The sequence below is a fragment of the Mesorhizobium sp. B2-8-9 genome, assembly GCF_006439475.1.
GTDB lineage: Bacteria > Pseudomonadota > Alphaproteobacteria > Rhizobiales > Rhizobiaceae > Mesorhizobium.
On sequence record NZ_VFTQ01000037.1, the window covers coordinates 1 to 48,895 of the forward strand.

Below are 48,895 nucleotides of genomic sequence, written 5' to 3' on the forward strand. Positions count from 1 at the left end.
CCGTCGATCGGGGGAGAGGTGGCTCGGCGAAGCCGAGACGGAGTGGGGGTCGACCAGCGCTACATAAGACAATGCATTCGCCAAGCTGCCATGCACGCTATCGCCAAAGGCCAGCCGCTTGGAAATGTGTGCATGCCGTAGCCCGCTTTACGGGGAGAAGGTGCCCGAAGGGCGGGGCGGCACCGACGTCTGAAGCTGCTCAGAGCCCCAGTTGCGCCCGCAGCTCTTCGGCGCTGTTGATGATGATCGCGCCGGCCGGGCCTTCCATCGGCGCCTCCGGCCAGAAGATCGTCTTCATGCCCGCAGCCAGTCCGGCCATGGCGCCTGTCAGGCTGTCGTCGACGGCAAAAGCATCCGCCGGATCGACGCCGGCGAGATAGGCGGCGCGCAGGAATGGTTCGGGAAGCGGCTTGCCGTCAATCACGTCGTTGCGGCTGACCGTCATCATCCCCGGATAGGTGAGGCCGACGGCGCGCAGATTGGCGTCGACGATCAGCCGGTCGGAGTTGGACACCACCGCCTGCTCGACGCCGAGCCCGCGCAATTCGTTGAACACCTCGATCGCGCCGGGGCGTGGCTTCAGCGTTTCGGCCAGCGGCAAATAGTGGTCGTATTTGCGCACGATCCAATCGTCGAAGGGCAGTGCGAGGCCGAACTCGTCGCGCAGCATTTCGTAGACCGGCCATGCCGCGATGCCCAGCACGCGCTGATGCAGGTCGGGCGGCGGGGCGATGCCGACGCTGCGCAGCGCCGCCACAAGTGCCGCCTCGTGCAGCGGCTCGCTGTCGACCAGCGTCCCGTCCATATCCCAGAAAACGGCTTTCGGCGTCATGTGCGGCTCCCTTCGCCGATCCCCTTAATCGGTTTCCCGGTGGAGATAAACCGTCCCGCCGGCAAATGGTTGGGCAAGCAGCGGATTGATCCTTCGGGATCAGGAAAGCTTCCAAGCAATTGCTCTTTCGATAGACAATTGCGCGTCGGCGCAATCGCTGTAAGCTATGGCGCCCGTTTCAGCATTCTGCGGGCTGGGAGGCAGGACGTGAATTCGCGACAGGAAATCGGCAGCACAAGGTTGGACGACGCCGCGCGCGCCGGCTGGCTTTATTATGTTGCCGGCAACACGCAGGACCAGATCGCCGCCAAGCTAGGCATCTCCAGGCAGACGGCGCAGCGGCTGGTATCGCTCGCCATGTCGGAGGGCCTGATCAAGGTGCGGGTCGATCATCCGATCGCTAACTGCCTGGACCTCGCCGCGCGGCTTAAGTCGCGCTTCGCGCTCGACCTTGTCGAAGTGGTGCCGAGCGACCCGACGTCGAGATCGACGACGATCGGCATCGCCGAGGCGGCCGCGGCCGAGATCGAACGCCGGCTGCGCTCCGAGGCTCCCATCGTCATGGCGATCGGCACCGGGCGCACGCTGAAGGCGGCGATCGAGCAACTGCCGCCGATGGACTGCCCGCAGCACAAAGTCGTGTCCTTGACCGGCAACATCTCGCCCGATGGCTCGGCCGCCTTCTACAACGTCATCTTCACCATGGCCGACCGCGTCAAGGCGCGGTCATTCCCGATGCCGCTGCCGGTCATTGCGTCCTCGCCGGAAGAGCGCGAGATGCTGCTCAACCAGCCGATGATCCAGCCTACATTGGCGCTGGCGGCCGAGGCCGATGTCACCTTCGTCGGCATCGGCGATCTCGGGCCTAAGGCCCCGCTCTACGAGGACGGCTTCATTTCCGAAAACGAGTTGAAGGCGCTGCAGAAGGCAGGCGGCATCGCCGAGATCGTCGGCTGGGTGTACGACCGCGAAGGCCGCATGATCGAAGGCATCACCAACGATCGCGTGTCTTCCGCCGCGCTGCCGTCGCGGGAAAGGTCGCTGGTCATCGCTCTGGCCATGGGCGAACGCAAGCTGGCGGGCATCCTGGCCGCCGTCAACCGCCGGCTGGTCAACGGCCTCATCACCGACGAACGCACGGCCGAAGCACTGCTTGCCGGCTAATTGCCCATAAAAAGTGCCGGCTATTGCGAGCGGCCGCGCGGATCGTTGCCGTCGAGAAAACCCATGTCGCGCTGCAGATGCTCGGAAAATTCCCGGACATCGAGATAACCGCGCCTGCGGCCCGAAAACCTTGCAAATTCCCGCAGGAGCGTGAAAAACCAGCCTTGTGCTGGGGTGGAAACGAGCTTTTCCTGAACCGTGACCATGATCGTCAGCCTTCGCAATGCTTGAACTGGATTGATCGTCGACCCCAAATATCGGTCTGGCCGGTTCGTGCTTCCAATCAAACCTCGATCATGACCCATAAGGAGGCCTTATGCCCGATCTCAGCTCTCCGCAGCTTGCGCCCCTGCCGCCGCTGCAGGCGATCCGGGTGTTCGAGGCGGTGGCCAGGCACCTGTCCTTCACCAAGGCCGCGCAGGAGCTGGGCATGACCCAGGCGGCTGCGAGCTACCAGATCAAGCTGCTCGAGGAGCGCATCGGCGCGCCGCTGTTCCTGCGCCGTCCACGACAGATCGAGTTGACCGAGCCCGGCCAGCGCCTGGCGCCCGCCGTCAGCGAAGCCTTCGCTATCCTGGGTCAGGCCTATGCCGCGGCGCGCGGTGGCGCCGACGCCCTGCTCTGCATCACCACCGTGCTGACCTTTGCCTCGAATTGGCTGGCGCAGCATCTGGGCGCGTTCCAGCTCGCGCATCCGGCACTTGCCGTGCGGCTCGACACGTCGAGCCGCCTGACCGATTTCGCGCGCGAGGATGTCGATCTCGCCATTCGCTCCGGCGCCGGCAAATGGCCGGGCCTGGAGGCGCATAAGCTGCTCGACGCCGATTTCACGCCGATGCTGAGCCCGAAGCTCGCGGCGAGCATCGGCGGCGTCAGGGAGCCGGCGGACCTGTTGCGCCTGCCGATCCTCGACCCCGGCGACATCTGGTGGACGCAATGGTTCGAGGCCGCCGGCGTGACTGGGCATGATCTCGCCAAACGGCCGGGCTCCAGCATGGGCGCGCAGGCCTATGAAGCGAACGCGGCCATGGCCGGCCATGGCGTTGCGATCCTGACCAGGGCCCTGTTCAAGAACGAGATCGCCGACGGTCGGCTGATCCAGCCCTTCGACCTCGTCGGCGACGACGGCCATGCCTATTGGCTGGTCTATCCGACGGCGCGCCGCAACGTGCCGAAGATCCGCGCCTTCCGCGACTGGCTCCTGGCCGAGATCGCCTGCCCGTAAGCCAATCGCCCTCACCGTCCTCCTCCCTAGGATACCGGCGCGTCGCCCGACCGGGTCGCGCGGCATCATTTCTGCTGCGCTGCAGCACAGATTCAGGGTTGACATAATTCACGCTAAGTGAGTAATTGCTCAGAACCAAGGCAAATGCTCATCTTGGTTTATGGGAGGAATTTGATGAAACTTCGCACGCTCACCCTGGGCCTGTTGTCGGCCAGCGCCCTCGCTTTCGCCGCGCATGCCGAATCCATCACCATCGCCACCGTCAACAATGGCGACATGGTCCGCATGCAGAAGCTGACGGACGACTTCACCAAGGCCAACCCCGACATCCAGCTCAACTGGGTGACGCTTGAAGAGAACGTGCTGCGCGAGCGCGTCACGACCGATATCGCCACCAAGGGCGGCCAGTACGACGTCATGACCATCGGCACCTACGAGGTTCCGATCTGGGCAAAGCAGAGCTGGCTCCTGCCGCTCGACAAGCTCGGCGACGACTATGACGTCAAGGACATCATCCCGGCCATCGCCGGCGGCCTTTCGGTCGACGGCAAGCTCTATGCCGCGCCCTTCTACGGCGAGAGCTCCTTCGTCATGTACCGCAAGGACCTGATGGAGAAGGCTGGCTTGAAGATGCCCGACGCGCCGACCTGGGACTTCATCAAGCAGGCCGCCGACAAGATGACCGACCGCGCCAATGGCGTGAATGGCGTGTGCCTGCGCGGCAAGGCCGGCTGGGGCGAGAACATGGCCTTCCTCACCGCCATGTCGAATTCCTTCGGCGCCCGCTGGTTCGACGAGAACTGGAAGCCGCAATTCGATCAGCCCGAATGGAAGAACACGCTGCAGTTCTATGTCGACCTGATGAAAGCCGACGGTCCGGAAGGCGCTTCGTCCAACGGCTTCAACGAGAACCTGGCCCTCTTCCAGCAGGGCAAGTGCGGCATGTGGATCGACGCCACGGTCGCGGCGTCCTTCGTCTCAGATCCGAAGGCCTCGAAGGTCGCGGACAAGGTCGGCTATGCGCTGGCGCCCGACAACGGCCTCGGCAAGCGCGGCAACTGGCTGTGGGCATGGTCGCTCGCCATCCCCGCCGGCACCCAGAAGGCCGACGCCGCCGAGAAATTCGTTTCATGGGCGACCTCGAAGCACTATCTCGAGCTCGTCGCCTCGAAGGAGGGCTGGGCCAACGTTCCTCCTGGAACGCGCTCCTCGCTCTACGCCAATCCGGAGTACCAGAAGGCGGCGCCCTTCGCGAAGATGACGTTGGACTCCATCAATGCCGCCGACCCGACGCATCCGACCGTCAAGCCGGTGCCTTATGTCGGCGTGCAGTTCGTCGCCATCCCTGAATTCCAGGGCCTCGGCACCACCGTCGGCCAGCTCTTCTCGGCAGCCCTTGCCGGCCAGTCGAGCGTCGACGACGCGCTGAAGCAGGCTCAGGACGCCGCCACCGCGGCGATGACGGAAGGCGGCTACATCAAGTAAGGCTCCTCCCGGTGCCGAACGCCGGTAGCGCATCATGACCGGCAAGGGGCCGCCCGAAACCCAGTTCGGGCGGCCACCCTTCAAAATCGGGAAAATTCTGGCACGACTCTGAAAATCCGGCTGACCTTGGGAGGGTGACCGTCATGGCTACTCAGCAAACCCGTTCGCTTGCCCGTTTCATGATGGCGCCATCGGTGATCCTGCTGTTCGTCTGGATGATCGTGCCGCTGCTGTTCACGCTGTGGTTCTCGTTCCAGCAATACAATCCGCTGAACCCGATCCGTAACGGCTTTGTCGGCTTCTCGAACTACGCGCTGTTCTATTCCAACCCGGCCTTCCTCTCCTCGATCCTCAACACGCTCATCATCGTTGTCAGCGTGCTGGTCATCACCGTGGTCGGGGGCATCCTTTTGGCGTTGTTGCTCGACCAGCCGATCTGGGGCCAGGGCATCGTGCGCATCCTGGTCATCTCGCCGTTCTTCGTCATGCCGCCGGTCGCGGCGCTGGTCTGGAAGAACATGATCATGCATCCGCAATATGGCGTCTTTGCCGATATAGCGCGCTTTTTCGGCGCCGAGCCGATCGACTGGTTCGGCCAGCATCCGCTGACCGCTATCATCCTCATCGTCGCCTGGCAGTGGCTGCCCTTTGCCACGCTGATCCTGCTGACTTCGCTGCAATCGCTCGACGGCGAGCAGAAGGAAGCGGCCGAGATGGACGGCGCCGGCTTTATTAGCCGGTTCATCTATCTGACGCTGCCGCATATGTCGCGCGCCATCACCGTCGTCATCCTGATCCAGACGATCTTCCTGCTGTCGGTCTATGCCGAGATCCTGGTCACCACCAATGGCGGCCCGGGCTATGCCTCCACCAACCTGCCCTTCCTCGTCTACCAGAAGGCGCTCCTGGAGTTCAAAATCGGTCAGGCGTCCGCTGGCGGCGTGATCGCCGTCATTCTAGCCAACATCGTTGCCTTCTTCGCCATGCGCGCCGTCGGCAAGAACCTGGACAAGTAGGGGGAGACGATGCCGCTTGCGCTGAACCACCCCCACTCCGTCCCGCTGCGCGGGACACCTCTCCCCCTGCCCGGGGGAGAGGAAACGCCTGCATCGAAGCCGCGCCCTTCCTCTACCCCGTCGATCGGGGGAGAGGTGGTTTGCGCAGCAAACCGGAGTGGGGGTCGACCCTGCTGCCAACATCGCCGATACGGGAGGACCTGACATGGCACGCGCAGTCACCACCCAGCACAAGACCATCGCCACGGCCGCGGCCTGGATCGTCGCCCTGCTGATCTTCTTTCCGATCCTTTACACGATCATCACCTCGTTCAAGTCCGAGCAGGAGGCGATCCAGGGCTTTGCACTGATCCCGTCCGGCACCATGGAGAGCTATGCCGAGGTGCAGGCGCAGAGCGGCTATTTCAAGTTCTTCCTGAACTCGGTGATCCTGTCGGTCGGCTCGACGCTGCTTGCGATCCTGATTGCGGTTCCGGCAGCCTGGTCGATGGCGTTCTCTCCGACCAAGCGCACCAAGGACATCCTGATGTGGATGCTGTCCACCAAGATGATGCCGGCCGTCGCGGTGCTGTTCCCGATCTACCTGATCTTCCGCGACACCGGCCTGCTCGACAGCCGCATCGGCCTAACCGTCATGCTGATGCTGATCAACCTGCCGATCGTGGTCTGGATGCTCTACACCTATTTCCGCGAAATCCCGGGCGAGATCCTGGAAGCGGCGCGGATGGACGGCGCCTCGCTGTGGAACGAGATCATCTATGTGCTGACGCCGATGGCGGTTCCCGGCATCGCCTCGACCATGCTCTTGAACATCATCCTGGCCTGGAACGAGGCGTTCTGGACCATCCGGCTCACCACCACCAATGCCGCGCCGCTGACGGCCTTCATCAGCTCCTTCTCCAGTCCGCAAGGCCTGTTCTGGGCAAAGCTGTCGGCGGCCTCGACGCTGGCGATCGCGCCGATCCTGATCATGGGCTGGTTCAGCCAGAAGCAGCTGGTGCGCGGCCTCACCTTTGGCGCCGTGAAGTAGCAACGCCCAAGCGGCGGACGACGAAGACCATCCCCGGGAGGAAACCATGGGAAACATCGCGCTCAAGAACGTCTCCAAGTCCTTCGGGTCGACGACGATCATTCCGAACATCGACCTCAACATCGAGGACGGCGAGTTCGTGGTGTTCGTCGGCCCCTCGGGTTGCGGCAAGTCCACGCTGCTTAGGCTGATCGCCGGGCTCGAGGACACCAGCGGCGGCGCCATCAGCATCGATGGACGCGATGTAACCCGCGAGGCGCCGGCCAAGCGCAAGCTTGCCATGGTGTTCCAGTCCTACGCGCTCTATCCGCATATGACGGTCGCCAAGAACATCGCCTTTCCGCTGAAGATGGCCGGCGAGGACCAGGCGACCATCGACAAGAAGGTGAAGGACGCCGCGCGCATCTTGAACCTCACCAACTATCTCGAGCGCCGCCCAGGCCAGCTGTCCGGCGGCCAGCGCCAGCGCGTCGCCATCGGCCGCGCCATCGTGCGCCAGCCTTCGGCGTTCCTATTCGACGAGCCGCTGTCCAACCTCGACGCCGCGCTTCGCGGCACCATGCGGCTTGAGATCAGCGAGCTGCATCATCAGTTGAAGACGACGATGATCTACGTCACCCACGACCAGGTCGAAGCCATGACCATGGCCGACAAGATCGTCGTGCTCAATGCCGGCAACATCGAGCAGGTCGGCTCGCCGATGGAGCTCTACAAGACGCCGAAGAACCTTTTCGTCGCCGGCTTCATCGGCTCGCCCAAGATGAACATGATCGAAGGCGCGCCGGCGCAGAAATACGGCGCCAAGACCATCGGCATCCGGCCCGAGCATCTCAACATCTCGACCTCGGCGGGCGACTGGAAGGCGACAGTGGGCGTTGCCGAGCACCTCGGCTCCGACACTTTCCTGCACGTCCAAGCGGACGGCATCGGCACCATCAATGTCCGCGCCGACGGCGAGGTCGCGGTCAAGCATGGCGATACCGTCTATCTGACACCCGACAAGGCCAAGCTCCACCGCTTCGGCGCCGACGGCAGGGCGCTGGTGCAGTGAGGTTGAAAGGCAAATCGGCGCTGATCACCGGATCGGCGCGCGGCATCGGCAGGGCCTTCGCCGAAGCCTATGCGCGCGAAGGCGCGACAGTCGCAATTGCCGATATCGACATTGAAGCGGCGGAAGCGACGGCGAAAGCGATCGGTTCTGCCGCCTACGCGATCAGGCTCGACGTCACCGATCAGGCTTCGATCGAGGCGGCGGTGAAGGCGGTCGAAGTGAACGCCGGCGGCCTCGACGTGCTGATCAATAACGCGGCGATCTTCGACCTCGCGCCGATCGTCGAGATAACGAGGGCGAGCTACGAAAAACTGTTCGCGGTCAATGTCGCCGGCACGCTGTTCATGCTGCAGGCGGCTGCCCGTTCGATGATCGCGCGTGGCAAAGGCGGCAGGATCATCAACATGGCGAGCCAGGCCGGTCGCCGCGGCGAGCCGCTGGTCGCGGTCTACTGCGCCACCAAGGCCGCCGTCATCTCGCTCACCCAATCGGCCGGGCTCGACCTGATCAAGCATCGCATCAACGTCAACGGCATCGCGCCGGGTGTCGTCGACAGCGACATGTGGGATCAGGTCGATGCGCTCTTCGCAAAATATGAGAACCGGCCCAAGGGCGAGAAGAAGCGGCTGGTCGGCGAAGGCGTGCCTTACGGTCGCATGGGCAAGCCGGAAGATCTCGCCGGCATGGCTGTGTTCCTCGCCAGTGACGAGGCCGAATACATCGTCGCCCAGACCTACAATGTCGACGGCGGCCAATGGATGAGTTGAGGGGGAGGCGCTTCTCTTCGTTCCTCCGGAGAAGACGCCATGGGGCAGGTGAGGGGCAGCATACTGGAATACCGGGTGTTGCCCCTCATCCTCGCCATCCGAAGGAGGCGGAACAGTCGGGCTGCAGATCGGCCAAAGGGTAAATGAGATGACCGTAAGACTCTCTTCCTCCAACCTCGCCATGCTGCCGGCAAAGGTCGCCGGCCCGAAATATGACCGCTCCACCCTGAAGGCGGGCATCGTCCATTTCGGCGTCGGCAACTTCCATCGCTCGCATCAGGCGGTCTATCTCGACAACCTGTTCGGCACCGGCGAGGGCCATGACTGGGCGCTGGTCGGCGCCGGCGTGTTCGAAGGTGAGAAGATCGGTCGCGCCAAGCTGCAGGAACAGGACTGGCTGACCACCGTCGTCGAGCAGGATCAGGGTCATATGAGCGCCCGCGTCACCGGCGCCATGATCGATTTCCTGATGCCCGGCGACGCGGCTGCGATCATCGAGCGGCTTGCCGATCCGGCGATCAAGATCGTGTCGCTGACCATCACCGAGGGCGGCTATTTCATCGACCCGGCCTCCGGCAAATTCAACCCGGCCCATCCCGATATTGTCGCCGACGCACAGCCGGGCGCTGTGCCGAAGACCGTCTTCGGCATCATCCTTGCCGGGCTGTTGCGCCGGCGGGCCGACGGCATCGTGCCGTTCACCGTCATGTCCTGCGACAACATCCCCCATAACGGCCACGTCACCTCCGACGGCGTCATCGGCCTTGCGCGGTTGATCGACGAGGACCTCGCTAAATGGGTGGAGGACAAGGTCGCCTTTCCGAACGGCATGGTCGATCGCATCACCCCGGCCACCACCGACCGCGAGCGCAAGATCCTCGCCGACGATTTCGGGCTGGAGGACAACTGGCCGGTGTTCTGCGAGCCGTTCAAGCAATGGGTGCTGGAGGACCATTTCACCGCCGGCCGCCCGGCGTTGGAAAAGGTCGGCGTGCAATTCGTCAAGGATGTCTCGCCTTACGAGCTGATGAAGATACGCATCCTTAATGGCGGCCACGCCACCATCGCTTACCCGGCCGGGCTGATGGACATCCATTTCGTGCATGAAGCCATGCAGGAGCCGCTGGTGCGCGCCTTCCTGTCGAAGCTCGAGCATGACGAGATCATCCCGACCGTGCCGCCGGTGCCGGATACGAATCTGGAGGACTACTATCAGCTCATCGAGCGCCGCTTCTCCAATCCCAAGATCGGCGACACGATCCGCCGGCTTTGCCTCGACGGCTCCAACCGCCAGCCGAAATTCATCATCCCGACGATCGCCGACCGGCTGAAGGCGGGCGAGGGCGTCGCCGGCCTGGCACTGGAATCGGCGCTGTGGTGCCGCTACTGCTTCGGAACCACCGACAGCGGCGCCGTCATCGAGCCGAACGACCCGAGCTGGGACCGCATGCAGGCGACCGCGAAGGCGGCCAAGGACGATCCGCAGGCCTGGCTGGCGATGGAGGACATCTATGGCGATGTCGGCCGTTCGTCCGTCTTCGCCGAGGCCTTCGCCCGCGCCTTGAAGGTTCTGTGGGCGCACGGCGCGCGCGAAACCCTGACGCGTTACCTCGCCGGCAAGCTCTGAAAGCGCCGGACGCGGCAGCCATGACGCCGGAACTGGTCATCTTCGACTGTGACGGCGTGCTGGTCGACAGCGAGGCGCTTTCGGTCTCGGCGCTGCTCGGCATGATCGAGCTGGCCGGCGGCACGGTGAGCGAGGACGCCGCCTACGAGCATTTCCTGGGCAAGAGCATGAACAGCGTGCGCGAGATCCTCGGCCGCGATTTCGGGCTCGAGATCAGCGATCGGCATCTGACCGCCATGCGCGTCGACCTGATGCGCAAATTCCGCGAGGAATTGAAACCGATCCCCGGCGTCAAGGAACTGCTGCCGAAGCTCGGCCGGCCCTTCTGTGTCGCCTCGTCCGGCACGCTGGAACGCATCCGCTATGCGCTCGACGTCACCGGCCTGCTTCCGCTGCTGGAGCCGCATCTGTTCAGCGCCACCATGGTCGAACGCGGCAAGCCGGCGCCCGATCTCTTTCTCCACGCCGCCGCCGGCATGCGGGCGCACCCGCGCGAGTGCCTGGTGATCGAGGACAGCCCGGCCGGCGTTGCCGCCGCCCGCGCGGCGGGTATGCGCGTCTTTGCCTTCACCGGCGGCTCGCATGCTTCCAATCCCGCCCTGAAGGCGCGGCTTGCGTCGACGGAACCGGACTTTATATTCGCTGACATGCTGCAATTGCCCGATTTGATTGCAGGCCTGGGAGCGAGAGAAAAAGCATCTTGATCAAGAGTTTCGTTTGCGCGGTCGATGTCGGCACCGGGAGCGCCCGCGCGGGCATTCTCGACGTGCGCGGCAACCTGCTCGGCCGCGCCGATCATCCGATCGCCATGCATCAGCCCAGGCCCGATCATGCCGAGCACGATTCGGAAGATATCTGGTCGGCGGTGTGCAAATCCGTGCGGTCCGCGCTCCAAAAATCCGGCGTCGCCGCCGGCGATATTGCCGGCATCTCTTTCGACGCGACCTGCTCGCTGGTCGCGCGCGACAGGCAGGGCGGCCAGCTCAGCGTCTCGGTCACGGGCGAGAAGCGCTGGGACACGATGGTCTGGCTCGATCACCGCGCCATCGCCGAGGCCGATGAATGCACCGCAAGCAGTCACGCCGTGCTCGATTATATCGGCGGTGTGATGTCGCCGGAGATGGAAACGCCGAAGCTGATGTGGCTGAAGCGTCATCTGCCGAGCACATGGAATGTAGCCGGCTATCTATTCGATCTCGCGGATTTCCTGACCTGGAAGGCATCGGGCTCGCTCGCCCGCTCGCAATGCACGCTGACGGCGAAATGGACCTATCTCGCGCATGAGGACAAAAGCTGGCGGCGTGATTTCTTCGATCTCGTCGGGCTCGGCGACCTGTTCGAGCACGGCAATCTGCCGGAAAAGGCAAGCCCGGTCGGCGCCGATATCGGTCCGCTGACGGCGAATGCCGCCGCCGAGCTCGGCCTCACCGAAAAATGCCGGGTGGGCGCCGGCGTCATCGATGCCTATGCCGGCGCGCTCGGCGTTTTGGGCGGTTTTGCCGGCGACGAGAGGAACATCAGCCGGCATTTGGCGCTGATTGCCGGTACATCGTCCTGCGTCATGGCGATGTCGCAAGACCCGCAGCCCTTTGCTGGCGTCTGGGGCCCTTATTACGGCGCGGCATTGCCGACGCTGTGGCTGTCGGAAGGCGGCCAGTCGGCCACCGGCGCGCTGCTCGACCACATCATCCGCTGGCATGGCGCCGGCGGCGAGCCGGACGCGGCCATGCATATGAAGATCGCCAGGCGCGTCGCCGAGCTGCGCGCCGAGGATGGCGAGGCGCTGGCGGCAAGGCTGCATGTGCTGCCGGATTTCCACGGCAACCGCTCGCCGCTCGCCGACCCGCACGCGGTCGGCGTCATCAGCGGCCTGACGCTCGATTCCTCCTTCGACAGCCTATGCAAGCTCTACTGGCGCACCGCCGTCGCCATCGCGCTCGGCGTGCGCCATGTGCTGGAAGCGCTGAACGAGAACGGCTATCTGATCGACACGCTGCATGTCACCGGCGGCCACACCAAGAACCCGCTTTTGATGGAGCTCTACGCCGACGCCACCGGCTGCACGGTGGTCGAGCCGCTGGCCGACGAGGCGGTGCTGCTCGGCACCGGCATGGTGGCGGCGACCGCCGCCGGGATCTACCCTGACCTCAACGCGGCCTGTGTCGCCATGCAGCAGGGCGGCAGGACGCGAGCGCCCAACAAGGAAGCCGGCGCCCGCTTCGATCGCGACTACCGCATCTTCCTCGAAATGCACCGCCAGCGGGAGGCGCTCGACGCGATCGGATAGCTTCCATCCACGCAATTCCGGTTACGCCATGCACACATCTTCTGTGACTGGCGTGACGGATCAGGCCGAGGCTTGATTGCCGCGTGGTTCCCCCAATCCGTCGCTGCTTCGCAGCGCCACCTTTCCCCCTCCGGAGGGAAAGGAAGGGAGCCTTGCTGGACGACAGTTGATGGCTAAAAAGCTTGGCGCCTTTCCTCTACCCCGTCGAACGGGGGAGAGGTGGCTCGGCGAAGCCGAGACGGAGTGGGGGTCGACCAGCGCTACATTAGCCAATGCATGCGCCAAGCTCCAATGCACGCTATCGCCATAGACCAGCCACTTGGAAATGTGTGCATCCCCCAGGCAATTCCGGGCGGAATTGCTCTACTGCTTGCGCAGCGACTTGCCGGTCTCCGCGTCGAACAGGTGGATGCTCTCTTCCTCGAACGTGTAGCGCACGGGCGCGCGTAACTCCGGGCATTCGCGGGCCGGCACCAGCGCGCTGATCTCCTTGCCGCCGGAGCCGAAGGTTACCAGCGCGTCGTTGCCGTGGAACTCGATGAGATCGGCGGTGCCTTGCAGGACGTTGCTTGCACCCACGCCGGCCAGCGTCAGGTCGGGCGGCCGGATCCCGAGCACCACGCGATCGCCGTGCTGCAGGTGGAAACTCTGGCCACCGAGCGACAGCACCGTCCCCGCACCGGTCAGCGTCCAGCCATCCTTGCCCTTGCCGACCGTCACGTCGATGAAATTCATGTTCGGCGTGCCGATGAAGCCGGCCACGAACAGATTGCCCGGGCGGCGATAGATTTCGGCCGGCGAGCCGATCTGCTCGATCACGCCATCCTTCAACAACACGATGCGGTCGGCCAGCGTCATCGCCTCGAGCTGGTCATGCGTGACATAGACGGTGGTGGTCTTCAGCGATTGGTGCAGCCTGGCGATCTCGACGCGCATATGATTGCGCAGCTTGGCATCGAGGTTGGAGAGCGGCTCGTCGAACAGGAACACTTTCGGCGTCTTGATCATGGCGCGCGCGATCGCCACACGCTGCTGCTGGCCGCCGGAAAGCTCGGTGGGCTTGCGGCCGAGATAGGGCTCCAGCCCGAGCGTCTTCGAGACCGCCTCGACCCGCTTCCTGATCTCGTTCGCCGGCACCTTCTGCCGCTTCAATCCGAAGGCGATGTTGTCGAAGATCGTCATGTGCGGATAGAGCGCATAATTCTGGAACACCATGGCGATGCCGCGATCGCCGGGCTCGAGATCGTTCACTACCTTGCCGCCGATCGACACCTCGCCGCCGCTGATATTCTCCAACCCGGCCAGCATCCTGAGAAGCGTGGACTTGCCGCAGCCGGACGGCCCCAGGAACACGACGAATTCATGTTCCTCGATCGCGAGGTTGAGGTCGCGGATGACGGTCGTGGCGCCATAGGCCTTGTCGACATGGGAGCAAACGATCGCGGACATCTTTATCCCTTCTCCCCGGTCAGCAGGATCTGCAGCTTGACGTCCTGCGGCCTGCCTTGCGCCGCGCGCTCGAACGCCTTGATGCTCTCGGAGAAATCATAGGTGCCGGTGATCAGCGGCTTGAGGTCGACCTTGCCTGAGGCGATGAGCTGCAGGGCGCGATCGAAGATGTTGGCGTAGCGGAACACGGTCTCGATGCGCACTTCCTTGGAAATCGCCGCCGGCACGTTGAGCTCGACCGTCTCCACCGGAAGCCCGACCAGCACCACCGCGCCGCCCGGCCGCACCACGTCGAACAGGTTGGCGAAGGCCTTCGGGCTGCCGCTCGCCTCGAACACGATGTCGGCGCCCCAATTGTCGGTCGCCGCCGCGACGGCGTCGACCAGCGATTGCTTGCCGATATCGACCGGCACGATGCCTGGATACTGGGCAGCGATCTCCAGCTTCGGCGCGGAAAAGTCCGAGATCAGGACTTTGGAGCAGCCGCCCGCCAGCGCGGCGAGCGCGATCATGATGCCGATCGGGCCGCAGCCGACGACGACGGCGGCATCGCCGGGCACGATGCGAGCGCGCGCCGCCGCCTGCATGCCGATGGCGAAGGGCTCGACCATCGCGCCCTCGGCGAAGGAGACATTGTCCGGCAGCTTGTAGGTGAAGCCCGCCGGATGAACCGCGTAGGGCGCGAGCACCCCATGCACCGGCGGCGTTGCCCAGAAGCGAACGTCCGGATCGACATTGTAGATGCCGAGCTTCGTTGCGCGCGACGCAAGGTTCGGCACGCCGGGTTCCATGCAGACGCGGTCGCCGACCTTGAGATTCGTGACATTGGCGCCGACCTCGACGATGGTTCCCGAAGCCTCATGGCCGAGCACCATGGGCTCGCGAACTATGTAGCTGCCGATGGCGCCGTGCGTGTAGTAATGCACGTCGCTGCCGCAGACCCCGACCGTGTGGATGGCGATCCTGACGTCGTCCGGTCCGACGTCTTGCGGCAGCGCGATCTCGCGCAGCGACAGTTCGCCTTTTTTCTCAAGCACCAGTGCCCGCATCGGGTATCCTCGCATCAACTTTTCTTTTGCCGGAAAACGGAATTCAGGAAGCCGCTCAGGACGCCGAGGAACAAAAGCGGCGGCAGCGACAGAAGCACGACCGAGGCGTTGAGGATTCCCCAGGGCACGTTCATGCCTTGCTGGGAGAGCTCGGAAGCCACGATCGGCAGCGTCTTGGCGTTGGAGCTCGACAGCATCAGCGCGATCAGGAACTCGTTCCAGGCCAGCACGAAGCTGAAGGCGATGGCGCCGATCAGCGAGCGCGCCGCGACGGGAAGCGCGATCCGCCAGAAGACGGCATAAGCGCCGTAACCGTCGACGAAGGCCGCCTCCTCGATCTCCTTCGGCACGCCCTGGAAGGCCGGGATAGCCAGCCACATGATCACCGAGATGGTCAGCAGCGAATAGGTGACGATCAGCGCCGGCAAAGTGTCGTAGAGGCCAACCTGCAGCCAGATCACCATCAGCGGGATCGCCACCGCCACCGGGGGCAGGAAACGCAGCGACAGGACGAAGAACTGGATGTCGCCGGCGAAGCGGTTGGGATAGCGCGCCACCGCGTAGGCCGCCGGCAGCCCGAGCACGACGCCGATCAGCACCGCCGAACCGCAGGCAACGACCGAGTTGTAGAGCCCGGTCAGCACGCTGTCGCGGCCGAGGATGTAGCCGATGTTGGCCAGCGTCGGCGTGAAGATCACCTTCGGCACCCGCGTGATGATGTCGACATTGTTCTTCAGCGCGTTGAGCGCCGTCCACAGAAGCGGGAACACGGCCAGGAACCCGGCCAGCGCCAGGATGGCCTTGGCGATCAGGCGGCCCGGGCTTATCGGATATGGCTTCATGCCTGCACCCGCTTCCACAGCATGGTGAAGGTGATGACCGTCGCGATCATCATCAGCACCGCCATGGCCGAAGCGTAGGAGACCTTGCCGGACTCGATGAAGCCTTGCGAGAAGGCGTACATGTCGAGCGTCTCGGTCGCGACGCCTGGCCCGCCGCGCGTCATCACATAAATCAGGTCGAAGGAGCGCAGCGACTCGATCATCTTGACGAACATCAGGCTGATCAGCGGCGCCTTCAGCATCGGCAAAGTCACATAGGCATGGATCTGCCAGCGCTTGGCGTGGTCGAGCCTAGCCGCCTCGATCGGCTGCGGCGGCAGTGTTTCGAGCAGCTTCAGCACGATGACAGCGAAGAACAGCCCCCATTGCCAGACATCGACCGAAGCGACGGCGAAGAGCGCGATGCCCGGCTTGGACAGCGGATCGAAGATCAGCCCGCCGGTGATCAGCCGGTAGGGATAAGTGGCGATGCCGTAGAGCGGATGATAGGCGAACTTCCAGACGAAGGCCGCAGAGACACGCGGCAAAAGCACCGGGATGATGAACAAGAGACAGTAGAAATTGCGCAGGCGTGGGCCGGCGACCTCGAACATCAAGACGCCCAGCCCGATCGCCACCACCATCGTCGCTACCACGGTGACGATTTCCCATTTCACCGAAACCCAGACGGCGTTGAGGAAGCGGCGGTCGAGGAAGAGATCGGCGAAGTTCGAGAACCACACCCAGGAGTAACCGGTCGTGCTCAACTCGCGGTTCTGCAAGGCGATCACGATGGCGTAGAGCGTCGGCACCATCGACAGCACCAGGAGGATGGCGAGGGTAGGAACCAGAAATGTGACCGGCAGGGAAGATCGTCGGCGCATTGCCTATCCTTGGATATTTACTGCTGTCTGGTGAAGGTCCCGCGGCGCGCAGGTTCCGGCATTCGGACGAATGCCGGTGACCGCGCGCCGCGGGCGGGAGGATTACTTCTTCTTCACCAGCTCGTTGGCATAGGCCTCGAGCTCGTTGAGGCCGCCCTTGATGTCGGTGCGAGTGCCGGTGACCAGCTCTTCCAGGATGATGCCCCAGCGGTCGCCGAGATCCGGCCAACGCGGATCTTGCCAGAAGTTCACCGCCGTCACCTTGCCGGTGTCGGCCAGCGCCTTGCCGAGGTCGGCGCCGTAGATGTCGGCGAATTCCTTGCTGGAGAGCACGCTGGTGCGGTTCAATTCGCCGAACTGATGCGCGTCGAGCCGGCGCTTCTCGTTCTCCTTCGACGTCGCCCAGGCGATGAACAGGCCGGCGCACTTCTTCGCGGCGTCGTCCGCATTGGCCTTGGTGCCGATGGCAAGCCCATGGCCGTAGCCCCCGCCCGGCAGCGGCGAAGGCGGCGGCAGGAAGCCGACCTTGCCGACCACCTGCGAGGTCTTCGGGTCCACCGCCATGCCCGACAGCGGCGTCGATTCGACGAGGATGGCGACTTGGCCGGAGAGGAAGGCGCCGGTCGATTCGTCCCAGCTGCCGGTCTGCGTGCCGGGGGCCGAGTCCTTGAACAGCTTCAAATAAGCCTCAGTCGCCTTCACGGCGGCGTCCGAATTGAAAGCCGGCTTGTCGCCGTCGAACCACTTGCCGCCATAAGCCTTGAAGAAAGGCATCCAGCGCCAGACATTGGCGCCCGAGCCGCGTGCGCCGCGCAGCGCGATGCCGTACATGCCCTTGTCGGCATTGGTCAGCTTCGGCACGTCGGCGATCAGCTCGTCCAGCGTCTTCGGCGGCTGGATGCCGGCGGCCTCCAGCACGTCCTTGCGATAGACCATCAGGTCGCCGCCGCCGGTCAGCGGCGCGAACCAGACCTTGCCGTCATAAGTAGCGACCTTCTGGCGGCCCGGATCGAAATCGGCGAAATCGTATTCAGCCGGATAATAATCGGTCAGCGGCGCGATCCAGCCCGAGGAAGCGAACAGCGCGACATTGGCCTCGTCGACATAATAGACATTGTAATTGCCGACGGTGGAGGCGTCGGCGCGCGACTTGGCGCGGCGGTCGTTCTCGTTGAGATAGTCGATCTGGAACGAGGCGCCGGACAACTTCTTGAACTCGTCCTTGGAGTCCTCCAGAAGCGTCAGCCCGTCGCGCGGCTGCGCCAGCACCTTGACCGGCGCCGAGCAGACCGGCGCTTGCGCCAGTGCTGCGGTTGAAACGGAAGCGGTAAGCACGAAAGCTGCACCGAGGCTGGCAGCGAGCCGGGTTGATTTCATTGATGTTTCTCCTCCAGGAACAAGCAAGTCCGCGGGCTAAGCGACCCTCACCGTCGCCCGCATGACTGCGACCCGCCGCCAAAATGAGGAGTTGGAAGGGGCGAGACTAGAAGCCTCGTTGCAGCAGACCTGTACTTTTATGCATTGTGCGGCGCAAAAAATGGCACTGGCAGAGTCTGCTCGTCACACGAGTATCAGTACGATTAGAGCAATTCCAGGAAAAGTGTGCAGCGGTTTTCCGTCCGGAATTGCGATGAAACAAAAAGCTAGGTGGCGAAATCAGGCCCGCAGCGTCAGCCGCTGCCGCGACAGCTTGCGGTAGGATGACGGCGTCATCTTGTGCTTGCGCAGGAAGGCGCGGTTGAAGTTCGAGATGTTCATATAGCCGACCTGGAAGCAGATGTCGGTGATCGGGATCTCGGTGTCGGCGAGCAGCTTGCAGGCCTGCCAGAGCCTGAGCTTGGCGACGTGGTCGCTGAACGAGTTGCCGGTGTTCTTCTGGAAGAAGCGCGAGAAAGTGCTTTCGCTCATCCCGGCCAACGCCGCCACCTCCGGCAGCTTCAGATCCTCGGCAAAGTGCTGGAACAGATAGGTCAGCGAGCGCTGGATAATATCCAGCGATTCCGCGTCGAGAAGCGGAGAAAAATCCGGCGACGACAGAAGCTCGTATTCCTGGGTGGTGGCCAGAAGGTCCAGCAGTTCGAGGAACATGCGGAACCTCGCCAGCCCATGCACCTCGCCCATTCGTTCCATCAGCTCGGCGCCGTCGAGCGCCGTCTGGCCATGGAAGACCATGCCGCGCAGCGAGCGTTCCAGGAACGGCTCCAGCTCGCGCAGCTCCGGCAGCAGCCCCGAGGAGCCGCGCAGCCGTTCGGGATCGAATTGCAGCACGATATCGCGGCCTTCGATAAGCTCGCCGGGTTGCACTGCCGTCACCCAGTCATGCGGCAGCCCGCCGCCGACGATGGTCAGATAGCCCGGCCCGAACTCGCCGATATGGTCGCCGACCAGCACGACGCCGGACGATTTCCGCAAGAGATGGATTTCGTATTCGGGATGGAAATTCCAGACATTGCGCTCCCACGGATAATCGTCCAGCCGCCACAGGAAGCTCTCGCTGGCCTCCGTCACGATGTGCTCGAAGGCGGGCGCCGTGCGCGGGATCGCGGCTGTGTTCTTTCTGCGCCTGAACGGCATTCGTTCCTCCCGGCAAGGCGCGCCGGCTTAATATGCCAGGGCATCCGTAGCAGCCCCCGGCCGGCAAATGAAAGAGGCGTCGCGGAATCCCGGCTCCGCCTGGATCAATCGCTAGCCGGGGCTCGTCCCTTGCCAACATGTCGCATTTCGTTCACAAGGCGACGCAAATGGCGCCATTTTGCGCCATTGTTGTGCGGCTTCCGGCCCTTTGGCCGACGCGCCGTGTTCTGAAAGAGCGGAACAATGTCTGCGATCGAAGCCGGCGCTCGCGCGCCGGAAAACCTTTGGCGTCAGGAAATCAGGGCAATGATCGCGCTCGCCTGGCCGATGGTGCTGACCAATCTCGGCCAGACCGCCATGACCGCGACCGACGTCATGATGATGGGCCGCCTCGGGCCCGACACGCTCGCCGCCGGCGCGCTCGGCTCCAACCTGTATTTCATGCCGCTGATCTTCGGCCTCGGCCTGATGCTGGCGACCTCGCCGATGATGGCGACCGAGCTCGGCCGTCGCCGCCATTCGGTGCGCGACCTGCGCCGCACCGTGCGCCAAGGCCTGTGGCTGGCGATCCTCATCTCGATCCCGATCTGGATTTTTCTCTGGCATGGCGAAGCGGTGCTTTTGACCATGGGCCAGAAGCCGGAGCTCGCGCATGAGGCCGGCATCTATCTGCATTGGCTGCAATGGGCGGTGCTGCCCTTTCATCTCGGCCCTGGAGCGCCCGGGCTGGGCGCTGATCATCGTTTTCGTCGCGGTCGCCTGCAACGCCTTCTTCAACTGGGTGTTCATGTTCGGCAATCTCGGCGTCAGGTCGATGGGCATCGCCGGCTCGGGCCTCGCCACGACTTTGTCCAGCACCCTGATGTTCGTCGGCCTCGCCGCCGTGGTGATCAAGGAGAAAAAGTTTCGCCGTTACCGTCTGTTCGGCCGCTTCTGGCGCGCCGACTGGCCGCGCTTCCGCGGCCTGTTGAGGCTCGGCCTGCCGATCGCCGGCATCCTCGCCTTCGAGGTGACGATCTTCAACGCAGCGGCCCTGCTGATGGGCCTGATCGACGCGGATTCGCTGGCCGCCCACGCCATCGCCATCCAGATCGCCTCGATCTCCTTCATGGTGCCGCTCGGCCTCAACCAGGCCGTCACGGTACGGGTCGGCCTGGCGCATGGCGCCGGCAACCCTGAAGGCGTTTCGCGCGCCGGCTGGACGGCCTTCGTCATCGGCGTCTCGTTCATGGCGCTGATGGGGCTGGTGATGATCCTGTGGCCGCATGCGCTGATCAGCGCCTTCATCGATCTCACCGATCCGGCCAATGCAAGGGTGATCACGCTTGCCGTCTCGTTCCTGGTGTTTGCAGCGCTTTTCCAGATTTTCGACGGCGCCCAGGCGGTGGCCGCCGGCATGCTGCGCGGCTTGCACGACACCAAGGTGCCGATGATCTACGCAGCGATCGGCTATTGGGGCGTCGGCCTGCCGCTCGGCGTGCTGCTCGCCTTCCATTTCGGCCTGAACGGCGTCGGCATCTGGATCGGCCTGGCCTCGGGACTGGCCGTGGTGGCGGCGCTGCTCCTGGCACGCTGGCTCCGGCGCGACCGCATCGCGCCGCAGCTCGCCTTCGGGCATTGATCGACAAAGGCTGCGGTCCGGTCGGCGGCCTTTTGGCGGCTCAGCGCGCCCCTGCACGCTGCTCCAGCCGCCGTGCATATTGCGTCAGCGGGAAGCACATGACGAAGAAGATCAGCGCAACCAGCCCGTAGACTTTGAACGGCTCGAAGGTCGCGTTGTTGATCGCGTTGGAGGTCCTGACCAGTTCCTCGAAGCCGATGATCGAGGTCAGCGCCGTCGATTTGATGAGCTGCACCAGGAAGCCGACGGTCGGCGCGCGGGTGATGGCGAAGGCCTGCGGCAGGATGATCAGCCTGAGCTCCTGCAGATAATGCAGCCCGAGGCTGGCGCCGGCGTCCCACTGGCCGCGCGGCAGCGCGTCGACGCCGCTGCGCCAGATCTCGGCCAGATAGGCGCTGGCAAAAAAAGTGAGCCCGAGCGCCGCTGCCGTCCACGGTTCGATACGCAACCCCAGCATCGGCAGCCCGAAGAACATCAAAAAGAGCTGCATCAAGAGCGGCGTGCCCTGGAACAGTGCGATATAACCGGAGGCGATCCGCTTCACCCAGTTGTTCTTGGCGATGCGGAAGAACAGCACCACCAGCCCGACCAGCGCGCCGCCGACGAAGGCGGCGAGCGACAACAGCACCGTCCAGCGCGCGGCGAGCAGCAGGTTGCGAACGATGTCCCAGAAGGTGAATTCGATCATGACACGCCCGCCCCCAGAACACGGCGGCCGCCGCCGACCAGCAGCCGGCGCAGCCCCATGGACAGGCCGAGATACACCATCGTCACCACGAAATAGGTCTCGAAGGCGCGAAAAGTGCGCGCCTGCAGCATGTCGGCCTCGTAGGTCAATTCGCGCACCGCGATCTGCGACACCACGGCCGATTCCAGCATCATGATGACGATCTGGCTGGTCAGCGCCGGATAGATCACTTTCAGCGCCTGCGGCAGCACGATCTTGACGAACACCTGGCGGGGCCTGAGGCCGAGCGCCAGCGCGGCTTCACTCTGGCCGCGCGGCACGGCGTCGAGCCCGGCGCCGACGATCTCGATCGTATAGGCTGCCATGTTGAGCGTCATCGCCAACATCGCGGCAAGGATCGGATCGAGCCTGATCCCGAGCGTGGGCAGCCCGAAGAAGATGAAGAACAGCTGCACCAGGAATGGCGTGTTGCGCATCACCTCGACATAAATGCCGATCGCCAGCTGAAGCGGCTTGGGGCCGTTTCTCTTGCCGGCCGCGCCGAGGATGCTGAGGAACGTGCCCGCCAGCGTGGTGACGGCGATCAGAAGGAGCGTCGTCGCCGCGCCGCGCGTGATCGCGCCCACGGCGCCCGCAAGCCAGCCGAAGTCCAGGCTGTAGCCCATGGCGATTGACCTTGTTGGAACAGGCGGAGCGGCCCAGCGCTTGTCATGGCTGGGCCGCTCTCGAGATCAATCCTTCAGGTTGTCCGGATTAAGCGGGGTCTTCAGCCAGGCCTTCGAGCTCTCGTCAAGCTTGCCGTCGGCCAGCATCTTGGCGACGGCGTCGTTCACCGCCTTCTTCAGCCGGTCTTCATTCTTGTTGAGGCCGATATGCGAGGGCGAGGTGAGCAGCTGGAATTTCTGCTCCGGCTTCAGCGCATCCTGCTTGGCCAGCACCTGGGCGCCGACATCGTTGCCGACCACCATCAGCTGCGTCTGGCCGGAGATGAAGGCCTGGATGACGGAATTGTAGTTGTCGAAGCGGCGGATGTCGGCCGAAGCCGGTGCTGCCTGGGTCAGCGAGGTATCCTCAAGCGTGCCGCGATTGACGGCGACCGACTTGTCGGCGAGGTCTTCCTTGCCTTTGACGGCAAGCTCGGCCGGGCCGATGACGGCGATGTAGTAAGGCGCGTAGGCGGCGGCGAAATCGATCACCTGCTCGCGCTCCTTGGAGTAGCCGACGCTCATCAATATATCGACGCGCTTGTCGGTGAGATAAGGGATGCGGTTCTGGCCGGTTACGCTGACCAGGTTGAGCTTCACCTTGAGTGAATCGGCGATCGCCTGTGCGACGTCGATGTCGTAGCCCTTGATGCTCATGTCGGCGCTGGCCGAGGAGAAGGGCGGGAAGTCCGAGAAAATGCCGACATTGATGGCGCCGGCCTTGGTGATGTCGTCGACGGCGTCGGCTTTCGCCTGCGTGGCGAGGCCGGCGGCGCTGAGTATCATCGCCGCTGTGATTACGGATTTGAGTGCGTTGCGAAGTAACATTGTTATTCCCCTGCTGGAAGCTTGTTGTTGAAACCGGCCGCCGGCTCCAGCGCGGCGGTCGTGTTGGGAGAGCAATTCCGGAAGACGCGGTTTAGGCTTGGCGCCTTGGCCATAGCGTCCGTCTGGAATTGCGCGAGGCATCAGCCCTTCTTGATCGCTGGGCTGAACACCATCAGGCTCAGAATCTCGAACAGGACCTGCGCGCCCACATGGGCGGTGTTGGTGGTCGCGTCATATTGCGGCGCCACCTCGACCACGTCGCCGCCGACGATGTTGAGGCCCTTCAGCCCGCGCAGCAATTCGAGCACCTCGCGCGTCGTCAGCCCGCCGACTTCCGGCGTGCCGGTGCCGGGCGCGAAGGCCGGATCGATGCTGTCGACATCGAAGGAGATGTAGGTCGGGCCGTCGCCGACGATCTTGCGCGCCTTTTCGATGATGGCCGGGATGCCGAGGCCGGTCACCTCCTCGGCATGCACGACGGTCATGCCGGACTCGTAGGTGAATTCCCACAGATATTCGGCCGAGCCGCGGATGCCGATCTGGATCGTGCGCGATGGATCGAGCACGCCGTCCAGCACCGCGTTGCGGAACGGACCGCCATGGTGGAACTTGGTCATGTCGAACAGCCCGCTGGTATCGCAATGGGCGTCGATATGGATCATGCCGACCGGGGTCTTCTTGCCGACCGCCTTCAGGATCGGATGGCTGATCGAATGATCGCCGCCGACGGAGAGCGGCAGCACGCCGGCGTCGACGATCTGATTGGTCCGCTTTTCAATGTCCTCGTGGCTGATCTCCAGCCGGTAGCGGCTGCGGAACGGCGTGTCGCCGATATCGGCGACGCGCAGCTCATGCGTCGGCGCGCATTCCAGCACATGATTATAGGGGCCGATGCGCTCGATGGCGCGCAACGCGCGCGGCCCGAAGCGCGAGCCGGGACGGTTGGTGACGCCGAGATCCATCGGCACGCCGATCATCGCCACCTGCAGGTCGCCAAAATCCGGATTGTCGGCCGCGATCTCGCGGTAGGGCGCGGCGAGGAAGGTCGGGATGCCGGAATAGGGGGCGAGGCGTGTGCCCGACTTGTTGAAGATCTTGTCGGCGACCTTGCGGAATTTCGGGTCGAACATCTCGCCGCCATGGCTCTCGCCATATTTGCGGCGCAACGTTTCGAGCTTGCCGCGATCGTAACCCATATCCCGTCCTCCTCTTGCCTGCCTGCAGCGCTGCCCGCATGGACGATTTGCCAAGCCAGCCTGTTGTCCGGCTGGATCGCTGTCCGCCGCTGCGTTGCGGATTCCACGTCTCTTGAAGCTGTTCCGGGCAAAAGTGTCGGGCAGCCGCTTTGAAAAATCAATTGATATTGTTAGGGTCTTGGCTGTGAGAAAATCTCACAAAGGAGGAGCCCCTCATGGCCAAGCGCCTGCCGCCGCTGAACCCTCTGCGCGCCTTCGAGGCCACGGCGCGGCACGCCTCGCTGACCAAGGCGGCGGGTGAGCTCAATGTCACGCACGGCGCCGTTAGCCACCAGATCAAGGCACTCGAGCAGTCGCTGGGCGTAAAGCTCTTCGAGCGCAGCGGGCAGCGCGTGAAGCTGACGCCGCATGGCGCGGAGTTCCTGCCGGCGGTCTCGGCGGCCTTCGAGGGCATCGCCGCCGCCACCCAGCGCATGACGCGACCGGCAAGCGCCGGCGCGCTGTCGGTCTCCTGCGTGCCGGCGCTGCTCTTGCTCTGGATGACACCGCGGCTCGGCTCCTTCACGGCGCAATATCCGGACATCCAGCTGACGCTGATCCCGTCCAACGATCCCAAAGACATCCGCGCCGCGGACATCGACGTCTGCGTGCACTATGGCGACGGCAGCTGGAGCGACTGCTGGATACGCAAGTGGTCCGGCCTGGAGCTGTTTCCGGTTGTCAGTCCGACGCTGATCAACAACCGCCCGATCCGCAGCGTCCGCGACCTCGCCGACCACGTCTTCCTGCATGGCGACGATGGCCGTGAATGGCACACCTGGCTGGCCGCCGCCGACGCGCTCGATCTCGAACGCGGCCGCCGCCACCGTCTCGGCGATGCCCGCATGGCGACGGAGGCCGCCGTGCACGGCCATGGCGTGGCGCTCGGCGATTCTGTCACCGCGCGCGCCTTGCTCGCCAGGGGCATGCTCGTGGCGCCCTTCAGTTTGTCGGTTCCGGCGGTCGACGATTTCTACGTCGTCTGCCGCAACGAGATGCGCTCGGCGCCGATCGTCCAGCTCTTCATCGACTGGCTGTTCGCCGAGAAGGAGCAGGACGAGGCCCGCGCCGATGCGCCGGTCGCCGGCCGCGTGCCGAGCCGCAGAAAACGCCCCGCCCTCAAGGTCATAGGCGCCAGGACCGCATCCTGACGGCTGGACTTGCAAAGCTGCTTTTTGTCGGGCCAGCTTGCAAAGCAGCAAGCGCGTTCGAAAATACGGTGCTAAGAGGCAGTTGCTAAAGCAATTCCGCGCAACGGGGTTCCGTCCGGAATTGATCGAACAAGGATTTGAAGCGTGGCGCCCGCGTTCCCGTGCGTTGTGCTTTATGGGTGAGCGAGCATGGCAAAGACCGATATAGCGCGGCGCGTCTACAACCACACCTGGAAGCTCGACCCGATCGTCCGCAGCCTGCTGGACACCGACTTCTATAAGCTTCTGATGCTGCAGATGATCTGGGGCATGTATCCCAAGGTCGATGCCACCTTCACGCTGATCAACCGCACCACCTCGGTGCGGCTGGCCGATGAGATCGATGAGGGCGAGTTGCGCGAACAGCTCGACCACGCCCGCACCTTGCGCTTCTCGAAGAAGGAAATGATCTGGCTGGGCGGCAACACCTTTTACGGCCGCAAGCAGATCTTCGAGCCGGAATTCCTCGCCTGGCTCGAGGATTTCCGCCTGCCCGAATACGAGCTTTCCAGGCGCGACGGCCAGTTCGAGCTCTCTTTCGCCGGGCCCTGGATGTACACGACGCTTTGGGAAATCCCGGCACTTGCGATCATTAACGAGCTGCGCTCGCGCGCCGCGATGCGCTCCTTCGGCCCGTTCGCGCTCGACGTGCTCTACGCCCGCGCCAAGGCCAAGATGTGGGCCAAGACCGAGCGGCTCAAGGCGCTGCCCGGCATCCGTATTTCCGACTTCGGCACAAGACGCCGCCATTCCTTCCTGTGGCAGCGCTGGTGCGTCGAGGCGCTGAAGGAAGGCATCGGCGATGCCTTCACCGGCACCTCCAACGTGCTTCTGGCCATGGATAACGACCTCGAGGCTTTGGGCACCAATGCGCATGAATTGCCTATGGTCTTCGCGGCGCTTGCCAGTTCCGAGGACGAGCTGAGGCAGTCACCCTACAAGGTGCTGCAGGACTGGCAGCGCTACTATGGCGGCAATCTGCTGATCGTGCTCCCCGACACTTTCGGCACCGCCGCGTTCCTGCGCGATGCGCCGGACTGGATCGCCGACTGGACCGGCTTCCGGCCGGACAGCGCGCCGCCGATCGAAGGCGGCGAGAAGGTCCTCTCCTGGTGGCGTGAGAAAGGCAGGGATCCCAAGCAGAAGCTGCTCATCTTCTCCGACGGCCTGGAAGTCGAGACCATCGAGGAGACTTACAAGCATTTCCGCGGCAAGGTGCGCATGTCCTTCGGCTGGGGCACCAACCTCACCAATGATTTCGAGGGTTGCGCGCCGACCGAAACCAAGAGCCTCGACGCCATCTCGCTCGTCTGCAAGGTCAGTGAGGCCAATGGCCGGCCGGCGGTGAAGCTGTCGGACAACCCCGCCAAGGCGACGGGGGATGAGAAGGAGATCAAGCGGTATCTGAGGATATTTGGCGAGAAGGGCCGGGTGGAGCAGCTGGTGAAGGTGTAGAGGAGTAAGGTCCGGACGAATGGAATTCCCGGATAAGCCGAGTTCCTTCGCGCCCCCCTCTGTCCTGCCGGACATCTCCCCCTCTAGTGGGGAGATTACGCTGTCATCTCCGCTTTCGCCAATCTCCGACGTTGCAGGAGGAGAGCTGGCGCCGAAACTGCTAATCTCCCCCCAAGAGGGGGAGATGCCCGGCAGGGCAGAGGGGGGCGCCGTAGAGCGCCAACCTTGGAGGTTGGCCTTTCTCGCAACTGCCTTGGCAGCCGCTCTCCCCACCCCCGTTTTCGCCCATGCCTCCGACCGCGGCCACGTCCTGCTCCTCCCGACCGGTTACTACATCGCCGGCGGCGCGCTGGCGGTGGCCGTCAGCTTCCTCGTCCTGGCCCTGCTGCCGGCCGCTGCCCTCGACAATTTCTGGCGTCGGCGCCTGCCCTTGTTCACCTTCGGCGACACCCCCCGCATTGTCGTCAGCCTGATTTCCTTTGCCGGCTTTGCGCTTCTCGTCGCTGCCGGTCTCTCCGGCAGTCGCGACCCGCTTTCCAACCCTCTCCCACTCGTGATTTGGACGCTGCTCTGGGCCGGCTTCACCCTGCTGCAGGGCGTCTTCGGCGACCTGTGGTCGTGGCTTAACCCGTGGTATGGGCCATGGCGCGTCTTAAGTCGGCTTGTCGGCAGCCGACGGGCCGAAGCCCCGCCGTCGCGCCTGATCAACTGGCTCGGCTACTGGCCGGCCTTCGCGCTGTTCTTCGCCTTCGCCTGGTTCGAGCTGATCGATCCGGCGCCCGACGATCCGGCCCGCCTGGCTTTTGCCGCCGGCACCTATTGGCTGGCGAGCTTCGTCGCGATGCTCCTCTTCGGCTACGACGCTTGGAGCCGGCGCGGCGAATTCCTCACGGTCTTCTTCGCCATGGTGGCCCGCTTCGCGCCTGTCGAGCGCCTCAATGGTCGGCTCTCGCTCTGCTGGCCCGGTGCGAAGCTGCTTGCCGGCGACCCGCTGCCGCTGAGCGGCACGGCTTTCCTCCTGCTGGCGCTTTCTTCGGTGTCCTTCGACGGCCTGTCGAAGACCTTCTTCTGGCTCAGCCTGTTCGGCGTCAACCCGCTGGAATATCCCGGCCGCACCGCGCTGGTCGGCATCGGCAGCTTCGGCCTCGTGCTGACCCTTGTCCTGCTCGCGGCGGTGTTCGCTTTGGCCGCCTTTCTTGGACAGCGCCTCGCCGGCGATGCGCAGTCGTTCGGAAAAGCCGCCGGCCTGCTGGTCTGGTCGATCGTGCCGATCGCGCTCGCCTATCATATCGGGCATTACCTCACCGTGCTTTTGGTCGACGGCCAGTATGCGCTGGTCGCGCTCTCCGATCCTTTCGCGCTCGGCTGGAACCTGTTCGGTACCGCCAACAGGATGGTCGAGGCCGGCGTAGTCGCCGGCGCCGAGTCCGCCTGGTGGCTGTGGAACCTGCAGGCCGGCGTCATCATCGCCGGCCATGTGCTGGCGGTCCTCGTCGCACATGGCCTTGCCTGGCGTCTCCATCCTCAGCCGTCGCGTGCGGCGCTCAGCCAGCTGCCGCTCACGCTGCTGATGATCGCCTACACGATCTTCGGCCTGTGGCTGCTTGCCACGCCGACGGCGGGATGAGACAAGGGCCGCCGTCATGACGCGAGGGAAGCTAGCTTGCCACGTCGCGGCTTTGGTGATTTAGTTTGTACACATGCAATTTTCCCATCCTTCGTAAGGGGATGGCTTAGCCGCCTTATCGCTGGTCAAGACTGAAAAAACAGGGGAACCGACATGGCTGACAAGAACGGATTTTTCGACCTCTCCAAGACGACGCTGTCGCGCCGCACCGCGCTGAAGGGTATCGCCGCCGGGGCCGGCCTGGCGCTGGCGCCGGGCTTCGTCCGTTACAGCCAGGCGCAGAGCTCGGCGCCGATCAAGATAGGCTTCCAGTTGCACCGCACCGGCATCGGCGCCGCCTATGGTCGCTGGTACGAGAAGACCAGCGCCGCCGCTATCAAGGCGATCAACGACGCCGGCGGCATCAGCGGCCGCAAGGTCGAGTTGGTCATCGAGGACGACGGCACCGATCCGGCGCGCGGCGCCGAGGTGGTCAACAAGTTTGCCAAGCAGCACAAGACCGACATCGTCTTCGGCACCTTGTTCTCGCATGTCGTGATCGGCTCGGCGCCCGCCGCCGGCGAGAACAAGATCCCCTATTTCGTCGTCAGCGAAGGCCATCACGTCGCTTCCACCAAGCTCAACCGCTACGTCTTCCAGCCCGGCATCACCGACGTGAAGAGCCAGATCCAGTCGATGGCGCCGTGGATCGCGGCGAACGCGGGCAAGAAGGTGACGCAGATCTTCCCCGACTTCGCTTTCGGCTACGACCATCGCGACTACCTGCCGCCGGCGCTGAAGGCGCAGGGCGCCGACGTGATCGCTCAGATCGCCATCCCGCCGACGGAGTCGTCCTTCACGAAATACTTCCCGCAGATCCCGGCCGAGACCGAGGTGATCTACCATGTCATGGTCGGCCCTGCGGTGCTCACCTTCGTCAAGGAGCTCGGCGAGTTCTACGGCTCGCAACGGCCGCAGCTCTTCGGCTTCATCGACTCGCTCGAAGCCGTCGACATCAACAGCCCCGGCCTCGAATTCCTCGACGGCAGCCATTTCTGGGAAGGCTCTCCGCGCTATGCACAGCCTGACGACTCGGCCGCGCAGAAAGCCTATCGCGCCGCGGTCAGCATCGACGACAACGGCGCCGCCGTCGGCGACCCCAAGGACGTCTCCACCGCCGCCCACATGTTCGGCTGCTGGGAAACGCTCTATGTCGTCAAGAAGGCGATGGAGGACGCCGGCTACAAGGGACCGGAGGACCGCGCCAAGCTGGTCGAGGCGACCGAGGCGCTGAAGGAGTTCGCCGAAGGGCCGGAGCATCCGCAGGGTCCAAAAACCTTCAACGGCAAGATCCACCAGTGCTTCGGCATCCAGAACATCTCCAAGGTCGAAGGCGGCAAGCTCAAGGTCGTCCACAAGACCAAGATCGAGGATGGCCTCTACGAGCCGGAAGGGGACTATACGAAGCAGGCGCTGTGAGCTTGTCTCATAGCATATGCACTTCGGACCCCATCTCCTCCTCGCCGCGCTCGAAGGCCTCGTCACCTCCGCCGTGCTGGCGCTGACGGCGCTTGGCCTGTCTCTGGTGTTCGGCGTCATGCGCGTCGTCAATGTCGCGCATGGCGAGTTCTTCATGCTGGGCGCGGTGCTCGCCTGGGCGGTCTCGACGGCGATTTCCGGCCACCCCGCGATCGGTTTCATCGCCGCGCTGGTGATCGCGCCCTTGCTGGTCGGGCTGGTCGCGCTGATTGCCGAACGCCTGGTGCTGCGCCGCCTCCACTACAATCCCGAAGGCACCATCGTCGCCACCATCGGCATGCTCTACATCATCCAGCAGCTGGCGCTGACCTTCTATGGTCCCGAGGCGCGCCCGGTCGAGCCGCCTTTCAGCTACCGCATTCTCCTGCCTTGGTTCGGCTATTCCGGCTACAAGCTCTCGGTGGTCGCCGCCTCCGCCATTCTGCTGGTGATCACCTGGCTGGTGCTGACGCGAACGAAGATCGGCCTGATCATGCGCGCCACCCAATATGACCGCGAGACGGCGCAGGCCTTCGGCATCCCGGTCGAGCGCGTCTATGCCGGCGTCTTCGCCGTCGGCGCCATGCTGGCGGCGATCGCCGCGGTGCTGATCGTGCCGATCAGCCAGGCGCATTATCTGATGGGGCAGGATCCGCTGCTGCTCTCCTTCATCGTCGTCATCATCGGCGGCCTGGGATCGCTCCGCGGCACCGTGGTGGCCGCCGTCCTGATCGGCCTTTCCGACGGCATCATCTCGATGTTCTTCTCGCCGACGCTGGCCAAGATCATCGCCACGCTGGTCGTCGCCATGGTGCTGGTGTTCCGGCCGCAAGGCCTGTTCGGGACTACGCCGCGATGAGGGATGCTTCACCGGCAAAGACCTACGCCTTGCATATCGGCGTCATCGCGCTTCTCTTCGCGCTGAACTTCGTCCTGCCGGACTACCACCAGGGCCTGTTCGCCCGCATCATGGCGCTCGCCGTCTTCGCCATGGGCTACAATCTGCTCTTCGGCTATGTCGGCCTGCTCAGCCTCGGCCATGCCATGTTCTTCTCGGCCGGCCTCTACGGCGCCGGCTTGACCGTCTATCACCTCGGCTGGGGCGTGCCGGCAGCTTTTGTCGCCGGCGTCGCCTGTGGCGCGCTGCTCGCCTTGGTCATCGGCCTGCTGGCGCTGCGCACCTCCGGCGTCGCCTTCATGATCGTCACCATGATGTTCGCTCAGGTCTTCTATCTGCTCATCCTCTATTTCGCCGCCTGGACAGGCGGCGACCAGGGCTTGGTCATCCAGCAGGCGTCGCGGGTGATCGCGATCGGCGGCGCATCCTTCGACCTGACCGACCCGACCGTGCGCTACATGAGCGCGCTGGCGCTTTTCTCGATCATTCTGCTCGTCACCTTAGCCGTCGTCCGCTCCCGCTTCGGCCGCGTGCTGGTCGCCATTCGCGAGAATGAGGAGCGCACCAAGATGCTCGGCTACGACACGGTCGCCAACAAGCTCGCCGCGGTCGTCGCCTCCGGGGCCATCTGCGCGGCCTCGGGCGCGGCCTATGCGCTGCTGTTCGGCTATGTCGGCTCGAGCTTCGCTTCCGTGCAATATTCCATCCTGCCGCTGCTCTGGGTGCTGCTCGGGGGTGCCGCGACCAAGCTCGGGCCGCTCGTAGGCACGCTGTTCATGTATTATGTCACCGACATCACCAGCGGCTTCACCTCCGCCTATCTGCTGATCGTCGGCGTGGCGCTCATCCTGTTGGTGCTGTTCTTCCCAAAAGGCATTCTGGGCAGCATCCGCGAGCGCTGGCTGAGGTGGCTGCCATGATGCCGCTGCTCACCACCAAGGGCCTGTCGCGCCATTTCGGCGGCCTGCGCGCCGTCGACGGCGTTGACTTCGCGCTGATGCCGGGCGAGATCCGCGCCATCATCGGCCCGAACGGCGCCGGCAAGACCACCTTCGTCAGCCTGCTCTCAGGCCGCATCCGGCCGTCCTCCGGAATGGTCGTCTTCGACGGCGCCGACATCACCGCCATGCCGGCTTACAAAAGGGTTCGCCTCGGCGTCGCCTATACATTCCAGATCACCAGCGTCTTCGCCAATCTCACCGCCTTCGACAATGTCGCGCTGCCGGTGCAGCGCACGTTGACCGACGGCCGCACGAAGGGCCAGGTGAGAAGCGGCGTCATGGCGGCACTCGAGCGGACCGGCCTTGCCGACCGCGCCGGCACGCTTGCCGGGCAGCTTTCCTATGGCCACCAGCGCCTGCTCGAAGTCGCGATGGGCCTGGCGCTGAAGCCGCGCCTGCTGATCCTCGACGAGCCGACGCAGGGTCTCGCCGACAGCGAGATCGACAATTTCATCATGCTGGTGCGCGAGATCGCCAGGGACGCTACGGTGCTTTTGATCGAGCACAACATGCCGGTGGTCATGCAGCTTGCCGACCGCATCACCGTCTTCAATTCGGGAAAGATCCTCGCCGAAGGAACGCCGGGTGAGATCCGCGCCAACACGCAAGTTCAGGATGCCTATCTCGGGGCGACCCATGGCTGACTCCATTGGAGCCAATGGCGGATTGCTCACCATTTCCGGCCTCGATTGCTTCTACGGCGAGGTGCAGGTGCTCTACGGCCTCGACCTCACGCTGAACAAGGGCGAGGTGCTTTGCCTGTTCGGCCGCAATGGCGCCGGCAAGACGACGACACTGAAGGCGATCATGGGTCTGGTGCCGGCGGCTGCCGGCTCGATCAGGCTGGACGGCAAGGAACTGACCGGGCTCGCCGCGCATGACGTGCCGAAGGCCGGCGTCGCCTATGTGCCGCAGGGCAGGCGATTGTTCGCCGAGATGACGGTGGCGGAAAACATCGAGATCGGCCTGATGGCGCGCGGCAAGGGCAAGCAAACCCGCGAGAGCGTGCTCGATCTCTTCCCGTTGCTCAGGGAGCGGCTGAGGCAACGCTCCGGCACACTCTCCGGCGGCGAGCAGCAGATGCTGGCAATGGCCCGCGCGCTCTGCCTCGAGCCGCAGGTGCTGCTGCTCGACGAGCCGACCGAAGGGCTGATGCCCTCGATGATCGCCAAAATCCGCGAAACGGTGGCGAAGCTGCGCGAGCTTGGCGTCTCGACCATCCTGGTCGAGCAGCGCGTCGACGCCGTTCTGTCGGTCGCCGACCGCGTCTCATTCATCGAGAACGGCCGCAATCGCGAGACGGTAGAGGTCGAAGCACTGCGCGCCGACCCGTCGGCGGTGCGCAGGTATGTGGGGGTGGGATAGGGCGCCGAATGCGCGTCGGTGCCAAGACTATCGGCGGCTGCGCTGCCCCTCATTGCGCTACCGGGCATTTCTCCCCTTGAACGGGGAGAAAGAAGCTGGCCGCGACCTCGGCGGTCATTCTGCAACGTTGGTGATTGGCGAAATCGGCGATGCCAGCCCCCTTCTCCCCGTTCACGGGGAGAAGATGGCGGCAGCCAGATGAGGGGCAGCGCCGGCGGTGGAAATTGAGTAGCTCAGCTCATCGAAAAAACATTAACCCGGCGATCAAGAACGTCGGGATCAGCACCAGCCCCGACCACGCCATATAGCCGAAGAAGCCGGGCATCTTGAAGCCGCGATGCCGGGCGATGGCGAAGACCATGAAGTTCGGCGCATTGCCGATATAGGTGTTGGCTCCCATGAACACGGCGCCCGCCGAGATCGCGGCCAATGTCGAGGCGGCCTCGGTCATCAAGTGGTGCGCCTCGCCGCCGGCAAGCTCAAAGAACACCAGATAGGTCGGCGCATTGTCGAGAAACGACGACAACGCCCCGGTCAGCCAGAAATAGGCGAGATTGTTCGGCTGACCGTCGGCGGATGTGACCAGGGCCACCAGCGGCGCCAGCGCGCCGTTATGGCCGGCCCGCAGGATGGCGATCACCGGCACGATGCAGGTAAAGATGCCGGCAAAGAGCTTCGCCACCTCGGCGATCGGCTCCCAGGTGAAGCCGTTCGCCTCGCGGTGGCTCTTGTACGAGACCTTGAGGGACAGCAGGGCAAGCGCCAGGATGATCGCGTCGCGCACCAGGTTCTGCAGCTCGAGGCCGACGCCGAGGATCGGGATGCTGACGCCCGGCTTCCAGCTCGCCGAAAGCAGGATCGCGCCGATCACGCCGGCAAGCAGCGGCAGGTTGGCGAGGCCGCGCAGGCGCACCTTCGTGTCCGGCGTCGGATCCTTGATCTTCGGCATGCCGCCCTCGCGGCGATGCAGCATAATGTCGAGCGCCAGGAAGATGGTGAGTACCAGGCCGCCGCTGAACAGCGTCTCGCGCCACAGGTTCGCGGTCGTCCAGAAGAAATCGACGCCGCGCAGGAAGCCGACGAACAGAGGCGGATCGCCAAGCGGCGTCAGCGAGCCGCCGATGTTGGAGACCAGGAAGATGAAGAAGATCACCACATGCGCGTTGAACGGCCGGTTGTCGTTGGCGCGCAGCATCGGCCGGATCAGGATCATTGAGGCGCCGGTGGTGCCGATCACCGAGGCAAGCAGCGCACCGATGAGCAGCAGGCCGGCATTGACGAGCGGCGTGCCGTGGATGTTGCCGGCAAGCAGGATGCCGCCCGAGATGGTGTAGAGCGCGAACAGGAGGATGATAAAGGACAGATATTCGGTAAGCAGCGTGTGCAGCACCGCTTCGCCTGCCGACGGAAGGCCGAAGGCGATCGTCAGCGGCACCACCGCCAGCATGGCCCAGGCAGCGGCGATCTTGCCGTAATGATGCTCCCACGCATGCGGGAAAAGCAGCGGTCCGGTCGCGATCGACAACAGCAGGCCGGCAAAAGGCAATCCCCACCACAGCGGCATCGCGGCGCCCGGCAGCCCGTGAATTTCGGAGGCGAGAGCCTGGACCGGAAGCAGCATCGCGATGGCGAGCGCGATGAATGCGAAAAGCTCCTTCCTTCGGCCGCGGCGCGCCTTCCCCTTCTCCCCTTGTGGGAGAAGGTGGATCGGCGCGTAGCGCCGAGACGGATGAGGGGTGTTCCAGCGGAGTGAGGCGTTGGCGTTCCCTGGAACACCCCTCATCCGTCGCCTTCGGCGACACCTTCTCCCACAAGGGGAGAAGGGGGAGCCCGCAATCTGGGCGAAGGGGCTCTTCTCCACTGGCGGATCAGTCCGCCGAATGGTCTTCGAGCGTCACGCCGGCGTCGCGCATCCGCTTCAGCATCGCCTCGACCGAGCCGTTGAGGTCGATGCCGCGGCAGGCGTCGAGCCGCACGGTCGTCCTGAAACCCTGCTTGACCGCGTCGAGCGCCGAGAAGGCGACGCAGAAATCGGTGGCGAGGCCGACCAGGGTGATCGTGTCGATGCCGCGTTCCTTCAGATAGCCTCCGAGACCGGTCGGCGTCTTATGGTCGTTCTCGAAGAAGGCGGAATAAGAATCGATCGCCGTGCGGAACCCCTTACGGATCACCAGTTCCGCCTTGGTCCAGGCGAGCCCGGAATGGAAATCAGAGCCGAGGCTTCCCTGGATGCAATGATCCGGCCACAGCGTCTGCGGCCCATATGGCATCTCGATGCCCTCGAAAGGCTGCGTGCCCGGATGGCTGGAGGCAAAGCTCGAATGCCCGGCCGGGTGCCAGTCCTGGGTCAGGATCACGTGCTCCGTTCGTCGGATCAGGTCGTTGACCAAGGGCACGATCTCGTCGCCGCCGGCAACCGCCAGCGCGCCGCCGGGGCAAAAATCATTCTGCAGGTCGATGACGATGAGCGCTTCTTCGGCCATGCGGTCCCTTTCGTTTCGGCCCTCTCGTCTGGCTTGGGGCACCTGTCCAAAAGCCGCTGACGCGACCGGACACGGAACCTTGACCAGATGGCCGGCGGCGTCAACCCTCCGGCGCCATAACAATCGCGTTCAGCTCTTCGCGGCGCCAACTCCGGCTTTGACAATTCCGGCCGGCCTGATATCATTTGCATACGAATGAATTTGACCGGTCCGGAGACCGGCAAGAAGACCTGAAGCGGCACTTCGGGGAGGCCTGGGGAAGGCCTAAGGTCTGGGAAGGCGCAATTGTCTGGAAGGCAGAGCGTGATCCGTTACGCAAAACCCACCACGGTCGACGACGCGCTCGCTTTGCTTGGCGAGGACCGCTGGCGCATTCTCGCCGGCGGCACGGATTTCTATCCGGCGCAGGGCGCGAAACCCTTCTGCGACAACATCCTCGACATCAACGCTCTCGCCGAACTGTGCGGCGTCGCCGAAACGGACGGGCATTGGCGGATCGGTGCCCGCACAACCTGGACCGATATCGTGCGCCAGCCGCTGCCGGCGGCGTTCGATGTGTTGAAATCGGCCGCGCGCGAGGTCGGTTCGGTCCAAATCCAGAATGTCGCCTCGGTGGCCGGCAATCTCTGCAATGCCTCGCCGGCAGCGGATGGCGTGCCGGCGCTTTTGGCCCTCGATGCAGATGTCGAATTGCGCTCGGCGAAAACCATCCGCCATCTGGCCCTCGGTGACTTCATCCTCGGCAATCGCCGCACGGCGCTTCGGCCGGGCGAGATGGTCACCGCCATCCGCGTGCCGAAGCGTTCCGCTGCCGGCAGCTCGGCCTTCGTCAAGCTCGGCGCCCGGCGCTATCTCGTCATCTCGATCGCCATGGCCGCGGCGCGGCTGGTGGTCGAGAATGGCGTCGTCGCCGATGCGGCGATCGCCGTCGGCGCCTGCTCGGCGGTCGCCCGCCGTCTCGCCGGTGTCGAGGCGGCGTTGCGCGGGCGTCCGATCGATGAGGCGCTTGCCGATGCGGTGCTGTCCGCGCCGATCGACGAACTGTCGCCGATCGCCGATGTGCGTGGCAGCGCGGAATACCGACAGGATGCCGCGCGCGAGATCGTAGCCCGAGCGGTGCGCGCTGCGGTCGATCACGGCGAAGGCAAGGTGGCCGCATGAGCATGACCCAGTCCGGCGCGGCCAAATCCGGCGTGGCTCAATCCGCCATGGCCCGGTCCGGCATGGACCGCTCCGAGATCGCCTTCGAGGTCAACGGCGCCGCCGTCAGCGTGTCGGCGCCGCCGGTCAGGCGTCTGTCGCAGGTGTTGCGCGACGAGTTGCGGCTGACCGGCACCAAGGTCGGCTGCGATGCCGGCGACTGCGGCGCCTGCACGGTGCTGGTCGACGGCAATCCGGTCTGCGCCTGCCTGATGGCGGTGGCCTCCGTAGCCGGCGCCTCCGTCACCACTGTCGAGGGCCTCGCCGATGGCCGGCTGTCCGCCTTGCAGGCCTCCTTCCTCGAACATGGTGCCGCGCAATGCGGCATCTGCACGCCCGGCCTGCTTGTGGCGGCCACCGCGCTGCTGGATCGCAATCCCACGCCGAGCGAGGCCGAGACGCAGGACGCGCTGGGCGGCGTGCTTTGCCGCTGCACCGGCTACAGGAAAATCGTCGCGGCGGTGATGCAGGCCTCGCAGCACATGAACAGCGTGGATCTTCGCCTGCCGGAAGCCGGCCATGCCGTCGGTGCCTCGCCGATCCGGCTCGACGGCGTGCCGAAAGTCACCGGCGACGAAAAATTCGGCGGCGATTCCTTCCCGTCCGACGCACTGGCGGTGCTTGTGGTGCGCTCGCCGCATTATCATGCCCGCTTCAGCTTCGGCGATCTCGATGCCTGGTCAAAAGCGCACGCCGGCATTGCCGGCGTCTTCACCGCAAAGGACATTCCGGGAAAGAATTGTTTCGGCGTCATCGGCCCCTTCGCCGACCAGCCGGCGCTGGCCGATGGTTTTGCGCGCCTGCGCGGCGAGGCCGTGGCGCTCGTCGCCGGCGAGCGCGAGGCGATCCTCGAACTCGACCTGACGGACTTTCCCATCGCCTGGACCGAGCTGCCGCACGTGCTGCAGCCGCGCGATGCGAAGGCTGACGGCGCGGCACTGATCCATCCTCACCGCCCGGCAAACCTGCTCACCTCCGGTTATGTCGAGCGCGGCAATCCCGATGGCGCGCTCGCCGGTGCAGCGGTCACTGTCTCCGGCGCCATCGAGACCTCGTTTGTCGAGCACGCCTATATCGAACCGGAAGCCGGTTACGCCTATATGGATGGCGACACGCTGGTTGTCGTCGCCTGCACCCAGGCGCCCTATATGGACCGCGACGACACGGCCAAGGTGCTGGGCCTTGCCGTAGACAAGGTGCGCATCGTGCCGACGGCGACAGGCGGCGGCTTCGGCTCGAAGCTCGATGTCTCGCTGCAGCCTCTCATCGGCCTCGTGGCGATGAAGACCGGCCGGCCGGCAGCACTTGCCTACACGCGCAACGAATCGATGATGTCGACCACCAAGCGCCATCCGGCCGAGATGAAGGCGACGATCGGCGCCGATGTCGAAGGCCGGGTCACCGGCATGGTCTTCGAGGGCGATTTCAACACCGGCGCCTATGCCAGTTGGGGTCCGACCGTCGCCAATCGCGTGCCGGTGCATGCCTCTGGCCCTTACCTCACGCCAAACTACCGGGCGACGGGCTACGCCATCCACACCAATGGTCCGATCGCCGGCGCCTTCCGCGGCTTCGGTGTGCCGCAAGCCACCATCATGCAGGAAACGCTCTATGACGAGCTCGCCGCAAAGCTCGGCATGGATCGTCTCGACTTCCGGCTGAAAAACTGTCTTCGTAACGGGTATGAAACGGTCACGGGTCAGCGCCTGGAATCCGGTGTCGGTATCGGCGAATGCCTGGAACAGCTCAAGCCGCACTGGGCGCGTGCGCTGGCGGACGCGAAGGCGTTCAATGCGACCCATGCCGCAAGCAAGCGCGGCGTCGGCGTCGCCTCTTGCTGGTATGGCTGCGGCAACACCTCGTTACCCAATCCTTCGACCATCAAGGTCGGCATCTCGGCCGCGGGTGACGTCGTCCTGCACCAGGGCGCGGTCGACATCGGCCAGGGTTCCAACACCGTCATCAGCCAGATATGCGCCGACGCGCTCGGCCTGCCGCTGGCCAGTTTCAAGCTGAAGGGCGCCGACACCGCCATCACGCCCGATGCCGGCAAAACATCCGCCTCGCGGCAGACTTTTGTAACGGGCAAAGCGGCCGAGAAGGCCGGCCGGGCGCTGCGCGAGAAAATCCTGCGCTTCGCCAATGTCTCGGACCAGGCGACGATCGCGCTCGACGGCGCCGGCATCTCCATCCGAGAGGGCGATGCCGCGCGGCGCATTGATCTTGCTGCGCTGGAGGCCGGTGCCGACGGCCTGGTGTTCGTCGCCGAAGAAACCTACGACCCGCCGACGCTGCCGCTGGACGCCAAGGGCCAGGGCAAGCCTTACGCGGTCTACGGCTATGGCGCGCAGATCGCCGAGCTCGAGGTCGATCTCAAGCTCGGCACCGTGAAGCTGATCAAGATCACCGCCGCGCATGATGTCGGCAAGGCGATCAACCCGGTGCTGGTCGAAGGCCAGATCGAGGGCGGCATCGCGCAAGGCATCGGCATGGCGCTGATGGAGGAATATATCCCCGGCCGCACCGAGAACCTGCACGACTACCTCATCCCGACCATCGGCGACGTGCCGCCCATCGAACATATATTGGTCGAGGTTCCGGATCCGGAAGGACCGTTCGGCGCCAAAGGGTTGGGCGAGCATGTGCTGATCCCGACCGCGCCGGCGATCCTCAATGCCATTCGCCATGCCACAGGCGTCCTGGTCACCAAGGTGCCGGCGACGCCGAGCCGCATCCTGGCGGCGATCCGCGAGAAGGAGGCGCGCCGATGAGCGAGCTTGCCGAACGTTTCGAAACCCACGATCCCGGTGAGAAGCAGGTGGCGGAAAAGATCCGCTGCGATGCCTGTCCGGTCATGTGCTACATCGCCGACGGCCGCACCGGCGCCTGCGACCGCTACGGCAATGTCGGCGGCCGCATCGTGCGCATGGATCCGCTGACGATCCTCGACCACGCGGCCGAGACCGGCGGCGCGGTCGTACCGTTCATTGCCGAGGGCGAGGCCTGGGATGGCGAGCTGGTCAACACCGGACGCCGCTTCGTCACCGCGATCGGCGCCGGCACCACCTATCCGGACTATAAGCCCGCGCCCTTCATCGTCAGCCAGGAAGTCGAAGGCGTCGATCTCGTCACAGTCGTCACCGAAGGCATCTTCTCCTATTGCGGCGTCAAGGTGAAGATCGACACCGACCGCCACATCGGCGACGAGACCGCGATCGTGCGCTCCGAAGGCGAGGCGATCGGCCATGTCACGACCGGCGAATACGGCTCGCAGATGCTGTCGCTCGGCGGCGTCCATCATCTGACCGGCGGCTCGAAAGCGGAGGGACGTGCCACCTGCGACGCGCTGCTCAATCTCTGCAACAGGAAACCGGTCGAGCTCACCATTGACGGCGGCGCGACGGTCATCGTCGAAGCCGGCAAGGCGCCGGTCATCGACGGCAAGGTCGAGCACCGCATGCGCGTCGGCTGCGGCTCGGCGACCATCGGCATGTTCGCCACGCAATGGCGCGGCCTCGTTGACGAGGTGGTGGTGGTCGACGACCACATCACCGGCGTCGTCTCCGAGCATCAGGCCGGCAAGGTGCTGGGCTGGGAGGATACCGGGATAAAGATCATCGGCCGCCGCTCGACACCCGGCCGCTATTTCAAGGTGTCCGAGCCCGGCCTCGGTTGGGGTGGCACCACGATTTCCGATCCGCTGTCGATCCTCGGCGATTGGAACGCCAAGAAGGGCGCGCGTCCCGGCCTGTCGCTGCTGATGGTCTCGACCACCGGCGAGCAGTTCGCCTATTACGAGCTCGACGACCAGCTGAAGCCGGCCCAGAAGCCGTTTCCCGAGCGGCTGCAAAAGTCCGTCGGCCTGATCGAGGACAATTGCGAGCCGGCTTTGTGCACGGTTCTGTTCATCGGCGGCGCCGGCGGCTCGCTGCGCGCCGGCGTCACCGAAAACCCGGTCAACCTCACCCGCTCGGTGCAAAGGTTGAAGACCTATGTGACCGTGGGCGGCGCGCCGGTCTATGTCTGGCCGGGCGGCGGCATCACGCTGATGGTCGACGTCACCCGCGTGCCGGAAGGTGCCTTCGGCTATGTGCCGACCCCGGCTTTGGTCGCGCCGATCGAGTTCACCATGCGCCGCGACGACTATGTCCGGCTCGGCGGCTATGAGAACGAGATCCGCAGCGTGGAGGACATTCTCGCCAGGGGTGGTGAGTATCTCAATCCGCGCAGCAACACCGGCGCGCCGGCCGGCAATCCCTGGCCGCCGCTGGCGCAGCTGCGGCGCGCCGTGGCGAACGGGGCCGGCTGATGAATGGCCCGCAGGCGCATTGGCTTGCCGACGGCAGGCGGCTCCATCTCAACCATGGGCCGATCGATCTGATCGTCGAGGCCTTTGGGGAAGCGGATGAATGCCGCGCCGCTTACGAACAGGCGGTCGCCCGCTTTCAGACGATCCTGATCGAGGTGGTCGAGGAGCTGCCCGAACTGCGCCTGCCGGCCTTCTTCCTGGCGCCGCGCGATTTCGCCGGCCCGACAGCGCGCCGCATGGAGGCGGCCGTCATGCCGTTGGCGGAATGCTTTATCACGCCGATGGCCGCCGTTGCCGGTTCGGTAGCCGACGAAATTCTCAGCGCAATGCTCGCCGGCCGCCGGCTCGACCGCGCTTACGTCAACAATGGCGGCGACTGCGCTCTCCATCTTGGCATCGGCCAGACGATGACAGTGGCGATCGCCGGCACCGGGCACGGCATGGCCGACCGCGTCGCCATTCGAGCCGAAGACGGCGTGCGCGGCGTCGCCACGAGCGGCTGGCGCGGCCGGTCGTTTTCGCTGGGCATAGCCGATGCGGTCACGGTGCTGGCGCCGACCGGCGCCGAGGCCGACGCGGCGGCAACGCTGATTGCCAACGCCGTCGATCTACCCGGACATTCCGCCATTGCACGCGCCGCCGCGCGCGATCTGGCGCCAGACAGCGATCTCGGCGAGATGCTGGTGACGCAAAGCGTCGGCCCGCTTGACGCCGCGGAGATTGCTCGCGCGCTGGACAACGGCCTTGCCGTCGCCGAAGATTTTCGCCGGCGCGGCCTGGTCGCCGCCTCGGCGCTGTTTCTGGCGGGCGAGGCCCGCATCAGTGGCTCGGTGACGCTCGCTGCGCCCAATAAACATAAAGCGAAGGAAACTGCCCATGCCTGACTTTCCGATCCGCAAGGTCGCGGTCTTGACCGAGGAGATTTTTCACGACGGCGGCTCCGTCGCGAAAGAACCCCGCCTGCGCGCGGCGGCTCTTGCCGTGGTCAAGAACCCCTTCGCCGGCCGCTATGTCGAGGATTTGCAGGGCGCGATGGAGGACCTGAAGCCGCTCGGGCTTCTGCTCTCGGACAGGCTGATCGCGGCGCTCGGCGGCGATGTGAAAAAGATCGACGGCTACGGCAAGGGCGCCATCGTCGGCACGGCAGGGGAGCTGGAGCACGGCGCGCTGTGGCATGTGCCGGGCGGCTACGCCATGCGCGAGCGTCTCGGCGACGCCAAGGCGATCGTGCCCTCGGCCAAGAAGGTCGGCGCCTTCGGCGCGCGGCTCGATGTGCCGCTCGGCCACATCAACGCCGCCTATGTGCGCAGCCATTTCGACGCCATGGAGGTCGGCATCAGCGACGGCCCGCGTCCGGACGAGATCCTGTTCTGCCTCGCCATGACCTGCGGCCCGCGTGTCCACAACCGCATGGGCGGCCTGGCTGCTGAGGACATCAAGGCATGGGACGGCCTGAGATGAGCGCCGAGGACAATCTGCTGCGGCTGGTCGAGGCCGAAGACAGCGACGAGAACAACTACCACCTGCAGGACCAGGTCGGCTTCATCCTGCGCAAGGCGCATCAGCGCCATGTCTCGATCTTCGCCTCGCATATCGGCGACCTGACGCCGCCGCAATTCGCCGCTTTGGCCAAGCTTTACGATATCGGCGAAACCTCGCAGAACCAGCTCGGAACGCTGATCGCCATGGACGCCGCAACCGTGAAGGGCGTCATCGACCGACTGAAGGCGCGCGGGCTGGTCGAAGTCTCCAAGCATGAGGTCGACAAAAGGCGGCTGCTGGTCAATCTGACGCCGGAAGGCCGCGAGGCGATCGAGCGGCTGATCCCGCTCGCACGCACCATCACCGAGGAGACGTTGGCGCCGCTGACGGCCAAGGAAACCGCGACGTTCCTGCGGCTGTTGGCGAAGCTGGCGTGAAGGGTTGCTTTCGAGAGGGGTGGCACCTTTAGACGCTGGAGGGACAGCACCCCCCTCTGGCCTGCCGGCCATCTTCCCCACAAGGGGGGAGATCAGATGTCATCTCGGCCTTCGCAAATCTCCGGCGTTGAAGAGAGAGCGCCAAGGCTGAACTGCCAATCTCCCCCCTTGCGGGGGAGATGCCCGGCAGGGCAGAGGGGGGTGTGAAGGAACTCGACGGAAGCATGTCGGCACCTTCGATCGATCGTTAGCCGTCCGCCTACACGTCCACCCCGAACATCTCCCTGGCCTGCTCAGCCGTATAGTACCCGAGCCTGACATCCTCGGCGACCTGCTTCGGGTCGCGCTCGCGCGGATCGCCGTAACCGCCGCCGCCGGGCGTGCCGACACGCACGCGGTCGCCGGCCTTGAGCGCGATGTCCTGTTCCTTGGAAAGATGCGGCGGCACATGCGCTTCGCCGCCCCGGAACACGGTCACGCTGTTCGGCGCGCCGTCCCTGCCGCCGAGCGCGCCTTGCGGCCCGAAGCGGCCGTGATCCATGACGAAGGACGCGCGCGCTTCGCCGCGCAATAGCTCGACTTCATAGGCAAGCCCGAAGCCGCCGCGATGTTTTCCCGCGCCGCCGGAGCCTTCGCGCAAGGCGTAATGCCGGTAGAGCACCGGAAAAGCCTGTTCCATGATCTCGACCGGGGGCGATTTCGAAATGCCGATCGTCGAGCAGCCATTGCTCAACCCGTCATGGCCGGCATTGCCGCCATAACCGCCGCCCGAGATCTGGTACATGACATAGTCGCGCCCGCGCGCCGGATCGTTGCCGCCGAGCGCGAAATTGCCGCTGGAGCCGGCGGGCGCCGCCGTCACCTTTTCCGGCAGCGCCTGCACCATCGCGGCGAATACGGCTTCGGCGATGCGCTGCGAAACCTCCGCCGCGCAGCCCGAGACCGGGCGCGGATATTTGGCGTCGAGGAACGTGCCTTCCGGCCGCTTGACGTTTAGCGGTTCGAAGGCGCCGGCGCTGATCGGCACTTCTGGAAAAATATGCCGCATGGCCAGATAGACCGACGACAAGGTCGTCGCCAGCACGCTGTTCATCGGTCCGGCGCAGGGTTTCGATGAGCCGGCAAAGTCGAAGGTCAGCGTGTCGCCTTGCTTCTCGACGGCGAGATTGATGGTCAGCGGCTCGTTTACCACGCCGTCGGAATCGACGAAGGCCTGCGAGCGGTAGACGCCGTCCGGGATCACGGCGATCGAGGCGCGCATCTGCTCAGCGGCGCGGCGGCGCAGTTCGGCAATGGCCTCAACGACGGTTTCGTCCCCGTAACGATCCAGGATTTCGTTGAGTCTGTCCTGGCCGATCAGCAGCGCCGCAGCCTGCGCGCGGATGTCGCCGATGCGCTGGTCGGCGACCCGGATGTTGGAACAGATGATGGCGTAGATCTCCGGATCGAGCGTGCCCTTCTTGAACAGCTTTACCGGTGGAAGACGCAAGCCCTCTTGCTCGACCGCGGTGGCGGAGGCTGAGAAGCCGCCCGGCACCGAACCGCCTATATCCGGCCAGTGGCCGGTGTTGGAAAGCCAGCAGAAGATCTGGCCGCAGCGATAGACCGGCATGACGAAGCGCACATCCATCAGATGTGTGCCGCCGAGATAGGGGTCGTTGACGATGTAGATGTCGCCGGGCTCCGGCGCCAGGCAACGGCCGTCGGCGATCATCTCGATGACGGTCTTGGTCGAGTATTGCATGACGCCGACGAAGACCGGCAGGCCCTGGCTGCCTTGCGCGATCAGCGAGCCGTCGACGGCCGAATAGATGCCGTCCGAACGGTCATTGGCTTCCGCGATGACCGGCGAGAAGGCCGCGCGCGAGAAGGTCAGGTCCATCTCGTCGCAGACCTGCTGCAGCGCCGCCTGCAGCACCGAAAGCGTGATCGTGTCGAGCTTTGCCATCTCAGGTCTCGCCGATGTCGATGATGATGTTGCCGTCCGCATCCGAGCGCGCCCGGTCGCCGGGTTCGAGCACGGTCGTCGCATCCATCTGTTCCAGGATCGCCGGACCCTCGATTGTGGCGTCGAGCGGCAGCTTTTCGCGCGCATAGACCGGCGTGTCGTGCCAGCGCCCGTTGTACCAGACCGGCCGGATTTCGCGCCGCGCCTCTGTTAGCGTTGCCGCGCGTCCCGCCGGGTCGATCAGCCGCGACAGGTCGATCTGCGGCCGCACGCCGGTGACCGAGGTGTTGAGGTTGACGAGGTTGGCGCGGATTTCCGGCAGCTCGACCTTGAAGCGGGCGAAATATGCCTTCTCGAACAATTGCTGCAGTGTTTCTCGTGAAACCGACGAGGAGGGCAGCGGCACGTTGATGATGTGCGTCTGGCCGACGAACTGCATGTCGGCCGAATGGGTGACGCGGATCGCGTCGGGTTTCACCGCTTCCTTGGCAATCAGCGCCTCACCTTCGTTACGGTGCCGTTCCAACACCTCGCGAAGCGCGGTTTCATCGAGGCCGCCGACCGGCTGGTTGATTGTGTTGACGAAGTCGTGCCGCAGATCGGCCACAACGCAGCCGAGCGCGTTGGTGATGCCCGGGCGCGCCGGCACGAGCACCCTCGGCAGGCCGAGCTCGCGTGCGAGCGCCGTCGCATGCAGCGGCCCGGCGCCGCCGAAGGCGAACAGCGCGAAATCGCGTGGATCGTGGCCGCGCGACACCGAGACCATGCGGATGGCGCCCGCCATCTTCATGTTGCCGAGCCTCAGCACAGCACCCGCCGCTTCGACGCCGGAGAGGCCTGTGTGCTTGCCGATCTTGTCCTCGAAAATATCGGTGACACGCTCGACCGTGACCGGATTGTCGACGGCGAGCAATTTCTTCGGCGCCAGGCGGCCGAGCACCAGATTGGCGTCGGTGATGGTCGGCTCGATGCCGCCGCGCCCGTAGCAGATCGGGCCTGGGTTGGCGCCGGCGCTTTCCGGGCCGATCTGGATCAGCCCGGCCGCATCGACGCGCGCGATCGAGCCGCCGCCGGCACCGACGGTGTGCACCGCCACCATCGGCACATGGATCGGCATCGCATATTCGATCTCGATCTCGTTGGAGACGGCGGGTTCGGCGTTGCGGATCAGCGCCACGTCGGTCGAGGTGCCGCCCATGTCGTAAGTGACGAGATTGCCGAAGCCGGCGCGTTTTCCCGTATAGGCGGCGGCGATCACGCCGGAGGCCGGGCCGGACATCACGGTCTTGGCCGATTCCTGCGTGACGAAGCGGGCCGAGATCATGCCGCCATTGCCGTTCATGATCAGGAAGTCACGGGCGTAGCCCTTTGCCGCCAGTTCCTTGCGCAGCCGCTCGACATAGCGCTCCAGGATCGGCTGCACCGAGGCGTTGACCGCCGCGGTGACGCCGCGCTCGAACTCGCGCGCTTCCGAAAGCAGCGCATGGCCGGTGGTGATGTGGCTGTTCGGCCAGAGCTCCGCCGCGATCTCTGCCGCACGCCGCTCATGCGACGGGTTGGCGTAGGAGTGCAGGAAATGTATGACCAGCGACTCGCAGCCGGCGTCGAGCAGCGCCTTCACCGCATCGCGCATCTCGGCTTCGTCGAGTTCAATGCGCACGGCGCCCGACGCCTCGACCCGCTCCGACACTTCCAGCCGAAGGTCGCGGGGAATGACGGGAACAAAAGTGCCCGTCATCCCATAGGCCTGCGGCCTTGTGCGGCGCCCAAGCTCGATCACGTCGCGAAAGCCTCGGGTGGTGATCATGCCGGTCCGCGCTAGGCGACGTTCCAGCACGGCGTTGGTCGTGGTCGTCGTGCCATGCACGATGAGGTCGATGCCATCGATCGGAAAACCGGTGGCGCCAAGTGCCGCGACGACGCCGAAGGCCTGGTTTTCCACCGTGGTCGGTGTCTTGGCGATATGGACCTTGCCGCCCGCCTTGCCGTCGATCAAAAGCAGGTCGGTGAAGGTTCCGCCGACATCGATGCCAGCCACGACGTTTCCCGCCGACGCCGAAAATTTCTCATTCATTGCCGAAACCCGAAATGCCAGGACTACGGATATGCCTCGGTTTGGAAAGGCGTTTTACGCCGCCATCTTGACCTGAAGATCATTTGTATACTAATAAATTCCGGACACAAGAGCTTACCGCTTGACAGTGTGCAGGGAGCACGCCGGAACCTGACCGTTCGGGCGCGCACGAGAAGGTTTGGCGCCCAGTGCGTTTCATCTGGGCCGGAAAGTTGGGTTGGAATGAACACGACATCCGCGTTGAACGTCGCCGGCGCAAAGCCGCTGCAGTTCCCGATCCCGGCCAATGTCTATGCCGAGACCGTGGTGTCGGTGAAGCATTATACCGATCGGTTGTTCTCCTTCCGCATCACCCGGCCGCAGTCGCTGCGCTTCCGCTCCGGCGAGTTCGTCATGATCGGCCTGCCCAATGCCGAGAAGCCGATCTTCCGCGCCTACTCGGTCGCCAGCCCCGCCTGGGACGATGAGCTCGAATTCTTCTCGATCAAGGTCCCGGACGGTCCGCTGACCTCCGAGCTGCAGAAGATTGAGGTCGGCGACACTGTCATCATGCGCCAGAAGTCGACCGGTACGCTGGTGCTCGACGCGCTGACGCCCGCCAAGCGCGTGATCATGATCTCGACCGGCACCGGCATCGCGCCCTTCGCCAGCCTGCTGCGAGACCCCGATACCTACGAGAAATTCGACCAGGTCATCCTCACCCACACCTGCCGCGACAATGCCGAGCTCACCTATGGCCAGGAACTGGTGGCCGGGCTCGAGAGCGACCCGCTGATCGGCGAGCTGACCGGCGGCCGCGTCACGCTCTATAATTCGACGACCCGCGAGGAATCGGCGCGCATGGGCCGCATCACCGCGCTGATCGGCTCGGGCAAGTTCTATTCGGACCTCGGCATCGACAAGCTCAATCCCGAGACGGACCGCATCATGATCTGCGGCTCGATGCACATGCTGAAGGACGTCAAGGAACTCGCCGAAAGCCTCGGCTTCCAGGAAGGCTCGCTCAGCCATCCGGCCAGCTTCGTCGTCGAGCGCGCCTTCGTCGGCTGAGACATATCGCGGTCCGCCTGCTCTGTTGGAGGCGTCTGAGATTAGCGACGGCATTCGCGCTTCGTCATTCTAGGGCGGAGCAAGGAGCGGAGCGACGCGCGCAGACCCTCCATGCCGTTACGCTAAGGCATTGCGGCGGTTACGGAATTCTGCACCGTTGCACTCTGCGGCAGAGGTCACGGCATGGATACTCGGGTCAAGCCCGAGTATGACGAAGGGATGGGCATTTCGGCCAATCTCCAACGCATGGAGCGCCTACCCAGCATGATGTTTTGACCATACGGTCAAAAATCTGCTGCCTGAGCGGGCTTTTTGCGCTATGACCCTTTGAAAGACTCGTGAAGCATCGCTTCACGGGCTATCTTCGTTCGTGCCACCCAATGACACCCACGAAGGCATAAAAGCGCAAAGGCGCTGAGTGAAAGGGCAGGAGATGAGCACGATCCGCGAGCCCGGCGCAGGCGCGCCCAAGGTGATGCCGCTGCCGACGCGCGCCGCCGCCAACACGCCGCTGCCGCTGGAACACGGCATCGCCCGCAACC

At 64.6% G+C, this 48,895-nt stretch carries 41 protein-coding genes and 1 pseudogene; 26 read left to right on the forward strand and 16 right to left on the reverse strand.

The window, feature by feature from the left end; translation table 11 throughout:
• Positions 1 to 199 precede the first annotated feature (199 nt).
• A complete protein-coding gene (locus FJ423_RS29455) occupies positions 200 to 832 on the reverse strand; it encodes an HAD family phosphatase (protein WP_140846387.1) in 633 nt (210 codons plus the stop codon).
• A 207-nt stretch (positions 833 to 1,039) separates the two neighbouring features.
• On the opposite strand from FJ423_RS29455, the gene FJ423_RS29460 reads away from it, so the two are divergent.
• Positions 1,040 to 1,996 carry a sugar-binding transcriptional regulator gene (locus FJ423_RS29460; protein WP_140846388.1) on the forward strand — a complete coding sequence of 319 codons (957 nt, stop codon included), beginning with the start codon at positions 1,040 to 1,042 and terminating at the stop codon, positions 1,994 to 1,996.
• 20 nt (positions 1,997 to 2,016) lie between these two features.
• Here FJ423_RS29460 and FJ423_RS29465 read toward each other — a convergent pair whose 3' ends face one another.
• Positions 2,017 to 2,250, reverse strand: coding sequence for a hypothetical protein (locus tag FJ423_RS29465; protein WP_224629626.1), 234 nt, complete (start codon positions 2,248 to 2,250; stop codon positions 2,017 to 2,019).
• Positions 2,251 to 2,312: 62 nt separating this feature from the next.
• On the opposite strand from FJ423_RS29465, the gene FJ423_RS29470 reads away from it, so the two are divergent.
• The 9 genes from FJ423_RS29470 (at position 2,313) to FJ423_RS29510 (ending at position 12,484) form a co-directional block, all read left to right on the forward strand.
• On the forward strand, positions 2,313 to 3,221 hold the full coding sequence (locus FJ423_RS29470; protein ID WP_140846389.1) for a LysR substrate-binding domain-containing protein: 909 nt from the start codon (positions 2,313 to 2,315) through the stop codon (positions 3,219 to 3,221).
• Positions 3,222 to 3,395: 174 nt separating this feature from the next.
• Positions 3,396 to 4,706 carry a sugar ABC transporter substrate-binding protein gene (locus FJ423_RS29475; protein ID WP_095768216.1) on the forward strand — a complete coding sequence of 437 codons (1,311 nt, stop codon included), beginning with the start codon at positions 3,396 to 3,398 and terminating at the stop codon, positions 4,704 to 4,706.
• A 143-nt stretch (positions 4,707 to 4,849) separates the two neighbouring features.
• The gene (locus tag FJ423_RS29480; RefSeq protein ID WP_095768103.1) at positions 4,850 to 5,722 is read left to right on the forward strand and encodes a sugar ABC transporter permease; all 873 of its coding nucleotides are present in this window, start codon (positions 4,850 to 4,852) and stop codon (positions 5,720 to 5,722) included.
• A 205-nt stretch (positions 5,723 to 5,927) separates the two neighbouring features.
• A complete protein-coding gene (locus tag FJ423_RS29485; protein WP_140846390.1) occupies positions 5,928 to 6,752 on the forward strand; it encodes a carbohydrate ABC transporter permease in 825 nt (274 codons plus the stop codon).
• 46 nt (positions 6,753 to 6,798) lie between these two features.
• Entirely contained in the window at positions 6,799 to 7,803 is a 1,005-nt protein-coding gene (locus FJ423_RS29490; protein WP_140846391.1) for an ABC transporter ATP-binding protein, read from the forward strand.
• Positions 7,800 to 8,570, forward strand: coding sequence for an L-iditol 2-dehydrogenase (locus FJ423_RS29495; RefSeq protein WP_140846392.1), 771 nt, complete (start codon positions 7,800 to 7,802; stop codon positions 8,568 to 8,570). The genes FJ423_RS29490 and FJ423_RS29495 overlap by 4 nt, the downstream gene beginning before the upstream one ends.
• A 148-nt stretch (positions 8,571 to 8,718) precedes the next feature.
• Positions 8,719 to 10,197 carry a mannitol dehydrogenase family protein gene (locus FJ423_RS29500; RefSeq protein WP_140846393.1) on the forward strand — a complete coding sequence of 493 codons (1,479 nt, stop codon included), beginning with the start codon at positions 8,719 to 8,721 and terminating at the stop codon, positions 10,195 to 10,197.
• A 20-nt stretch (positions 10,198 to 10,217) separates the two neighbouring features.
• A complete protein-coding gene (locus FJ423_RS29505; RefSeq protein ID WP_140846394.1) occupies positions 10,218 to 10,901 on the forward strand; it encodes an HAD family hydrolase in 684 nt (227 codons plus the stop codon).
• Positions 10,898 to 12,484, forward strand: coding sequence for an FGGY-family carbohydrate kinase (locus FJ423_RS29510; protein ID WP_140846395.1), 1,587 nt, complete (start codon positions 10,898 to 10,900; stop codon positions 12,482 to 12,484). Before FJ423_RS29505 ends, FJ423_RS29510 begins: the two co-directional genes overlap by 4 nt.
• Before the next feature lie 363 nt (positions 12,485 to 12,847).
• Here the strand turns inward: FJ423_RS29510 and ugpC are convergent, their stop codons facing one another.
• From ugpC to FJ423_RS29540, 6 genes are all read right to left on the reverse strand, one after another.
• Positions 12,848 to 13,933 carry a sn-glycerol-3-phosphate ABC transporter ATP-binding protein UgpC gene (gene ugpC / locus FJ423_RS29515; protein ID WP_140846396.1) on the reverse strand — a complete coding sequence of 362 codons (1,086 nt, stop codon included), beginning with the start codon at positions 13,931 to 13,933 and terminating at the stop codon, positions 12,848 to 12,850.
• Positions 13,934 to 13,935: 2 nt separating this feature from the next.
• The gene (locus FJ423_RS29520) at positions 13,936 to 14,982 is read right to left on the reverse strand and encodes an NAD(P)-dependent alcohol dehydrogenase (protein WP_140846397.1); all 1,047 of its coding nucleotides are present in this window, start codon (positions 14,980 to 14,982) and stop codon (positions 13,936 to 13,938) included.
• Between the two features lie 14 nt (positions 14,983 to 14,996).
• The gene (locus FJ423_RS29525) at positions 14,997 to 15,824 is read right to left on the reverse strand and encodes a carbohydrate ABC transporter permease (RefSeq protein ID WP_181174942.1); all 828 of its coding nucleotides are present in this window, start codon (positions 15,822 to 15,824) and stop codon (positions 14,997 to 14,999) included.
• Positions 15,821 to 16,687: a sugar ABC transporter permease gene (locus tag FJ423_RS29530; protein WP_140846399.1), complete on the reverse strand. Its 867-nt coding sequence runs from the start codon at positions 16,685 to 16,687 to the stop codon at positions 15,821 to 15,823. The genes FJ423_RS29525 and FJ423_RS29530 overlap by 4 nt, the downstream gene beginning before the upstream one ends.
• Positions 16,688 to 16,789: 102 nt before the next feature.
• Complete coding sequence (locus FJ423_RS29535) at positions 16,790 to 18,064, reverse strand: extracellular solute-binding protein (RefSeq protein WP_140846400.1); 1,275 nt, start codon at positions 18,062 to 18,064, stop codon at positions 16,790 to 16,792.
• A gap of 279 nt (positions 18,065 to 18,343) precedes the next feature.
• Entirely contained in the window at positions 18,344 to 19,261 is a 918-nt protein-coding gene (locus FJ423_RS29540) for an AraC family transcriptional regulator (RefSeq protein ID WP_140846401.1), read from the reverse strand.
• Between the two features lie 243 nt (positions 19,262 to 19,504).
• Here FJ423_RS29540 and FJ423_RS29545 point away from each other — a divergent pair.
• Positions 19,505 to 20,882, forward strand: a pseudogene (locus FJ423_RS29545) (MATE family efflux transporter).
• Between the two features lie 40 nt (positions 20,883 to 20,922).
• Here the strand turns inward: FJ423_RS29545 and FJ423_RS29550 are convergent.
• From FJ423_RS29550 to speB, 4 genes are all read right to left on the reverse strand, one after another.
• Complete coding sequence (locus tag FJ423_RS29550; RefSeq protein WP_140846402.1) at positions 20,923 to 21,570, reverse strand: amino acid ABC transporter permease; 648 nt, start codon at positions 21,568 to 21,570, stop codon at positions 20,923 to 20,925.
• On the reverse strand, positions 21,567 to 22,235 hold the full coding sequence (locus FJ423_RS29555; protein WP_140846403.1) for an amino acid ABC transporter permease: 669 nt from the start codon (positions 22,233 to 22,235) through the stop codon (positions 21,567 to 21,569). Before FJ423_RS29555 ends, FJ423_RS29550 begins: the two co-directional genes overlap by 4 nt.
• A gap of 66 nt (positions 22,236 to 22,301) precedes the next feature.
• Positions 22,302 to 23,102, reverse strand: coding sequence for a transporter substrate-binding domain-containing protein (locus FJ423_RS29560; RefSeq protein WP_140846404.1), 801 nt, complete (start codon positions 23,100 to 23,102; stop codon positions 22,302 to 22,304).
• A gap of 140 nt (positions 23,103 to 23,242) precedes the next feature.
• The gene (speB, locus tag FJ423_RS29565; RefSeq protein ID WP_140846405.1) at positions 23,243 to 24,298 is read right to left on the reverse strand and encodes an agmatinase; all 1,056 of its coding nucleotides are present in this window, start codon (positions 24,296 to 24,298) and stop codon (positions 23,243 to 23,245) included.
• Between the two features lie 215 nt (positions 24,299 to 24,513).
• On the opposite strand from speB, the gene gcvA reads away from it, so the two are divergent.
• From gcvA to FJ423_RS29610, 8 genes are all read left to right on the forward strand, one after another.
• Positions 24,514 to 25,488, forward strand: a complete 975-nt coding sequence (gene gcvA, locus FJ423_RS29570) for a transcriptional regulator GcvA (protein ID WP_095768121.1) — start codon at positions 24,514 to 24,516, stop codon at positions 25,486 to 25,488.
• Between the two features lie 189 nt (positions 25,489 to 25,677).
• Positions 25,678 to 26,982, forward strand: a complete 1,305-nt coding sequence (pncB, locus tag FJ423_RS29575; RefSeq protein WP_140846406.1) for a nicotinate phosphoribosyltransferase — start codon at positions 25,678 to 25,680, stop codon at positions 26,980 to 26,982.
• Between the two features lie 184 nt (positions 26,983 to 27,166).
• Positions 27,167 to 28,609 (forward strand): hypothetical protein, encoded by a 1,443-nt coding sequence (locus tag FJ423_RS29585; protein ID WP_140846407.1) that lies wholly within the window; start codon positions 27,167 to 27,169, stop codon positions 28,607 to 28,609.
• Between the two features lie 153 nt (positions 28,610 to 28,762).
• A complete protein-coding gene (locus FJ423_RS29590) occupies positions 28,763 to 30,067 on the forward strand; it encodes an ABC transporter substrate-binding protein (RefSeq protein ID WP_140846408.1) in 1,305 nt (434 codons plus the stop codon).
• A 16-nt stretch (positions 30,068 to 30,083) separates the two neighbouring features.
• Positions 30,084 to 30,965 (forward strand): branched-chain amino acid ABC transporter permease, encoded by an 882-nt coding sequence (locus tag FJ423_RS29595; RefSeq protein ID WP_140846409.1) that lies wholly within the window; start codon positions 30,084 to 30,086, stop codon positions 30,963 to 30,965.
• Positions 30,962 to 31,924 (forward strand): branched-chain amino acid ABC transporter permease, encoded by a 963-nt coding sequence (locus FJ423_RS29600; RefSeq protein WP_140846410.1) that lies wholly within the window; start codon positions 30,962 to 30,964, stop codon positions 31,922 to 31,924. Before FJ423_RS29595 ends, FJ423_RS29600 begins: the two co-directional genes overlap by 4 nt.
• Positions 31,921 to 32,649, forward strand: coding sequence for an ABC transporter ATP-binding protein (locus FJ423_RS29605; RefSeq protein ID WP_140846411.1), 729 nt, complete (start codon positions 31,921 to 31,923; stop codon positions 32,647 to 32,649). Before FJ423_RS29600 ends, FJ423_RS29605 begins: the two co-directional genes overlap by 4 nt.
• Positions 32,642 to 33,370: an ABC transporter ATP-binding protein gene (locus FJ423_RS29610; RefSeq protein WP_140846412.1), complete on the forward strand. Its 729-nt coding sequence runs from the start codon at positions 32,642 to 32,644 to the stop codon at positions 33,368 to 33,370. The genes FJ423_RS29605 and FJ423_RS29610 overlap by 8 nt, the downstream gene beginning before the upstream one ends.
• Positions 33,371 to 33,608: 238 nt before the next feature.
• On the opposite strand, the gene FJ423_RS29615 is transcribed toward FJ423_RS29610, so the two are convergent.
• The gene (locus FJ423_RS29615; RefSeq protein WP_140846413.1) at positions 33,609 to 34,991 is read right to left on the reverse strand and encodes a sodium:proton antiporter; all 1,383 of its coding nucleotides are present in this window, start codon (positions 34,989 to 34,991) and stop codon (positions 33,609 to 33,611) included.
• A gap of 247 nt (positions 34,992 to 35,238) precedes the next feature.
• Complete coding sequence (gene pncA, locus FJ423_RS29620) at positions 35,239 to 35,853, reverse strand: bifunctional nicotinamidase/pyrazinamidase (RefSeq protein ID WP_140846414.1); 615 nt, start codon at positions 35,851 to 35,853, stop codon at positions 35,239 to 35,241.
• A 303-nt stretch (positions 35,854 to 36,156) separates the two neighbouring features.
• On the opposite strand from pncA, the gene FJ423_RS29625 reads away from it, so the two are divergent.
• From FJ423_RS29625 to FJ423_RS29650, 6 genes are all read left to right on the forward strand, one after another.
• Complete coding sequence (locus tag FJ423_RS29625) at positions 36,157 to 37,014, forward strand: xanthine dehydrogenase family protein subunit M (RefSeq protein WP_140846415.1); 858 nt, start codon at positions 36,157 to 36,159, stop codon at positions 37,012 to 37,014.
• 62 nt (positions 37,015 to 37,076) lie between these two features.
• Positions 37,077 to 39,824 (forward strand): molybdopterin-dependent oxidoreductase, encoded by a 2,748-nt coding sequence (locus FJ423_RS29630; RefSeq protein ID WP_181174943.1) that lies wholly within the window; start codon positions 37,077 to 37,079, stop codon positions 39,822 to 39,824.
• Entirely contained in the window at positions 39,821 to 41,362 is a 1,542-nt protein-coding gene (locus FJ423_RS29635) for a 6-hydroxynicotinate reductase (RefSeq protein ID WP_140846417.1), read from the forward strand. The genes FJ423_RS29630 and FJ423_RS29635 overlap by 4 nt, the downstream gene beginning before the upstream one ends.
• On the forward strand, positions 41,362 to 42,246 hold the full coding sequence (locus FJ423_RS29640) for a UPF0280 family protein (RefSeq protein ID WP_140846418.1): 885 nt from the start codon (positions 41,362 to 41,364) through the stop codon (positions 42,244 to 42,246). Before FJ423_RS29635 ends, FJ423_RS29640 begins: the two co-directional genes overlap by 1 nt.
• Positions 42,239 to 42,823, forward strand: coding sequence for an amino acid synthesis family protein (locus FJ423_RS29645; protein WP_140846419.1), 585 nt, complete (start codon positions 42,239 to 42,241; stop codon positions 42,821 to 42,823). Before FJ423_RS29640 ends, FJ423_RS29645 begins: the two co-directional genes overlap by 8 nt.
• Positions 42,820 to 43,281 carry a MarR family transcriptional regulator gene (locus FJ423_RS29650; protein WP_140846423.1) on the forward strand — a complete coding sequence of 154 codons (462 nt, stop codon included), beginning with the start codon at positions 42,820 to 42,822 and terminating at the stop codon, positions 43,279 to 43,281. The genes FJ423_RS29645 and FJ423_RS29650 overlap by 4 nt, the downstream gene beginning before the upstream one ends.
• A gap of 259 nt (positions 43,282 to 43,540) precedes the next feature.
• Here the strand turns inward: FJ423_RS29650 and FJ423_RS29660 are convergent, their stop codons facing one another.
• Complete coding sequence (locus tag FJ423_RS29660) at positions 43,541 to 45,229, reverse strand: hydantoinase B/oxoprolinase family protein (RefSeq protein ID WP_140846420.1); 1,689 nt, start codon at positions 45,227 to 45,229, stop codon at positions 43,541 to 43,543.
• 1 nt (position 45,230) lies between these two features.
• Positions 45,231 to 47,303 carry a hydantoinase/oxoprolinase family protein gene (locus tag FJ423_RS29665; protein ID WP_140846421.1) on the reverse strand — a complete coding sequence of 691 codons (2,073 nt, stop codon included), beginning with the start codon at positions 47,301 to 47,303 and terminating at the stop codon, positions 45,231 to 45,233.
• Positions 47,304 to 47,525: 222 nt separating this feature from the next.
• Here FJ423_RS29665 and FJ423_RS29670 point away from each other — a divergent pair, with 222 nt between their 5' ends.
• The gene (locus FJ423_RS29670) at positions 47,526 to 48,353 is read left to right on the forward strand and encodes a ferredoxin--NADP reductase (RefSeq protein ID WP_140846422.1); all 828 of its coding nucleotides are present in this window, start codon (positions 47,526 to 47,528) and stop codon (positions 48,351 to 48,353) included.
• Positions 48,354 to 48,895: the final 542 nt, after the last annotated feature.

Bases quoted from the DNA above. Each gene is read 5' to 3' on its own strand.
- FJ423_RS29455 (WP_140846387.1), bottom strand. From the start codon at position 832: ATGACGCCGAAAGCCGTTTTCTGGGATATGGACGGGACGCTGGTCGAC.
- FJ423_RS29470 (WP_140846389.1), top strand. From the start codon at position 2,313: ATGCCCGATCTCAGCTCTCCGCAGCTTGCGCCCCTGCCGCCGCTGCAG.
- FJ423_RS29475 (WP_095768216.1), top strand. From the start codon at position 3,396: ATGAAACTTCGCACGCTCACCCTGGGCCTGTTGTCGGCCAGCGCCCTC.
- FJ423_RS29480 (WP_095768103.1), top strand. From the start codon at position 4,850: ATGGCTACTCAGCAAACCCGTTCGCTTGCCCGTTTCATGATGGCGCCA.
- FJ423_RS29485 (WP_140846390.1), top strand. From the start codon at position 5,928: ATGGCACGCGCAGTCACCACCCAGCACAAGACCATCGCCACGGCCGCG.
- FJ423_RS29490 (WP_140846391.1), top strand. From the start codon at position 6,799: ATGGGAAACATCGCGCTCAAGAACGTCTCCAAGTCCTTCGGGTCGACG.
- FJ423_RS29500 (WP_140846393.1), top strand. From the start codon at position 8,719: ATGACCGTAAGACTCTCTTCCTCCAACCTCGCCATGCTGCCGGCAAAG.
- FJ423_RS29505 (WP_140846394.1), top strand. From the start codon at position 10,218: ATGACGCCGGAACTGGTCATCTTCGACTGTGACGGCGTGCTGGTCGAC.
- ugpC (WP_140846396.1), bottom strand. From the start codon at position 13,933: ATGTCCGCGATCGTTTGCTCCCATGTCGACAAGGCCTATGGCGCCACG.
- FJ423_RS29520 (WP_140846397.1), bottom strand. From the start codon at position 14,982: ATGCGGGCACTGGTGCTTGAGAAAAAAGGCGAACTGTCGCTGCGCGAG.
- FJ423_RS29525 (WP_181174942.1), bottom strand. From the start codon at position 15,824: ATGAAGCCATATCCGATAAGCCCGGGCCGCCTGATCGCCAAGGCCATC.
- FJ423_RS29530 (WP_140846399.1), bottom strand. From the start codon at position 16,687: ATGCGCCGACGATCTTCCCTGCCGGTCACATTTCTGGTTCCTACCCTC.
- FJ423_RS29535 (WP_140846400.1), bottom strand. From the start codon at position 18,064: ATGAAATCAACCCGGCTCGCTGCCAGCCTCGGTGCAGCTTTCGTGCTT.
- FJ423_RS29540 (WP_140846401.1), bottom strand. From the start codon at position 19,261: ATGCCGTTCAGGCGCAGAAAGAACACAGCCGCGATCCCGCGCACGGCG.
- FJ423_RS29550 (WP_140846402.1), bottom strand. From the start codon at position 21,570: ATGATCGAATTCACCTTCTGGGACATCGTTCGCAACCTGCTGCTCGCC.
- FJ423_RS29555 (WP_140846403.1), bottom strand. From the start codon at position 22,235: ATGGGCTACAGCCTGGACTTCGGCTGGCTTGCGGGCGCCGTGGGCGCG.
- FJ423_RS29560 (WP_140846404.1), bottom strand. From the start codon at position 23,102: ATGTTACTTCGCAACGCACTCAAATCCGTAATCACAGCGGCGATGATA.
- speB (WP_140846405.1), bottom strand. From the start codon at position 24,298: ATGGGTTACGATCGCGGCAAGCTCGAAACGTTGCGCCGCAAATATGGC.
- gcvA (WP_095768121.1), top strand. From the start codon at position 24,514: ATGGCCAAGCGCCTGCCGCCGCTGAACCCTCTGCGCGCCTTCGAGGCC.
- pncB (WP_140846406.1), top strand. From the start codon at position 25,678: ATGGCAAAGACCGATATAGCGCGGCGCGTCTACAACCACACCTGGAAG.
- FJ423_RS29585 (WP_140846407.1), top strand. From the start codon at position 27,167: ATGCCCGGCAGGGCAGAGGGGGGCGCCGTAGAGCGCCAACCTTGGAGG.
- FJ423_RS29590 (WP_140846408.1), top strand. From the start codon at position 28,763: ATGGCTGACAAGAACGGATTTTTCGACCTCTCCAAGACGACGCTGTCG.
- FJ423_RS29595 (WP_140846409.1), top strand. From the start codon at position 30,084: ATGCACTTCGGACCCCATCTCCTCCTCGCCGCGCTCGAAGGCCTCGTC.
- FJ423_RS29600 (WP_140846410.1), top strand. From the start codon at position 30,962: ATGAGGGATGCTTCACCGGCAAAGACCTACGCCTTGCATATCGGCGTC.
- FJ423_RS29605 (WP_140846411.1), top strand. From the start codon at position 31,921: ATGATGCCGCTGCTCACCACCAAGGGCCTGTCGCGCCATTTCGGCGGC.
- FJ423_RS29610 (WP_140846412.1), top strand. From the start codon at position 32,642: ATGGCTGACTCCATTGGAGCCAATGGCGGATTGCTCACCATTTCCGGC.
- FJ423_RS29615 (WP_140846413.1), bottom strand. From the start codon at position 34,991: ATGCTGCTTCCGGTCCAGGCTCTCGCCTCCGAAATTCACGGGCTGCCG.
- pncA (WP_140846414.1), bottom strand. From the start codon at position 35,853: ATGGCCGAAGAAGCGCTCATCGTCATCGACCTGCAGAATGATTTTTGC.
- FJ423_RS29630 (WP_181174943.1), top strand. From the start codon at position 37,077: ATGGACCGCTCCGAGATCGCCTTCGAGGTCAACGGCGCCGCCGTCAGC.
- FJ423_RS29635 (WP_140846417.1), top strand. From the start codon at position 39,821: ATGAGCGAGCTTGCCGAACGTTTCGAAACCCACGATCCCGGTGAGAAG.
- FJ423_RS29640 (WP_140846418.1), top strand. From the start codon at position 41,362: ATGAATGGCCCGCAGGCGCATTGGCTTGCCGACGGCAGGCGGCTCCAT.
- FJ423_RS29645 (WP_140846419.1), top strand. From the start codon at position 42,239: ATGCCTGACTTTCCGATCCGCAAGGTCGCGGTCTTGACCGAGGAGATT.
- FJ423_RS29650 (WP_140846423.1), top strand. From the start codon at position 42,820: ATGAGCGCCGAGGACAATCTGCTGCGGCTGGTCGAGGCCGAAGACAGC.
- FJ423_RS29660 (WP_140846420.1), bottom strand. From the start codon at position 45,229: ATGGCAAAGCTCGACACGATCACGCTTTCGGTGCTGCAGGCGGCGCTG.
- FJ423_RS29665 (WP_140846421.1), bottom strand. From the start codon at position 47,303: ATGAATGAGAAATTTTCGGCGTCGGCGGGAAACGTCGTGGCTGGCATC.
- FJ423_RS29670 (WP_140846422.1), top strand. From the start codon at position 47,526: ATGAACACGACATCCGCGTTGAACGTCGCCGGCGCAAAGCCGCTGCAG.